The 57,671-nt window shown below is 59.3% G+C and carries 52 protein-coding genes and 1 pseudogene (1 of these 53 cut by a window edge); 25 read left to right on the top strand and 28 right to left on the bottom strand.

The genetic code is table 11. The annotated features are described in order from the left end of the window. Positions 1–93, bottom strand: partial view of a hypothetical protein gene (locus tag VM99_02635; protein AKJ96996.1) — the 5' end (the start) only. It extends 558 nt beyond the left edge of the window; only the first 93 of its 651 coding nucleotides appear in the window; the start codon lies at positions 91–93; its stop codon lies off the left edge, out of view. 356 nt (positions 94–449) lie between these two features. Between VM99_02635 and VM99_02630 the strand changes: the two genes are divergently transcribed. Next, positions 450–1,952 carry an exopolyphosphatase gene (locus tag VM99_02630; GenBank protein ID AKJ96995.1) on the top strand — a complete coding sequence of 501 codons (1,503 nt, stop codon included), beginning with the start codon at positions 450–452 and terminating at the stop codon, positions 1,950–1,952. Between the two features lie 144 nt (positions 1,953–2,096). Here the strand turns inward: VM99_02630 and VM99_02625 are convergent, their stop codons facing one another. Both VM99_02625 and VM99_02620 read right to left on the bottom strand, forming a co-directional pair. After that, positions 2,097–4,313 carry a polyphosphate kinase gene (locus VM99_02625; GenBank protein AKJ96994.1) on the bottom strand — a complete coding sequence of 739 codons (2,217 nt, stop codon included), beginning with the start codon at positions 4,311–4,313 and terminating at the stop codon, positions 2,097–2,099. A 17-nt stretch (positions 4,314–4,330) separates the two neighbouring features. Further along, the gene (locus VM99_02620) at positions 4,331–5,344 is read right to left on the bottom strand and encodes a delta-aminolevulinic acid dehydratase (GenBank protein ID AKJ96993.1); all 1,014 of its coding nucleotides are present in this window, start codon (positions 5,342–5,344) and stop codon (positions 4,331–4,333) included. 203 nt (positions 5,345–5,547) lie between these two features. On the opposite strand from VM99_02620, the gene VM99_02615 reads away from it, so the two are divergent. Then, entirely contained in the window at positions 5,548–6,171 is a 624-nt protein-coding gene (locus tag VM99_02615; protein ID AKJ96992.1) for a membrane protein, read from the top strand. Here the strand turns inward: VM99_02615 and VM99_02610 are convergent. Continuing rightward, positions 6,152–7,387 carry a membrane protein gene (locus VM99_02610; GenBank protein AKJ96991.1) on the bottom strand — a complete coding sequence of 412 codons (1,236 nt, stop codon included), beginning with the start codon at positions 7,385–7,387 and terminating at the stop codon, positions 6,152–6,154. The two genes, VM99_02615 and VM99_02610, sit on opposite strands and share 20 nt — an antisense overlap. A gap of 123 nt (positions 7,388–7,510) precedes the next feature. Here VM99_02610 and VM99_02605 point away from each other — a divergent pair, with 123 nt between their 5' ends. Then, positions 7,511–8,179 (top strand): isoprenoid biosynthesis protein, encoded by a 669-nt coding sequence (locus VM99_02605; protein AKJ96990.1) that lies wholly within the window; start codon positions 7,511–7,513, stop codon positions 8,177–8,179. Positions 8,180–8,322: 143 nt separating this feature from the next. Here VM99_02605 and VM99_02600 read toward each other — a convergent pair whose 3' ends face one another. Then, the gene (locus VM99_02600) at positions 8,323–8,778 is read right to left on the bottom strand and encodes a hypothetical protein (GenBank protein ID AKJ96989.1); all 456 of its coding nucleotides are present in this window, start codon (positions 8,776–8,778) and stop codon (positions 8,323–8,325) included. Continuing rightward, the gene (locus tag VM99_02595) at positions 8,778–10,676 is read right to left on the bottom strand and encodes a cystathionine gamma-synthase (GenBank protein AKJ96988.1); all 1,899 of its coding nucleotides are present in this window, start codon (positions 10,674–10,676) and stop codon (positions 8,778–8,780) included. Before VM99_02595 ends, VM99_02600 begins: the two co-directional genes overlap by 1 nt. A 316-nt stretch (positions 10,677–10,992) precedes the next feature. Between VM99_02595 and VM99_02590 the strand changes: the two genes are divergently transcribed. From VM99_02590 to VM99_02575, 4 genes are all read left to right on the top strand, one after another. Further along, positions 10,993–12,390 (top strand): lipoprotein, encoded by a 1,398-nt coding sequence (locus tag VM99_02590; GenBank protein AKK01676.1) that lies wholly within the window; start codon positions 10,993–10,995, stop codon positions 12,388–12,390. A 19-nt stretch (positions 12,391–12,409) separates the two neighbouring features. After that, a complete protein-coding gene (locus VM99_02585; GenBank protein ID AKJ96987.1) occupies positions 12,410–12,781 on the top strand; it encodes a hypothetical protein in 372 nt (123 codons plus the stop codon). A 201-nt stretch (positions 12,782–12,982) separates the two neighbouring features. Further along, the gene (locus tag VM99_02580) at positions 12,983–13,570 is read left to right on the top strand and encodes a lipoprotein (protein ID AKJ96986.1); all 588 of its coding nucleotides are present in this window, start codon (positions 12,983–12,985) and stop codon (positions 13,568–13,570) included. 3 nt (positions 13,571–13,573) lie between these two features. Beyond that, positions 13,574–14,317, top strand: coding sequence for a hypothetical protein (locus VM99_02575; protein ID AKJ96985.1), 744 nt, complete (start codon positions 13,574–13,576; stop codon positions 14,315–14,317). Positions 14,318–14,490: 173 nt separating this feature from the next. Here the strand turns inward: VM99_02575 and VM99_02570 are convergent, their stop codons facing one another. The 3 genes from VM99_02570 to VM99_02560 form a co-directional block, all read right to left on the bottom strand. Beyond that, positions 14,491–15,123, bottom strand: a complete 633-nt coding sequence (locus VM99_02570; GenBank protein AKJ96984.1) for a threonine transporter RhtB — start codon at positions 15,121–15,123, stop codon at positions 14,491–14,493. A gap of 106 nt (positions 15,124–15,229) precedes the next feature. Beyond that, positions 15,230–15,811, bottom strand: coding sequence for a membrane protein (locus VM99_02565; protein AKJ96983.1), 582 nt, complete (start codon positions 15,809–15,811; stop codon positions 15,230–15,232). Then, entirely contained in the window at positions 15,811–17,721 is a 1,911-nt protein-coding gene (locus tag VM99_02560) for an ABC transporter ATP-binding protein (GenBank protein AKJ96982.1), read from the bottom strand. The genes VM99_02565 and VM99_02560 overlap by 1 nt, the downstream gene beginning before the upstream one ends. 50 nt (positions 17,722–17,771) lie before the next feature. Between VM99_02560 and VM99_02555 the strand changes: the two genes are divergently transcribed. After that, positions 17,772–18,236, top strand: a complete 465-nt coding sequence (locus tag VM99_02555; protein ID AKJ96981.1) for a hypothetical protein — start codon at positions 17,772–17,774, stop codon at positions 18,234–18,236. On the opposite strand, the gene VM99_02550 is transcribed toward VM99_02555, so the two are convergent. After that, a complete protein-coding gene (locus VM99_02550; GenBank protein ID AKJ96980.1) occupies positions 18,233–19,291 on the bottom strand; it encodes a transcriptional regulator in 1,059 nt (352 codons plus the stop codon). The genes VM99_02555 and VM99_02550 overlap by 4 nt on opposite strands. Before the next feature lie 191 nt (positions 19,292–19,482). Here VM99_02550 and VM99_02545 point away from each other — a divergent pair, with 191 nt between their 5' ends. Next, complete coding sequence (locus tag VM99_02545; GenBank protein AKJ96979.1) at positions 19,483–20,148, top strand: peptidylprolyl isomerase; 666 nt, start codon at positions 19,483–19,485, stop codon at positions 20,146–20,148. A 58-nt stretch (positions 20,149–20,206) separates the two neighbouring features. On the opposite strand, the gene VM99_02540 is transcribed toward VM99_02545, so the two are convergent. The 6 genes from VM99_02540 to VM99_02515 form a co-directional block, all read right to left on the bottom strand. Further along, positions 20,207–20,665 (bottom strand): transcriptional regulator, encoded by a 459-nt coding sequence (locus VM99_02540; GenBank protein AKJ96978.1) that lies wholly within the window; start codon positions 20,663–20,665, stop codon positions 20,207–20,209. A gap of 175 nt (positions 20,666–20,840) precedes the next feature. Further along, the gene (locus VM99_02535; GenBank protein AKJ96977.1) at positions 20,841–21,383 is read right to left on the bottom strand and encodes a disulfide bond formation protein B; all 543 of its coding nucleotides are present in this window, start codon (positions 21,381–21,383) and stop codon (positions 20,841–20,843) included. 254 nt (positions 21,384–21,637) lie between these two features. Continuing rightward, the gene (locus VM99_02530; protein AKJ96976.1) at positions 21,638–22,885 is read right to left on the bottom strand and encodes a heme biosynthesis protein HemY; all 1,248 of its coding nucleotides are present in this window, start codon (positions 22,883–22,885) and stop codon (positions 21,638–21,640) included. Beyond that, a complete protein-coding gene (locus tag VM99_02525) occupies positions 22,882–24,015 on the bottom strand; it encodes a uroporphyrin-III methyltransferase (protein AKK01675.1) in 1,134 nt (377 codons plus the stop codon). Before VM99_02525 ends, VM99_02530 begins: the two co-directional genes overlap by 4 nt. A gap of 779 nt (positions 24,016–24,794) precedes the next feature. Further along, positions 24,795–25,736 carry a porphobilinogen deaminase gene (locus VM99_02520; protein AKJ96975.1) on the bottom strand — a complete coding sequence of 314 codons (942 nt, stop codon included), beginning with the start codon at positions 25,734–25,736 and terminating at the stop codon, positions 24,795–24,797. A gap of 138 nt (positions 25,737–25,874) precedes the next feature. Then, on the bottom strand, positions 25,875–26,621 hold the full coding sequence (locus tag VM99_02515; GenBank protein AKJ96974.1) for a chemotaxis protein CheY: 747 nt from the start codon (positions 26,619–26,621) through the stop codon (positions 25,875–25,877). 464 nt (positions 26,622–27,085) lie between these two features. On the opposite strand from VM99_02515, the gene VM99_02510 reads away from it, so the two are divergent. Then, positions 27,086–28,480, top strand: coding sequence for an argininosuccinate lyase (locus tag VM99_02510; protein ID AKJ96973.1), 1,395 nt, complete (start codon positions 27,086–27,088; stop codon positions 28,478–28,480). Positions 28,481–28,610: 130 nt separating this feature from the next. Here the strand turns inward: VM99_02510 and VM99_02505 are convergent, their stop codons facing one another. Continuing rightward, positions 28,611–29,270, bottom strand: a complete 660-nt coding sequence (locus VM99_02505) for a glutathione S-transferase (GenBank protein AKJ96972.1) — start codon at positions 29,268–29,270, stop codon at positions 28,611–28,613. A gap of 125 nt (positions 29,271–29,395) precedes the next feature. Here VM99_02505 and VM99_02500 point away from each other — a divergent pair, with 125 nt between their 5' ends. From VM99_02500 to VM99_02490, 3 genes are all read left to right on the top strand, one after another. Then, the gene (locus VM99_02500) at positions 29,396–29,680 is read left to right on the top strand and encodes a hypothetical protein (GenBank protein ID AKJ96971.1); all 285 of its coding nucleotides are present in this window, start codon (positions 29,396–29,398) and stop codon (positions 29,678–29,680) included. Between the two features lie 163 nt (positions 29,681–29,843). Beyond that, a complete protein-coding gene (locus VM99_02495) occupies positions 29,844–30,089 on the top strand; it encodes a DNA-binding protein (protein ID AKJ96970.1) in 246 nt (81 codons plus the stop codon). Positions 30,090–30,266: 177 nt separating this feature from the next. After that, positions 30,267–33,110 (top strand): adenylate cyclase, encoded by a 2,844-nt coding sequence (locus VM99_02490; GenBank protein AKJ96969.1) that lies wholly within the window; start codon positions 30,267–30,269, stop codon positions 33,108–33,110. A 9-nt stretch (positions 33,111–33,119) separates the two neighbouring features. On the opposite strand, the gene VM99_02485 is transcribed toward VM99_02490, so the two are convergent. The 3 genes from VM99_02485 to VM99_02475 all read right to left on the bottom strand — a co-directional run bounded on the left by VM99_02485 (position 33,120) and on the right by VM99_02475 (position 34,379). Beyond that, complete coding sequence (locus VM99_02485) at positions 33,120–33,530, bottom strand: nucleoside diphosphate kinase regulator (protein ID AKJ96968.1); 411 nt, start codon at positions 33,528–33,530, stop codon at positions 33,120–33,122. Positions 33,531–33,823: 293 nt separating this feature from the next. Beyond that, positions 33,824–34,042 (bottom strand): DNA mismatch repair protein MutT, encoded by a 219-nt coding sequence (locus VM99_02480; protein ID AKJ96967.1) that lies wholly within the window; start codon positions 34,040–34,042, stop codon positions 33,824–33,826. 4 nt (positions 34,043–34,046) lie between these two features. Beyond that, on the bottom strand, positions 34,047–34,379 hold the full coding sequence (locus VM99_02475; protein ID AKJ96966.1) for a frataxin: 333 nt from the start codon (positions 34,377–34,379) through the stop codon (positions 34,047–34,049). Positions 34,380–34,563: 184 nt separating this feature from the next. On the opposite strand from VM99_02475, the gene VM99_02470 reads away from it, so the two are divergent. The 6 genes from VM99_02470 to VM99_02445 are packed head-to-tail and all read left to right on the top strand — an operon-like array spanning position 34,564 to position 39,171. Further along, the gene (locus VM99_02470; protein AKJ96965.1) at positions 34,564–34,737 is read left to right on the top strand and encodes a lipoprotein LppL; all 174 of its coding nucleotides are present in this window, start codon (positions 34,564–34,566) and stop codon (positions 34,735–34,737) included. Between the two features lie 9 nt (positions 34,738–34,746). Continuing rightward, positions 34,747–35,994: a diaminopimelate decarboxylase gene (locus VM99_02465; GenBank protein AKJ96964.1), complete on the top strand. Its 1,248-nt coding sequence runs from the start codon at positions 34,747–34,749 to the stop codon at positions 35,992–35,994. Between the two features lie 4 nt (positions 35,995–35,998). Then, complete coding sequence (locus VM99_02460; protein ID AKJ96963.1) at positions 35,999–36,829, top strand: diaminopimelate epimerase; 831 nt, start codon at positions 35,999–36,001, stop codon at positions 36,827–36,829. 13 nt (positions 36,830–36,842) lie between these two features. Continuing rightward, positions 36,843–37,568 (top strand): hypothetical protein, encoded by a 726-nt coding sequence (locus tag VM99_02455; protein ID AKJ96962.1) that lies wholly within the window; start codon positions 36,843–36,845, stop codon positions 37,566–37,568. Between the two features lie 2 nt (positions 37,569–37,570). Beyond that, complete coding sequence (locus VM99_02450) at positions 37,571–38,470, top strand: recombinase XerC (protein AKJ96961.1); 900 nt, start codon at positions 37,571–37,573, stop codon at positions 38,468–38,470. After that, a complete protein-coding gene (locus VM99_02445; GenBank protein ID AKJ96960.1) occupies positions 38,467–39,171 on the top strand; it encodes an HAD family hydrolase in 705 nt (234 codons plus the stop codon). Before VM99_02450 ends, VM99_02445 begins: the two co-directional genes overlap by 4 nt. 249 nt (positions 39,172–39,420) lie before the next feature. Here the strand turns inward: VM99_02445 and VM99_02440 are convergent, their stop codons facing one another. The 4 genes from VM99_02440 to VM99_02425 all read right to left on the bottom strand — a co-directional run bounded on the left by VM99_02440 (position 39,421) and on the right by VM99_02425 (position 42,191). Further along, entirely contained in the window at positions 39,421–39,744 is a 324-nt protein-coding gene (locus VM99_02440) for a hypothetical protein (GenBank protein ID AKJ96959.1), read from the bottom strand. 102 nt (positions 39,745–39,846) lie between these two features. After that, entirely contained in the window at positions 39,847–40,272 is a 426-nt protein-coding gene (locus VM99_02435; protein AKJ96958.1) for a hypothetical protein, read from the bottom strand. 212 nt (positions 40,273–40,484) lie between these two features. Then, the gene (locus VM99_02430) at positions 40,485–41,819 is read right to left on the bottom strand and encodes an ammonia channel protein (protein AKJ96957.1); all 1,335 of its coding nucleotides are present in this window, start codon (positions 41,817–41,819) and stop codon (positions 40,485–40,487) included. Positions 41,820–41,852: 33 nt separating this feature from the next. After that, complete coding sequence (locus VM99_02425; protein AKJ96956.1) at positions 41,853–42,191, bottom strand: nitrogen regulatory protein P-II 1; 339 nt, start codon at positions 42,189–42,191, stop codon at positions 41,853–41,855. Between the two features lie 415 nt (positions 42,192–42,606). On the opposite strand from VM99_02425, the gene VM99_02420 reads away from it, so the two are divergent. Beyond that, positions 42,607–42,867 carry a hypothetical protein gene (locus VM99_02420; GenBank protein ID AKJ96955.1) on the top strand — a complete coding sequence of 87 codons (261 nt, stop codon included), beginning with the start codon at positions 42,607–42,609 and terminating at the stop codon, positions 42,865–42,867. Positions 42,868–42,906: 39 nt separating this feature from the next. On the opposite strand, the gene VM99_02415 is transcribed toward VM99_02420, so the two are convergent. After that, positions 42,907–44,547, bottom strand: a complete 1,641-nt coding sequence (locus tag VM99_02415) for a chemotaxis protein (GenBank protein ID AKJ96954.1) — start codon at positions 44,545–44,547, stop codon at positions 42,907–42,909. Positions 44,548–44,649: 102 nt separating this feature from the next. Here VM99_02415 and VM99_02410 point away from each other — a divergent pair, with 102 nt between their 5' ends. From VM99_02410 to VM99_02390, 5 genes and pseudogenes are all read left to right on the top strand, one after another. Then, positions 44,650–44,832 (top strand): hypothetical protein, encoded by a 183-nt coding sequence (locus VM99_02410; GenBank protein AKJ96953.1) that lies wholly within the window; start codon positions 44,650–44,652, stop codon positions 44,830–44,832. A 68-nt stretch (positions 44,833–44,900) separates the two neighbouring features. After that, a pseudogene (locus tag VM99_02405) lies at positions 44,901–45,806 on the top strand (magnesium chelatase). A gap of 2,113 nt (positions 45,807–47,919) precedes the next feature. After that, entirely contained in the window at positions 47,920–48,417 is a 498-nt protein-coding gene (locus tag VM99_02400; protein ID AKJ96952.1) for a hypothetical protein, read from the top strand. A gap of 1,986 nt (positions 48,418–50,403) precedes the next feature. After that, positions 50,404–50,889, top strand: coding sequence for a hypothetical protein (locus VM99_02395; protein AKJ96951.1), 486 nt, complete (start codon positions 50,404–50,406; stop codon positions 50,887–50,889). Positions 50,890–50,891: 2 nt separating this feature from the next. Then, positions 50,892–52,268, top strand: coding sequence for a hypothetical protein (locus tag VM99_02390; GenBank protein AKJ96950.1), 1,377 nt, complete (start codon positions 50,892–50,894; stop codon positions 52,266–52,268). A 74-nt stretch (positions 52,269–52,342) separates the two neighbouring features. Here the strand turns inward: VM99_02390 and VM99_02385 are convergent, their stop codons facing one another. From VM99_02385 to VM99_02375, 3 genes are all read right to left on the bottom strand, one after another. Next, the gene (locus tag VM99_02385; protein AKJ96949.1) at positions 52,343–52,681 is read right to left on the bottom strand and encodes a hypothetical protein; all 339 of its coding nucleotides are present in this window, start codon (positions 52,679–52,681) and stop codon (positions 52,343–52,345) included. Positions 52,682–55,161: 2,480 nt separating this feature from the next. Beyond that, positions 55,162–56,805, bottom strand: coding sequence for a hypothetical protein (locus tag VM99_02380; protein AKJ96948.1), 1,644 nt, complete (start codon positions 56,803–56,805; stop codon positions 55,162–55,164). A 276-nt stretch (positions 56,806–57,081) separates the two neighbouring features. Continuing rightward, positions 57,082–57,666 (bottom strand): hypothetical protein, encoded by a 585-nt coding sequence (locus tag VM99_02375; protein AKJ96947.1) that lies wholly within the window; start codon positions 57,664–57,666, stop codon positions 57,082–57,084. Positions 57,667–57,671: the final 5 nt, after the last annotated feature.

Here is a 57,671-nt window from a genome sequence, read left to right as displayed (position 1 = left end):
AATATTGCCCGTCACCTGCAAATCAGCCGCTTGCACGGAAGTGCAGGCCAAAGCGATTACAGCGACTGCCGCCAACGCAAAACTATTTTTCATTTCCGCTTCCTTCAAACATCATCAACTTGATGTCAATCCTGCAACGCCCGGAACTTCCTTATTCCAGCCACATGTAAACATTTTGTGGAGTTTCATCCTGAATTTGAGAAGAGGCCACAACTGCATCACGGCGAAATTGCCGGGCGAAAGTATCGAAAAAAAACCCTTAAAGATAAGCAGGAAACATCATCGCCAATCGTAGGAAAGCTCTACCCCATATGAAACAGATGAGACTTTCCTACGTAAATTTCTTGCGAACGGCGAAAACTGTCACCCACCGAAACCCGGCAGCATCCGTTGGCGGCGACGGTCGATCGTGGCAGGATGGCAAGGTTATCGACCGAGACTTTTTGCCCATGCCGCCATCCCAAGCCAAGAATCTGTCCCTGATCGCTGCCATAGACCTGGGCTCCAACAGCTTCCACATGGTCGTCGCCAAAGCCCAGAACGGGGAAATCCGCATTCTTGAGCGGCTCGGCGAGAAGGTCCAGTTGGCCGCCGGCATCGACGAAGAGCGCAAGCTGAGCGAAGAATCCATCCAGCGCGGGCTCGATTGCCTCAAGCGCTTTGCCCAACTGATCAACGGCATGCCCCTGGGCGCCGTGCGGATCGTCGGCACCAACGCCCTGCGCGAAGCGCGCAACCGGGGCGAGTTCATCCGCCGCGCCGAAGAGATCCTCGGCCATCCGGTGGAAGTCATTTCCGGCCGAGAGGAAGCCCGCCTGATCTACCTGGGCGTCTCCCATACCCTCGCCGACACCCCGGGCAAGCGCCTGGTGGCGGACATCGGCGGTGGCAGTACCGAATTCATCATCGGCCAACGCTTCGAGCCGCTGCTGCGCGAGAGCCTGCAGATGGGCTGCGTCAGCTACACCCAGCGGTATTTCCGCGACGGCAAGATCACCCCGGCCCGCTATGCTCAGGCCTACACGGCGGCGCGCCTGGAAATCATGAGCATCGAACACGCCTTGCACCGCCTGACCTGGGACGAGGCCATTGGCTCCTCCGGAACCATCCGCGCCATTGGCCTGGCCCTCAAGGCCGGCGGCCATGGCGCAGGCGAGGTCAATGCCGAGGGCCTGGCCTGGCTCAAGCGCCGGGTGTTCAAGCTCGGCGAGTCGGACAAGATCGATTTCGAAGGCATCAAGCCCGACCGTCGGGCGATTTTCCCGGCGGGCCTGGCGATTCTCGAAGCGATTTTCGATGCCCTGGAGCTGCAACGCATGGACCACTGCGAGGGCGCCCTGCGCGAGGGCGTACTCTACGACCTGCTGGGACGACATCACCATGAGGATGTCCGCGAGCGCACCCTGGGCTCGCTGATGGAGCGCTACCACGTGGACCAGGAACAGGCCGTGCGAGTCGAACGCAAGGCGCTGCACGCCTTTGACCAGGTGGCTGACGACTGGGACCTGAACGACGGCGTCTGGCGCGAATTGCTGGGCTGGGCCGCCAAGGTCCATGAAGTGGGCCTGGACATCGCCCACTATCACTACCACAAGCACGGCGCCTACCTGATCGAACACTCGGACCTGGCGGGTTTCTCCCGGGAAGACCAACAGATGCTCGCGCTGCTGGTGCGTGGGCACCGGCGCAACATTCCCAAGGATAAGTTTGCCGAGTTCGGCGATGACGGCATCAAGCTGATTCGCCTGTGCGTGCTGCTGCGCTTCGCGATCCTGTTCCACCACATCCGCGGCACCCAGGCCATGCCCCAGGTGGCCCTGCGCGCCGACGGCGATCAGCTGGACGTGATGTTCCCCGACGGTTGGCTGGAAGAAAACCAGCTGACCCAAGCCGACTTCGCCCAGGAAGCCGAGTGGCTGACCCGGGTGGGGATTGTGCTGAACATCCACTGATCCAGCAGCGCAAGCCAACTGTGGCGAGGGAGCTTGCTCCCGCTGGAGGGCGAAGCCCTCCCAAGGATCTGGGGCTGCTGCGCAGCCCAGCGGGAGCAAGCTCCCTCGCCACGAAAAGCTGAGCCTGCCCCTTCCAGAAAACCTCTAGCTAACCGTCAACACCGGGCTGCTCAAGCGCTCCAGCAACGTCGCCTGGGCGCTGCGCGGGTTCTGGTTGCCGGTTGGCGTGTTGCGGATGTAGCGACCGTCCGACTGCAGGCTCCAGCTGTGGGTGTTGTCGGTGAGGTAGCTTTCCAGCTCCTTCTTGACCCGCAGGATGAGCTTCTTGCCCTCCACCGGGAAGCAGGTCTCGACCCGCTTGTCGAGGTTGCGCTCCATCCAGTCGGCGCTGGACAGGAACATCTGCTCCTCGCCTCCGTTGAGGAAGTAGAACACCCGCGTGTGCTCCAGGAAGCGCCCGATGATCGAGCGCACATGGATGTTATGGGACACCCCCGGGATGCCCGGCCGCAGGCAGCACATGCCCCGCACCACCAGGTCGATGCGCACGCCGGACTGGCTGGCCTTGTACAACGCACGGATGATCTTCGGATCGGTCAGCGAGTTGAACTTGGCAATGATGTGGGCCGGCTTGCCATCCAGGGCGAACTGCGTCTCCCGGGTGATCATGTCGAGCATGCCCTTCTTCAGGGTGAACGGCGCATGCAGCAACTTCTTCATGCGCAGCGTCTTGCCCATGCCGATCAACTGGCTGAACAACTTGCCGACGTCCTCACACAAGGCATCGTCCGAGGTCAGCAGGCTGTAGTCGGTGTACAAGCGGGCGTTGGCGGCGTGGTAGTTGCCGGTGCCCAAGTGAGCGTAACGCACGATCTCCCCGGCTTCGCGGCGCAGGATGAGCATCATCTTGGCGTGGGTCTTGAAACCGACCACGCCGTAGATCACCACCGCACCGGCCGCTTGCAGGCGGCTGGCCAGTTGCAGGTTGGACTCTTCGTCGAAGCGCGCGCGCAATTCGATCACCGCGGTGACTTCCTTACCGTTGCGCGCCGCGTCCACCAGGGCGTCGACGATTTCCGAGTTGGCGCCGCTGCGGTACAGGGTCTGGCGCACCGCCAGGACGTGCGGGTCCTTGGCGGCCTGGCGCAGCAGGTCGACCACCGGCGTGAACGACTCGAACGGGTGCAGCAACAGGATGTCCTGCTTGCTGATCACGCTGAAGATGTTCTCGCTGTTTTGCAGCAGTTTCGGGATCTGCGGCGTGAACGGCAGGTATTGCAGTTCCGGGTGGCTGTCCAGACCGGTGATGCTGAACAACCGGGTCAGGTTGACCGGGCCGTTGACCTGATACAGCTCGGTTTCGTGCAGGTTGAACTGCTTGAGCAGGTAATCGGACAGGTGTTTCGGGCAGGTGTCGGCCACCTCCAGGCGTACCGCATCACCGTAGCGACGGGAGAACAGCTCGCCGCGCAAGGCGCGGGCCAGGTCTTCGACGTCTTCGGTGTCCACCGACAGGTCGGCGTTGCGGGTCAGGCGGAACTGGTAGCAACCCTTCACCTTCATGCCCTGGAACAGGTCATCGGCGTGGGCGTGGATCATCGACGACAGGAACACATAGTTGTCGCCCGTGCCGCCCACGTCTTCCGGTACACGGATGATACGTGGCAGCAGGCGCGGCGCCGGAATGATCGCCAGGCCGGAATCGCGACCGAAGGCGTCGATGCCTTCCAGTTCGACGATGAAGTTCAGGCTCTTGTTGACCAGCAACGGGAATGGGTGCGTCGGGTCGAGGCCGATCGGGGTGATGATCGGCGCGATCTCGTCGCGGAAATAGCGGCGCACCCAGGTCTTGATCTTGGTGTTCCAGTTGCGCCGGCGAATGAAGCGGACCTGATGTTTCTCCAGCTCCGGCAACAGGATGTCGTTGAGAATCGCGTACTGGCGGTCCACCTGGCCGTGGACCAGCTCGCTGATACGCGCCAGGGCCTGGTGCGGCTGCAGGCCATCGGCACCGGCCTGTTCACGGGCGAACGTGATCTGCTTCTTCAGGCCGGCGACACGGATTTCGAAGAACTCATCCAGGTTGCTGGAAAAGATCAGCAGGAACTTCAAGCGCTCCAGCAATGGATAGGACTCGTCCAGCGCCTGCTCCAGCACGCGGATGTTGAACTGCAGTTGCGACAGCTCGCGGTGGATGTACAGGCTGCTGTCATCCAGGTTGGGGATCGCAATCGCCGGGGCCGGGGCGGGCTCGGTGGCCGCAGGCGGAGCAGGCTCCATCTGCGGTGGTGTCTCGGCGATTTGCTCGACCACCGGTTGAGCGTCTTTTACGGCAACTTCAGAGAGTCCTTCGGTATTCATCGCAAGTTCCTGGGAGGCTATTTCTGCTCTCGTAGCAATTGGGCGGCGCGCACGGCGAAATAAGTCAGGATGCCATCGGCGCCTGCGCGCTTGAAAGCGGTCAGCGATTCGAGGATCACCCCTTCGCTCAACCAGCCGTTCTGGATCGCGGCCATGTGCATGGCGTACTCGCCGCTGACCTGATAAACAAAGGTCGGCACTTTGAATTCGTCTTTGACCCGGCAAAGAATGTCGAGGTAGGGCATGCCGGGCTTGACCATGACCATGTCTGCCCCTTCTGACAAGTCGGCCGCGACTTCGTGCAGGGCTTCATGGCTGTTGGCCGGGTCCATCTGATAGGAGGCCTTGTTGGCCTTGCCCAGGTTCAGGGCCGAACCGACCGCGTCGCGGAACGGGCCGTAATAGGCGCTGGCGTACTTGGCCGAATAGGCCATGATCCGCACGTTGACGTGGCCGGCCACCTCGAGGGCTTCGCGAATCGCCTGGATCCGTCCGTCCATCATGTCCGACGGCGCGACCACCTGGGCACCGGCCTCGGCGTGGGACAACGCCTGCCTGACCAGTGCATCGACGGTGATGTCGTTCTGCACATAACCGTCTTCGTCGAGGATGCCATCCTGGCCGTGGGTGGTGAACGGGTCCAGCGCCACGTCGGTGATCACCCCAAGCTCCGGGAAGCGGGCCCGCAGGGCACGGGTCGCGCGCTGGGCGATACCGTCCGGGTTCCACGCCTCGGCGGCGTCCAGGGACTTGAGGCCAGAGGGCGTGACCGGGAACAGCGCCAGCGCCGGAATGCCCAGTTCGACCCACGTCGCAGCCGCTTCGAGCAGCAGGTCGATGGTCAGCCGCTCCACGCCGGGCATCGACGCCACCGCTTCGCGACGGTTCTCACCGTCCAGCACGAACACCGGCAGGATCAGGTCGTCGGTGGTCAGCACGTTTTCACGCACCAGCCGACGAGAGAACTCATCACGGCGATTGCGACGCAGGCGGGTGGCAGGGAACAGACGATTGGCGGGGGTAAAGCTCACGGCAGACTCCTGAGCCCGCTGACGGGCGAGCGTGACAGTTATAAGCGGCCATTATGACGAACGTATGACAGTTGTGTGCACCTGTGACCTGTCGTCGCAGTTATTGTCGTTGTAGGAAATGTTCACGTCGAGACACATTTCGATACTTTCCTGAATGTGTCTGAAGGGTTAGGCTGCGCGTTCATTTCGCCAGCACCCAGACAATGCTCCAGCAATTTCTACATGACTTCGGCTACCTGGCCCTGTTCATCGGCACGTTCTTCGAAGGTGAAACCATCCTCGTGCTCGCAGGTTTCCTGGCGTTCCGCGGCTACATGGACATCAATCTCGTGGTGGTCGTGGCGTTCTGCGGCAGCTACGCCGGTGACCAGCTGTGGTATTTCCTGGGCCGCAAGCACGGGCGCAAGCTGTTGGCGCGCAAGCCGCGCTGGCAATTGATGGGTGATCGCGCCCTGGAGCACATCCGCCGGCACCCGGACATCTGGGTCCTGAGCTTCCGCTTCGTCTATGGCTTGCGCACGGTGATGCCGGTGGCGATCGGCCTGTCGGGCTACCCGCCGGGCCGTTACCTGTTGCTCAACGGCATCGGCGCGGCGATCTGGGCCACGGCGCTGGCCGCCGCCGCGTATCACTTCGGCGCGGTGCTCGAAGGCATGCTGGGTAGTATCAAGAAATACGAGTTGTGGGTACTCGGCGCCTTGTTGGTCCTCGGTCTCTGCCTGTGGCTGCGTCGCCGCATCAAGAATGCGCGGCTGGCGAAGAAGACCCTTGAAGCCGAACGCCTGGCGCAGAGCCGGCCCGCTGAACCTACGACGCCAACCGAGTGAATCGGCTCCGGCAGCCATACAGGCCGATGCCGCTGAGCAGACCGTAACTGAACACACCGACCCAGGCCAGTGGGCTGGCCGGCCATAACCCAGCCATCGGCGCCAGCCACACCAGCAGCAGGCTCGACACCAGCCGCAGGCACTCCAGCCGTAGCGCCCACGGGCGATTCTCCAGGGTCGCGCCCAGCACGAACAAACCCAGCGCCACCGTGCCCCAGCCCAACACCAGTGCGGCCACCGGCAAACGCGTCTCCAGGTTCATCAAATAACTGCCCAAGGCAATGTAGACGCAGAATTGCAGCACCACGTACCACTGCTGGCGCCCATCCAGCGGCACCTCGAATTTCTCGAAACGGCTCAGGTCCGGCTTGGCCAGCGGGTACTTCGCCGCCACGTCCGCCGGCCGCCAACCGGTGGGCATGAACCAGATCCGCACCTTGTCCCACCAGCGTCCGGCTCGTCGAGCGTCCGACCACAGCTGGGCGTAAAACTGCAGGTTGGCCCACAGCGGATTCCAGCTGGCCAGTGGCGTGGTGACGCCGAAGATCACCGGCTCGTTGTCGTCTTCTTCCTGGAAGGTGCCGAACAGACGGTCCCAAATAATGAACACCCCGCCGTAGTTGCGATCCATGTAGAGAGGGTTCTGTGCATGGTGGGCGCGATGATTGGACGGCGTGACGAAACACCACTCCAGCCAGCCGAGCTTGGGAATGTGTTGGGTGTGGACCCAGAACTGGTACAGCAAATTCAATGCCGCGACGCTGACGAACACCCCCAGCGGCACCCCGGCGACCGCCAGCGGCAGGTAGAAGACCCAGCTCAGCAGGAAGCCGGTGCTGGTCTGGCGCAACGCCGTGGACAAGTTGTAGTCCTCGCTCTGGTGATGCACCGAGTGGGCGGCCCAGAGGATGTTGCGCTCATGGCCCATGCGGTGCAGCCAGTAGTAGCACAGGTCGTAGAGCACGAAGGCGAACACCCAGGTCAAGGCGTGGTCGCCCGGCAACGAGAAGATCGCCAGGTGCTTCAAGGCAAAGGCGTAGGTCACCAGGCCCACGCCCTTGGTCAGGAGGCCGGTGGTGGTCGACAGCACGCCGGTGCTCAGGCTGTTGATCGCGTCCGCGACCCGGTAGTGGCTGACCCCGCGCCAGCGATCGGCCAGCAATTCGACGGCAATCAGGACGAAGAAGAACGGCACGGCATACAGAATGAAATTCATGATGCGACCCGGGCAAGCGAAGCAGGGAGATAGTCGGCAGATTAGGTGTAGCTGCCGGATAACCCTATGGCAACGAATGACAAATTAGTGGACATTTAACGCCATGAATCTGGAGAAAAACCCATGAGCAAAAAAATTGCAGTGATCCTTTCCGGCTGTGGCGTGTACGACGGCGCCGAAATCCACGAGAGCGTGATCACCTTGCTGCGCCTCGACCAGCGCGGCGCCCAGGTCCAATGTTTCGCCCCCGACATTGCTCAACGGCATGTGATCAACCACCTGACGGGCGAAGAGATGCCCGAGAGTCGCAACGTGCTGGTGGAGTCGGCGCGGATCGCCCGGGGCGAGGTCAAGGACCTGCGCGAGGCCAACGTCGAGGATTTCGACGCGTTGATCGTGCCCGGCGGCTTTGGCGCGGCGAAGAACCTCTCCAGCTTTGCCGTCGAGGGCGCCGGGTGCACGGTCCAACCGCAAGTGCTGGCCCTGGCCGAAGCCTTTGCCGAAGCCGGTAAACCGGTCGGTTTGATGTGCATCTCGCCGGCCCTGGCGGCAAAAATCTACGGCCCTGGTGTGCTCTGCACCATCGGCACCGACGCCGACACGGCCGCCGCCGTGACCAAGATGGGCGGCACCCACGAAGACTGCGCCGTCACCGACATCGTCGAGGACACCGCCCGCAGACTGGTTACCACTCCGGCCTACATGTTGGCCAAGAACATCAGCGAAGCGGCCTCGGGCATCAACAAGCTGGTGGACCGGGTGCTGGAACTGACCCACGAAAACGACGCCTGACCTCCCCGCCCAGTCCCACAGAGATAGCCTGGACCCTGTGGGAGCGGGCTTGCTCGCGAAGGCGTCGGTTCAGCCGGCCTATTCGTTGGCTGACACACCGCTTTGGCGAGCAGGCCAGCTCCCACAGGGGCGCTGAGCAGGATTCAAGATTGACGCGCCAATTGCGTCAATAGCCGATCCAGCGCATTGGCGAATACCTGCTTGTCCCGCTCGCTGTACGCCGCCGGGCCGCCGCCGACATGGCCCTGTTCACGCAGGTCAGTGAACAGGTTGCGTACCGCCAGCCGCTCCCCCATGTTCTGGGCATCGAATGCCTTGCCGCGGGGATCAAGGGCCGCGACGCCCTTCTTCACCAATCGGTCGGCCAGGGGCACGTCGCTGCAGATCACCAGTTCGCCCGGCGCGGCGTGCTCCACCAAATAGTCGTCCGCAGCGTCGGGGCCACTGGGCACCACGATCAGCTTCACACAGGCCAGGCCTGGCTTGATCTGCGGCTGACCCGCCACCAACACCACCTCGAACCGACGCTTCAGGGCGAACTTGACCACCAGGTCCTTCGCCGCCCTGGGACAAGCGTCGGCGTCGATCCAGACGCGCATCAGGACACCTGCACCTTGCGCTTCTCCGCCACCCAGCTACGGCCATACAGCACGACGATCGCCAGGATCGCCACCACTTGTGCGGCCAGCGAATAGGCATCGGCATGAATACCCAGCCAGTCGAAGTCGAAGAAGGCCACCGGACGGGTACCGAAGATCCCAGCCTCCTGCAACGCCTTCACGCCATGGCCGGCGAACACCACCGACAGCGCGCACAGCAACGCGGCGTTGATGCTGAAGAACAGCGCCAGCGGCAACTTCGCCGAGCCGCGCAGGATCACCCAGGCCAACCCGACCAGCAGGACCAGCGCTGTCGCGCCACCCGCTAACACCGCGTTGTGCCCGGCGGGACCTGCCTGCAACCACAGGGTTTCGTAGAACAGGATCACTTCGAACAGTTCGCGATAGACCGAGAAGAACGCCAGGATCGCGAAACCGAACCGGCCGCCGCCCCCCACCAGACTGCTTTTGATGTAGTCCTGCCAGGCCGCCGCGTGGCGCCGGTCGTGCATCCACACCCCCAGCCACAACACCATCACACTGGCGAACAACGCCGTGGCGCCTTCGAGCAACTCACGCTGGGCGCCGCTGACGTCGATCACATAGGCGGCCAGCCCCCAGGTTGCCAGGCCGGCCAGCAACGCCAGGCCCCAGCCGATGTTGACGCTGCGCACCGCCGATTGCTGGCCGGTGTTACGCAGGAACGCGAGGATCGCCGCCAGTACCAGAATCGCTTCCAGGCCTTCACGCAGCAGGATCAACAGCCCGGAGATATAGCTCAGCGACCAACTCAAGCCATCGCCGCCCAACAGGTCGGCGGACGCCTTGAGTTTCGCCTTGGCCGCATCCAGGCGCTGGGCAGCCTGCTCCACCGGCAAACCGTCCTGCAGCGACTGACGGTAGGCCATCAGGGCTTTCTCGGTGTCTTTGCGTACATTGGCGTCGACGTTATCCAGCGAGCTCTCCACCAGCTCGAAACCTTCCAGGTAGGCCGCTACCGACAGGTCATAGGCCTGGTCATGGTCACCGGCACGATAAGCCGCGATGCTTTTGTCCAGGGTCGCCGCGGTGTAGTCGAGCAACTGCGCCGGGCCGCGTTGCACCTGCGGGGGCTGCGCACGCTGGGCTCGGAAGGTGGCCGCCGCTGCTGGGCCCTGGGCGGCGAGGACTTCGGCCGGGGTCTGGCGGGCGAGGTCGGCCAGGTTGTAGGTCTGCTCGCCCTTGGCAGCGGCCGGGTCGGCGCTGAAGCTGGCGATGTAGGTGGCCAGGTCCCAGCGTTGACGGTCGTCGAGCTGATCGGCGAAGGCCGGCATGTCGGTGCCTTCGATGCCCATGCCGAGGGTGTTGTAGATCGCATAGAGGCTCAGGCGATCCAGGCGCTGGCCATCGCGCAGATTGGCCGGCGGTGGCTCGAGGCCGACGCCGGCCGGGCCATCGCCGGCGCCGTTGGCACCGTGGCACACCGAGCAGTTCTGGGCGTACAGCGGCGCGCCACGGCTCGGGTCCGGGGTGATCACCGGCGCCTGGCTGACCTCATACGCCACCGCCAGCCGCGCGCCCAACTGCCGCGCCTGGCGGGCGACTTCGGCGCCCTCCTGGCGCTGGGTGATTGCACTGCGCAGGGCGCCGATGCCCTGGGTCAGCTCAGCCTTCTGCGGCTTGGCCGGCAGCCCGGCGATCAGCCCTTCCAGCGCCTGGGTGAATTCCAGCTGTTCACGGTACTCGGCCTCGTCGATGACCTTGCCTGCCTCGACCGTCGCCGGATAATCCGCCCCGATGTAATCCAGCAGATGCAGCGCCTGGGGGGCGCCTTCGACGGTGTCGGCCAACAGATAGGGGCTGCACAGGGCAAGCAACGGCAGTGCGAGCCAGGCCAGGAAACGAAGCGGGGCAGTCATGAATGACTCTCGATTGGTAATAAGAAGTAACACATTGTTCACTTCCAATGCCTTCGGCTCAAGGGCCGATGTGATTTAGGGGCATATTTTCATCGGATATTCACCCTTTGGAGGTGATGTCACAAAAACGGCATTTCGAAATTGAAAAGCCATTACATAGCCAAGCGCCACGTTTATAATCCCGCCGCCTTCTTATCGTTGGATGGCATAAGAGCTCCTCGCTTGATGAGGAACCGACAGCGCAGCGACGCCTGTCCGTGGGATCGTTCCAGCCCGACCCGCACACCCCCGGCTGCTATTCAGGGAAGAAATGTTCATGGCATCCCGTGCCGTTTTTTCGATCGCCCTCGGGGCGGTGACCTTGTTGTCCGGCTGCTCGGCCTTTCGCAACTACGATGGCGAACTGGCCCAGACCAACCAGCAGTTGGCTTCCGGCAATGTCGACGCAGCGCTGACCCTGCTGGAAAAGAACAACAGCAGCCAAGACAAAGACCTGCTGTATTACTTCGAGAAAGGTGAGCTGCTGCGGGCCAAGGGCGACCTGTCCGGCAGCCAGACCGCCTGGAACAGTGCCGACCAGCAGGTTGGCCAGTGGGAAGACGCGGTCAAACTCGACACGGCCAAGTACGTGGCGCAGTTCGGCAGTTTCCTGGTCAACGACAAAGTCCGCCGCTATGAAGGCTACGACTACGAAAAAGTCATGCTCACCACGCAGATGGCCCTGAACCTGCTGGCCGTGAACGACTTCGACGGCGCACGGACCCAGATCAAGAAAACCCACGAGCGCGAAGCGGTGATCGCCGACCTGCGGGACAAGGAGTATCTCAAGCGCGAGGAAGAAGCCGAGCAGCAAGGGGTCAAGACCGAGTACAAGGATCTCAAGGGCTACCCGGTGGCCAGCCTCGACGCCCCGGAAGTGGTCAGCTTGAAAAACAGCTACCAGAGCGCCTTCAGCCATTACCTGGCCGGTTTCGTCTACGAAGCCCTGGGGGAAAAGGACCTGGCTGCGCCGGGCTATCGCAAGGCCGCCGAACTGCGCCCGAACACGCCGCTGCTGGAGCAGGCCCTGCTCAATCTTGACAAGCCCGCCGCCAAGACCGACGACAGCGACGTCCTGATCGTGGTGCAGAGCGGCCTGGCGCCGTCCCGGGACTCGGTGCGTATTCCCCTGCCCCTGCCCATCAGCGGCAACCTGGTGATCACGCCGTTGTCGTTCCCGGTGATCAAGCCCGATACCTCCACGGCGACGTTCGCCCAGATCGGCGTCGACGGCCGCCAGATGGACCTGACTCAACTCAACAGCACCACCGCCATGTCCCGCCGCGCCCTGCGCGACGATATGCCCGGCATCATCCTGCGCACCACCGTGCGTGCGATCACCAAAGGCGTGGCGCAAAAGCAGATCAACGACACCAACCCCCTGGCCGGCCTGGCCGTGGGCCTCACCTCGGCGATCCTCGAGGGCGCCGACACCCGTACCTGGCGCACCCTGCCGGACTACACCCAGGTGGTACGCCTGCGCCTGAAGAAGGGCGAGCACCAGGTCACCCTGCCAAGTGCGGTGGGCGGCTCGGTGGTCAAGGTCAACGTGGATCAGCGCTACCAGGTCATCAGCCTGCGGGCGGTGGGCAACCAGGTTTTCGCCGGCGGCCTGGCGGCCCAGGTGATCCCGACTGCCACCCCGAGCGCGGTCGCCAGCCTCAAACAACCTTAAGAACGGAGTCTTTGTTCACATGCGTCTAAAACTGATCGCCGTCGGCGCCCTGGCCTTGCTGGCCGGTTGCGCCACCCCGCCGCCACCGGAGCCGGGCACCGCTGCCAGCAAGGTCGTGGCCATGGGCAAGACCAAGAACATCGTGGTCGGCGCCATGCGCGTGGCCCGGGAAAACGGCTACATGACCGTCAATGTGCAGCTGAGCAACACCAGCTACAACAACAAGACGATGTACTACCGCTTTGCCTGGCTGGGGCCGGAAGGCTTTCCGATTGCCGAGGAAGAAACCTGGAAGACCCTGACGCTGTATGGCGAGCAGACCAAGTTCCTCCCGGCCATCGCGCCAACGCCCAAGGCGGTGGACTTCCGGTTGGAAATCAATACGCCTTGAGGCCGGTTTCTGTCAGTCGAGCCAATGCCGATTCTGTGGCGAGGGGATTTATCCCCGTCGGGCTGCGAAGCAGCCCCCACCGCTCGCATCGGTAAGCCTGTCAGAGGGTGTCCAGCTGTTTATTTCGGGCTGCTGCGCAGCCAGCGGGGATAAATCCCCTCGCCACAAAAACCATTACGCCGACATTTGAGAGCACACCACATGTTCCTACGCATTTCCTCCCTCGCCCTCGCCGTCCTGCTGGTCAGCGGCTGCGCCAACAACTCGCCGGTACTGGGCAACAAGAACATCAGCTATGGCGACACCAAGGCCGTGGAAACCGTCACCAACGAGTTCGGCTCCACCGACCTGCAGATGATCGCCGAGTCCATGACCCGCTCCCTGGCCCAATCCGGCGTCCTGCAGGGCCGTCCGGTGGTTCAGGTCTACGACGTGAAGAACAAGACCAGCGAATACATCGACACGCGGGAAATCACCACCAGCATCAAGACCCAGCTGATGAAGACCGGGGCCGCGCGTTTCGCCAGCGACAACAACGCCATGGACAGCCAGGTCGACCAGCTCAAGCTGCAGAACCAGAGCGGTCTCTACAAGAAGAGCACCGTGGCCAAGACCGGCAACATGATCGCCGCCAAGTACCGCATCGAAGGCTCCATCAGCTCGATCGTCAAGCGCAGCAGCGACTACAAGGACGTCTTCTACAAGTTCAGCCTGCAATTGATCGACGTCGAGAGCGGTCTGGCCGAGTGGATGGACGAGAAAGAAATCCGCAAGACCACGGAGCGTTAAGCCATGCGCACATGGATTGGCATCATGGCCCTGGCCTGCGCGTTCACCGCACAGGCGGCCCCGAAAGTCGCCGTCACCGACCTGGCGTACCAGGAGCGGGTGGAGGAATACATCCACACCGTTTCGGCCCAGAGCAACTTCCAGGCGAACGCCTACAGCGCCAGCGCTTCGTCGAGCTACGACGAAATGGAAGCCACCAGCAGCTACATCGAGCAGGGTGAATTGCGCAAGTTCACCGGCGACATCAAGGGCGAGATCCTGCGCAGCGGGATGTTCCAGCTGGTGCAGGGCACGCCGTACACCGCCTCGTCCAAGGGCGACGTCTATGACGTCATCAAGCGAATCAAGGCCGGGAACTTCAAGGGGGCCGACTACGTATTGTTCGGCACGGTGTCGGACATCGACTTCACCCGCGACATCAACGAGCTGGCGAACACCAACAGTTACTCGGCGGTGCTGGCGTTGACCCTGGTGGCGGACTTCAGCCTGATCAACACCAAGACGTTCGAAATCACCTCGGCGTTCACCGCCATGGGCGAAGGCCAGGACACCAAGCTGCTGAACCACCGGGACGTGCACATCAGCCTCAACCGCCCGCGGGTCGTGCGTGAAGTGTCCAAGGCCCTGGGGGAAGACGTGGCGCGGCAAATGAGCGAACAGCTCGGCGGCCCGAGCTACGAACAACCCCGCGAGCCCGCGCAGCGTAACAACCTGCCACGGGATACGGCGCCGGTGATCCTGCGCTAAGTCTTAGCGCCAATGGATGATATTTCTGTGGCGAGGGAGCTTGTTCCCGCTCGGTCGTCCGACGCCTCGGGCGTAGCGACCGCAGGCTTTTGGGGCTGCTGCGCAGCCCAGCGGGAGCAAGCTCCCTCGCCACAGGTCCACCGTGTCTCCAGTGCCTTTTCCGATAGAACGGATTACACCGCCGCCTTGCGAATCGTCGCCAGCAACCCTGCCGCGCCAATGAACAGCCCGGCAAACGTACGGTTCATCCGCCGTTGCTGTTTCGGGGTGCGCAACAGACGCAAGACCTTCGACGCCAACCCGGTGTAGCCGGCCATGACGATCAGGTCGACGCAGATCATGGTCGTGCCCAGGATCAGGTATTGCTGGATCAGGGGTGCGTGGGGGTCGATGAACTGCGGCAGTACCGCCAGCATGAACACCAGCGCCTTGGGGTTGCTGATGTTGACCAGGAAACCGCGAAACACCAGCGCCATGGGTTTGCCGATCGGCCGCACGGCCGCGTCATCGCTGATGTCGCTGGGAATGGCGCGCCACTGCTTGATGCCCAGGTAGACCAGGTACGCCACGCCAAACCATTTGATCGCATAGAACGCCGTGGCCGAGGCGGTGAGGATCGCCCCCACGCCGGCGGCAACGATGGCGATCTGCAGTGCCAGGCCCAGTTGCAGGCCCAGGGCATTCCAGTAGCCACGCCAGAAACCGTATTGCAGGCCGCTGGACATCGATGCAATGGCACCGGCACCCGGCGAAAGACTGATCACCCAGCAGGCGGCGAAAAACGCCAACCATGTTTCCAGCACCATTGCACACCTCGGCTCGAATTCGTCGAAACGAATACGCTAATGCGCCGCTGCACGGTTGACCACTGTTTTTTTCTGCTCGGGCGGAAGGGGGATTGCGAAGACCGCCCTACTCGACGAAACCGCCGACCGGGAATGCCTCGCTGCCACGCCAGCGCCGGACCGAACGCTGGAAGAACAGACTGTTGGGCACTTGCACCATGGAGCTGCCGGTGCCGAGCTCCTCAGGCTCGATCAGCGTGGTGTAGAGCAGGTTGATCGCCACCACCCGCCCCTTGATGCCGGGCTTGTCGGTGGCCTCCACCAACTCCACCACGTCCCCCAGGCGAAACGGGCCGACGGTGTAGATCAGCACGGCGCAGAGCAGGTTCGACAGCACACTCCAGATGGCGAAGAACGCCACCGCCGCCACCGCGACGAAGCCCGACAGGGCGGTCCACAGCACCGTGGCCGAAACACCCAGGCGCTCCAGCACGATCAACACCGCACTGCCCATGATCAGCCAGCGCAGCACACCCCGCAGGATGATCAGCAACTGCGGCGGGAAGGGATAGCGCTCGCCCAGGCGCGTGAGGGCGCGCGCCACGAAGCGCTGGGCAAAGTAACCGACCAGCAGGATCAGCAGGACTTGCACACCGAGCCAGATCGGCTCGATCCACATCACGGGAACAGGCAACGCCAGGGCTTCCATCAGGACAACGCCTCCAGCTCCGCTTGCAGGTTTTCCAGCACTTCCAGGGCTTGCATCCAGGCTTCCTCCAGCTCCGCTTCTCGAACTTTCAGCTTGGCCTGTTCGGCCAGCAGGTCACGCAACTCATCTTTGCGCGCCGCCTCGTAGAGACCGCTGTCACCCAGGCTGGTTTCGATTTTCTGCAGCTTTTCATGCAGCTTGCCCAGTTCGGCCTCGAGCTTGTCGGCCTCGCGCTTGTGGGGCGCCAATTGCTGGCGCAAGGCGGCTGCGGCCTGGCGCTGGGCTTTCTTGTCGGTCTTGTCCGGGTTGACCGGCGTGGTGCTGACCGGTGCGTTGCGCTGGCGATAGTCCACCAGCCAACGTGCGTAATCCTCCAGATCGCCGTCGAATTCCTCGACCTTGCCGTCGGCCACCAGGAAGAAATTGTCTGTGGTGCTCTTGAGCAGATGTCGGTCGTGGGACACCACCAGCACGGCGCCACTGAATTCCTGCAAGGCCATGGTCAGGGCCAGGCGCATTTCCAGGTCCAGGTGGTTGGTCGGTTCGTCGAGCAGCAACAGGTTGGGCCGGCCCCAGGCGATCAGCGCCAACGCCAGGCGAGCCTTTTCGCCACCGGAGAAATTCAGCACCGGCTCATCGATGCGCGCGCCACGGAAATCGAAGCCACCGAGGAAATCGCGCAGGGTCTGCTCGCGCTCGGTCGGCGCCAGGCGTTGCAGGTGCAGCAGCGGGCTGGCCTTGGCATCGAGGGAGTCGAGCTGATGCTGGGCGAAGTAGCCGACCACGGTGTTCTCGCCACGGGTCAGGCGACCGCCCAACGGCTGGAGTTCACCGGAGAGGTTCTTGATCAGGGTCGACTTGCCGGCGCCGTTAGGCCCCAGCAGGCCAATCCGCGCACCGGGGGTCAGTTGCAGCTTGACCTTCTCCAGCACGGTCTTGTCGCCGTAGCCCAGGCGTGCGTCGGACAGGTCGATCAGCGGGCTGGAGATTTTTGTCGACTCGCGGAAGACAAAGTCGAACGGCGAATCCACGTGGGCCGCCGACAGCTCCTCCATCCGTTCCAGCGCCTTGATCCGGCTCTGGGCCTGGCGGGCCTTGGTGGCCTGGGCCTTGAAGCGGGCGATGTAGCTTTCCATGTGCGCACGCTGCGCCTGCTGCTTCTCATAGGCCTGCTGTTGCTGGGCCAGGCGCTCGGCGCGGGCGCGCTCGAAGGCGCTGTAGCCGCCACGGTACAAGGTCAGCTTGCGCTGATCGACATGGGCGACGTGATCGACCACGGCATCCAGGAAATCGCGGTCGTGGGAAATCAGCAGCAGCGTGCCCGGATAACCCTTGAGCCAGTCTTCGAGCCAGATGATGGCGTCGAGGTCCAAGTGGTTGGTCGGTTCATCGAGCAACAAAAGATCCGAGGGGCACATCAGGGCCTGGGCCAGGTTGAGGCGCATCCGCCAACCGCCGGAGAAATCGCCGACCTGGCGGTCCATCTGCTCATTGGTGAACCCCAGCCCGGCGAGCAATTTGCGCGCGCGAGCGTCGGCGGTGTAGCCGTCGGCGCTGTCGAGTTCCGAGTGCAGGCGGGCCTGGGCGGCGCCGTCGTGGGCCGCCTCCGCCGCCGCCAGGTCGCGTTGAACCTGACGCAGGCGCAGGTCGCCATCGAGCACGTAGTCCACCGCCAGCCGCTCGAGGGTATCGACCTCCTGGCGCATGTGGGCGATACGCCAATCGGCCGGCAGCATGCAATCGCCCGAGTCCGGGTGCAGCTCGCCGCGCAGCAAGGCGAACAGGCTCGATTTGCCGGCGCCGTTGGCACCGATGAGGCCGGCTTTGTGGCCGGCGTGCAGGGTCAGCTCGGCGTCTTCTAGCAGACGTTGCGGGCCACGCTGTAAAGTCAGGTTCTGAAGTCGGATCATAATGGCGGCGGAGTCTACCAGCTTCGCTCGCAACTGGCGCGAGTAGCACGATGTCCCCTGATCTTTGGCGTTTCTCCCTGGACCTCTATGCCAAGCCCGGCGTGGAAGCCGCCTGCCTGGCATCGCAAGAGGCCGGCATCAACGTGTGCCTGCTGCTGTGCAGCCTGTGGCTGGACCAGCGCGGCGTGCCCTGCAGCGAACCCCGACTGCACACGCTTCGACCGTTGGCCGAGGCCTGGGACGCCGAGGTGGTCAGGCCCCTTCGCAGCCTTCGCCGGCAATGGAAAACCATGGCCCAGCAAGACCCGGCGCTCGACAACCTGCGCGAACAGGTCAAGCGGCTGGAGCTGGAGGCCGAGCGGCGGTTATTGGAACGATTGGAAGCGGCGGCCAAGGATTGGCCACCGGCACAGCACGAGGGTTCAGCCCAATGGCTGCAAGCGCTGACGGCGAGTGTCGAACCTGCACACCACGACGCGCTGCATCAGCTGCGCGTCGTGGTGTCCGGCACTTAGGAAGCGCTGGTTGGGGTGCTGGTGCTCGGCGCCACGGAAGCGGACGGGCTGACTGCCGGCGCTGGAGTGCTGGCGGTTGGCGCAGGGGACGCTGCCGGAGCAGGCGCGGCGGTGGCCGGTTTGGCGGCAGGCGCAGCCGACGGTTTCGCGGCCGCTGGTTTTTTCACGGCGGGTTTGGCTGCTGGCTTGGCGGCCGCTGGCTTGGCAGCAGGTTTGGCCGCCGCCTTGGCAGGTGCCTTGGTCGCGGCAGGCTTGGCGGCGGTTTTTACGGCAGGCTTGGCTGCAGCGGGTTTTGCCGCCGGCTTGGCGACAGGTTTAGCGGCCGGTTTTGCAGCGGTGGTTTTCGTCGCAGCGGGTTTGGCAGCTGCGGTTTTTGCGGCAGGCTTGGCAGCCGGTTTAGCCGCCGGTTTTACCGCAGGCTTGGCCGCGACAGGCTTGGCGGCCGCGGTTTTTGCAGCCGGTTTGGCGGCCGCTTTAACGACTGGCTTTTTGGCCGCAGGTTTTGCAGCGCTGGCAGCGACGGGTTTGGCCGCTGGCTTGCTCGCGGTCTTGGCGGGTGCTTTCACAGCAGGCTTGGCCGCTACCTTGGCGGGCGTTTTTGCCGCGGCAGGTTTAGCCGCCGGCTTCTTGGCCGATACAGCAGCAGGCTTGGCGGCACGCAGTGTCAGCGCCTTGCCCGCAGCCTCTTGCACGCGACCTACGCCCTGGGCCAGTTTCAGGCTTTCCTGGGCATCGCGTTTGAGTTGGAGAATGTAGGCGCGGGTCTCGGACTGACGATCCTTCAAGGCGTCGAGCAGGTCTTCGAGTTCTTTCACGCCGTCCTTGGCCTTGGCTTGTGCCTTGGCCTTGCCGGCGGTGGCGGCGTCTTGCAGTTTGGTGCGCGACTTGTGCAGTTTTTCCTGCGCCTTGCCGCGTTGTTTTTCCAATTTGGCGAGCAGTTTTTCAGCATCAGCCATCGCTTGGGAGCAGGCATTTTCCAGATGCTCGAGCAAGCTGCCCGAGAGTTGTTGGAGCAAGTGCAACGGAGTGTTTACAGGCTTCTTGGTGGCCGACATGGTTTACCTCCTGACTGACGTGAGTGCGGCTCATACTAGACCTCTGCTGCAACCGCCGCTAGGGCATGTTGACAGTACACAAGACGTTGCGTTGCAAGGTACGAAAAATCTTCTTCATCCGCGCCAGGGCAATCCACCTCTGCACCTGTCGGCACTGGCATAATCCCTCGATTCGAGGCCGGAGATCCCCCATGTTGCGTCACCTGTTCCTGTCCCTGTGTATGCTTGGCTCCATGGCCCAGGCCGCTGACAAAACCAACGCAAACGATGCCCACGACCTGGCCTACAGCCTGGGCGCGAGCCTGGGTGAACGCCTTCGCCAGGACGTGCCCGACCTGCAGATCCAGGCCTTGGTCGAAGGCCTGCAACAGGCTTACCTGGGCAAGCCGCTGGCCCTCAGGGATGAACGCATCGAACAGATCCTGGCCGCGCATCAAGCGCAACTGACAGCGCAGTCGCTGCCACCTCAGGACGCGAAGGCGTTGAAGACGGAGCAGACATTTCTCAACGAAGAAAAGAACCGACCCGGCGTCCAGCAACTCGCGGACGGCATCCTGCTGACGGAGCTCAAGCCAGGCAAAGGTGCGAAGGCAGGCCCCCATGGCAAGGTCCAGGTGTTGTACATCGGGCGGTTGCCGGACGGCACCGTATTCGACGCCAATCACCAGGCCCAGTGGTTCAATCTCGACAGTGTGATTGACGGCTGGCGCAGTGCATTGCCGCAGATGCCGGTCGGCGCGAAGTGGCGCCTGGTGATTCCTTCGACCCTGGCCTATGGCGCCGAAGGTGCCGGGGATGTGATCCCGCCGTTCACGCCGCTGGTGTTTGAAATCGAGCTGCTCGGCGCGACGGGCTAAGGTCGCCCAAACGAAAAACGGTGCGCCATGCGCACCGTTTTTTCATGCCTGCAAACCTTCAGGCCTGGACTGCGGCTTCTTCCTTGTGTGCGTTGTGCAGCACTTCGATCAGGCAGTCTTCCAGCTCGAAACGCTCGTGCAGCAAGCCGCCCAACTCCTTGAATTTCTCAGCCACGCACTTGCCTTCATCGCACAGGTCGTTGAACGCCAGCAGCTTCTCGGTGATGACGTCGATGCGCGGGTAGATCTGCTCGGCGAGCTCCAGGCCACGCTTGTCGTTGAAGGCCTTGGCCTCGCCCGTCAGTTGTTCGTAGATCTCGAAATGACCGGCCGATACATAGTCGACCAGCACACCGCAGAACTCCTGCAAGGGCTTGCGGCTTTCGCTCAGCGCTTCAGGCTTGTCGCCGAGGACGTCATAGGCCCGCACCAGTTCGTGACGCTCCTGCAACCAGCGATCGATCAGCAGATGCACCCCACCCCAGCGTTCCTGAGCATTCTGACAACTTTCGAGCATGGTGATTTCTTCCCTTGTGAGTCATGCCCCTCGCAGCCTGCGCACACCTGGATAACCAGGGACAAGCCAGACACAACATGTTCGAGTGACACGATTCCGATGACACGTGCGGGCCAGATTATGCCCGCACGACTACCGCTTCAAGGTACGCAGGCGATAAAGTTCATACAAGTGTTTAATCCAGCACCCGGGCCCACTGCGACGTATCGCCGCCGAGTGGTCGTGCCAGAGCACTCCAGGCAAGGCGCAGCAGCAGATAGGTCATTGCGACGGACACGGCGAGAAAGAACAGCAAGCTCCATTCGGGGATGCTCAGGTCGAACAGCGTCCAGGTGATGTTCGCGCAATCGACCACCCCATCGAGCACCCGACGCAACGCACACCACCAGGATTGCACCCCGGTCATGGGGGTGACGCAATCAGCCACCGCCTGGACCGAACGACTCTGCATCAGGACCTGATGCCAGGCCAGCGTCATCCCCCCCGACGCGAACACCCACCCCAACGCCCCATAGACGATGCTGCCCGAACGCCCCGGGCCGTGCACGCAGGCCACGAGGCTGTTCACCAGCAACAACAGCAGGCACACCCGCTGCAAGACACACAGGCTGCACGGCGTCAGGCCGACCGAATATTCCAGGTAACTGGCGATGCCCAGTGCCAGGGCCGCGGCGATGGAAGCCATGAGAAACAAGAAGCGCGAGCAAGCCAAAAACATGGCGGTTCCGTAGCAGAAGAGACAAGTCGTTACGGTAGAGGAAAGCCCTCGGGCCTTTCAAGGCAGGCTCGCGCAGACACTTCACCAGGGATGTAGGGAATTCCCGACAGAGACAAAGGGACTTGTTACAGCTCGCTGTAGGACTTTGCTAAGGGCACTGACAAAAGCCCTCCAAGCGATGGCTGATCATCGCTTGTAACGCAATAAAAGCCGTGGCGAGGGAGCGGCGCCCTCGCCACGATGACTCAGGCCGCTCACGTCGACAGCACCTGCGCCGACACCGGCAGCGGCGCCGCCAGCAGGCGCTCGTCGAGCAAGCCCAGTCCTTCCTGGAACAACTGATTGCTGCGCTCGGCGTCGCCCAACTGCGCCAACAGGCGCGCCAACTCTGCGCAGGCTTCGGGATTGCGCTGGATCCGCAGGCTGCTTTCCAGGTAATCCCGGGCCTTGCCCCACAAGCTGTTCTGCAGGCAGAGACGCCCCAGGGTCAGCAGCAGGCTCGGATCGGCCGGATGGTCCTTGAGCCAGCCTTCGGCCGTTTGCAGTTGCCGGACCGGATCACTGCCGCGGACCAGCCCGTACAAGCGCGCGAGATGGCTGTCGTAGTGGCGCTTGAGCGCGATGCGCAGCGCCTCTTCGGCTTCGATCTGCGCTCCGAGTTGCCGCAACTGCTCGGCATACGCCAGCACCAGCGCCGGCTCCTGGCGCTGGGCGGAGGTCAATTGTTGCCAGGCCCGGTTCAACGATTGCAAGCCGACGCTGCCATCCTCTTCGCGGTGGGCCGCCAGGGTGAGGTTCTCGCCCCACGCCCGACGCTCCAGCTCCGCCAGCTCGGCGGCAGGCAAGACCTTGTCCTTGCGCAGCTCGGGCAGCAGCCGGATCACCGCCGACCAGTCGCCGCGCTGCTGATGCAGCCGTTGCAACTGGCGCAGCACCTGGACGTTATGTGGATGGCGTTCGTGCATGGCTTGCAGCGTCTCCAGCGCCCCCTCGGTGTCGCCCCGGTCGGTCTGCAGCTGCGCGTGAGTCAGGGCAATGGCCAGTTCCGCCTGGGGCTGGCGCTCCAGGGCGCGCTCCAGCAGGCTGTCGCTCTGCTCGTAAAGCCCTTGTTCATTGGCCGCGCGGGCCGCGCCGAGGTAATACAACAGGGGTTGGCGCTCGGCTTCGGCGGCGCGGTGCAAGTGCCGTTGGGCACTGGCCCAGCGACCTTCGGCCAGGTCCAACTGGCCGTGCTCGATCGCCACTTGCACACGTCGGCTGCGGTTGCGGCGCGACCACGGGTTGACCACGCCGCTGGAGGTGGTCACCAGCCCGATCAACGCAACCACCGCGCGCCACAGCAGCCAGAACACCGCCACCAGCGCCAGGGTGACCCACAGGCCGGCTTCGTAACGGAAGTTTTTGTACGCCACCAGTACGTAACCCGAATGCTCCGCGATGGCCACGCCCAGCAAAGCGGCGACGGCGATGACCACGAACACAATCACGTAGAGGCGCTTCATGGCGTGGCCTCCTGGGCGCCCGCCTTGGGCAGCGGCTTGACCGACTCTTCGGCATTGAGGTTGCGCCGCTCAAGATAGGCCTGGACGCTGCTCAGGGTGCCCGTCAGGTCCGGCGTGACCACGGTCACCGGCTGGTTGGTCAGCTCGGCCACGCGTTCGAGCATGATCTTGATCTGGGGGTTGTCCTGGTTGAAGTTGTTTTTCAGCACGTCCCGCGCCTCGGTCAGCGCCTGGGTGTACACCGGCGCCTGCCCATTGAGGGCCGCCCATTGGGCCTGCTCCAGCGCCAGGCTCAAGGCCAGGCGCACTTGCATCAGGCTTTGCCCGGCCAGGAGCGGACGGACGTTCTCATCGGCGTTGAAGTCGATGCGGATGTAACGCGAGATCTGGTCCCACCACTGTGCCCAGCGGCTGGCACCATCACCATCGGCCGTCAGGCCCAGCAGGGACTCGCCGCGATCCTTGTATTCCGGCGCCAGCTCGCTGAGTTGCAGCACCTGGTCTCGCAGGGCGCCCAGTTGCAGGAACAGTCCGGTGCGATCCGGCTGCTCGGTGCTGCGCAACGCGGCCAAGGTCTTGGCCAGTTGTTCGCGGGCGGCGAACGAACCGGGGTCATCCTGTTCGCGCAGGATTTCGTCGGCGCCCTGGACCAGCGCCTGGGCGCTGCTGATGTCCTGCAAGGCGGAAAGACGCAGGCTGGCCAGGCGCAGCAAATGCTCGGCCTCGGCCAGGCGCCAGTCCTTGCGGCTGGCACCGAGCACGGTTTCCAGGCGCTGGCTCAGGTGCTGCTGGTCACCTTGCAGCTGGGCCACCAGGCGACGACGTTCCTCCAGCTCTTCGGCGCCAGGCAACTGGGCCAGGCGCTCGGTCAGGCGCTGCTCATTGAGCTTGAGGGTCTGGGCCTGGTCGTTCAGCGCCTGGACCTGGGCGGACTGTTGCTGGTTGTTGGTTTGCAGGTGACGCACCTGCCACACACCCCAGCCGCCAACCGCTACGCCGGCGGCCCCGAGCAACAAGGCAAAAATAGCCAGCCCGTTGCCGCGACGCGGCGCCACCGGGGCCGGGGTTTCAACCGGCGCGTCGAGCACCGGCTGGTCTTGATCTGCTTTTGGCAAGGCTGTTTCGCTCACGTATCCATCCTTCGCATTAGAAAACGGCACGGAGTGTTCCCGTAACGCCGCCAGCAAAGCCGCGGCGCTAGCGCCACGGCAATCCACAACTGTTCGGGCCCCGGCGGCACGCGCCATCTCGGCAACCCTTGGGCTTGGCACAAACAACGGTAGCCGTGCCAGCGTCGGCCAGGCATCGCCGGCCAACCGCTGCAGATGCTCCAGGCCCTGCCCACTGCTGACCACCAGTGCGTTCAAGCGTTCCGCTTCAACCCGCGCCGACAGCTCACCTTCGGCGTAATGAGGAATGTCGCGTCGGTACAACTCCAGGTAATCGACACTAGCACCTTGCTCGCGCAAACGCTCTGCCAGCAAGCCGCGCCCGCCTTCGCCACGCACGATCAAGACCCGCGGATCGGGCCGGCTGACAGCCTGGCGCAACGCGGGAAGTTCGAGCAAGGCTTCGCTGTCGTCACCGTTGTCGGGATAAAACACCGTGAGGCCGGCGTCGGCGAGAATCTGCCCGGTGGCCGCCCCCACGCTGAACCACGGCTGATCGGGCGGCTCGGGCCAGAGCAGGCGCAGTTGTTCGATGCACAGACGGGCGGCGGGCTTGCTGACCACGATCACGGCACAGTATTGGTCCAGGGATTGGAGCATCGCCCGCCCGGCATCCGACAGCGGGATCGGCTCGATCGCCAGCAACGGCAGGCTGCTGCTGAAGATACCCGCATCAGCCAAGACAGCCGCCAAGGCCGACGACTCATCCTGCGGCCGTGTGAGCAGCAGCCGCCACCCCGTCACGCGTGGCCCGCCTCGCCGTAGACCGCCTTGAGAATGTCGGCGGCGCCCTGGCTCAGCAGGTCTTCGGCCACGCGCACGCCCAGCGCCTCGGCATCGCGATGCGGCGCCCGGGCCTCGGCACTGAGCAACCGGCCGCCATTGGGATCGCCCACCAGGCCACGCAACCAGACCTGCTCGCCTTCCAACACGGCGTAACAAGCGATCGGCACCTGGCAACCGCCGTTCAGATGCTTGTTGAGGGCGCGCTCGGCGAATACCCGGGTGGCGGTGTCTTCATGGTGCAACGGCGCCAGCAAGGCATGGATGTCGCTGTCGGCGCTGCGGCACTCGATGCCCACGGCGCCCTGCCCACCTGCTGGCAGGCTGTCGTCGACGCTGATGGCCGAGGTGATACGGTCTTCGAAACCCAGGCGGATCAGGCCGGCGGCGGCGAGGATGATCGCGTCGTACTCGCCGGCGTCGAGCTTGGCCAGACGCGTGTTCACGTTGCCACGCAGGAAACGGATCTGCAGGTCCGGGCGGCGCGTCAGCAATTGTGCCTGGCGACGCAGGCTGGAGGTGCCCACCACACTGCCGGCTGGCAATGCCTCGAGGCTGGCAAACGTGTTGGAAACGAATGCATCGCGCGGGTCTTCCCGCTCGCAGATGCAAAACAGGCCCAGGCCTTCGGGGAAGTCCATGGGCACGTCTTTCATCGAGTGCACGGCGATGTCGGCTTCGTTGTCCAGCAACGCGGTTTCCAGTTCCTTGACGAACAGGCCCTTGCCGCCAATCTTCGACAGGGGGGAGTCGAGCAGCTTGTCGCCGCGACTGACCATGGGCACCAGGGTCACGACCAGCCCGGGATGGGCGGCTTCCAGGCGGGCTTTGACGTATTCGGCCTGCCAGAGGGCCAGGGCACTTTTACGGGTGGCGATGCGGATCTCGCGAGGGGACATGGATCAATCCGTACTTAAAAGATACGGCAGATAATAACAGTTCAGCCAGAACCGCTTTGATTTGAATCACGACCCCAAGGCCTCCCTGGCCGTCATTGTCCTGGGAAAGGAATGTCTGGAACGCCCCCGCGAACCGGGCTAAAGCTGCTGCATCATCTTGCGCACGCCGGCCACGTGTCGTCGGCTGACGATCAGCGCATCACCGTTGAGGCCTTTGAGGAAAAGCTGGAAATGCCCCAGGGGCGTGCGTTGCAAACGCTCGATCCGCTCGCGGGCCACCAGGGCATTGCGGTGGATACGAACAAAGCGTTCGCCGAACTCGTCCTCAAGGGCCTTGAGTGGCTCGTCCAGCAACACCTCGCCACTCTCGTGGCGCAAGGTCACGTACTTGTGATCGGCAATGAAGTAGACCACCTGGTTCAACGGGATCAACTCAATGCCTTTGCGGGTGCGCGCGCTGATATGGCTGCGCGGGCCGCTGCCACTTTCCGCTGCCGGGCGGGTCAGCGCCGCCAGTTGCACCCGGTTGGGTCGCTCGGCCTTGCGCAAGGCATCGGGCAAGGCCTCGGACGCCACCGGCTTGACCAGATGGCCGACGGCGCTGGCCTGCAGGACCTCGGGCGGAAAATCGTCCCGGGTGCTGCAGAACACCACCGCAGGCGGCGACTCTCGTTCGCACAACTTCGCCGCGACCTGCAGGCCATCCAGGCCAGGCATGCGAATGTCGAGCAGCACGATATCCGGCTTGTGGCTGTCGATAAGGGCCAATGCCTCTTCGCCATTGGTGGCGCTCGGCTCCAGGACACTGTAACCCTCGAGCTCGCCAACCATTCGGCTCAGGCGCTCGCGGGCCAGTGGTTCGTCATCAACGATCAGGACATTCATATTGCGCTGGATTCCTGCGTGAGTCTCGCACAAGGATAGCGTAGACAGGGGAAGTGACATCCGTCACCGCGATCCACGCTAAGACTCGCCCGAGGGCCAAAAAGTGCCGCGAGGCGGTCGCCTATCTTTACCAGCGCTTGCCTACCGATGCTCGAGGCCTGTTGTCGCACGGCGTCGCCGTAGGGATTGTTCGTTTTCGATTTGACCAATATTGAGCACCCCCTGGTTGATTCGGCCGATTCGCCATGAATGAAAAAAAGCAAACACCTATCGTCCACTGTAGACGGTTGCCACGACGATATTGCTCAATCGGAAAATATCGTTGCGCGCAAAACCGGGTCCGAACGCCCGGCCCACGGGTAAAAAACCTGCCGACCAGTGTCAGCGCCAGCCCTGGCAACCCTGTTATCATCCGCCGCAGCCTTCAACCGCTACTTTTTCCACAGCCGATCACGAGCGAATTCATGAGCACTGACAAGACCAATCAGTCCTGGGGCGGCCGCTTCAGTGAACCCGTCGACGCCTTCGTCGCCCGCTTCACCGCCTCCGTCAACTTCGACCAGCGCCTGTATCGCCACGACATCATGGGCTCGATCGCCCACGCCACCATGCTGGCCAAGGTCGGCGTGCTGACCGATGCCGAGCGCGACAGCATCATCGACGGCCTCAAGACCATCCAGGCTGAAATCGAGGCCGGCCAGTTCGACTGGCGCGTCGACCTCGAAGACGTGCACATGAACATCGAAGCGCGCCTGACCGATCGCATCGGCGTGACCGGCAAGAAGCTGCACACCGGCCGCAGCCGCAACGACCAGGTCGCCACCGACATCCGCCTGTGGCTGCGCGACGAGATCGACCTGATCCTGGCCGAAATCACCCGCCTGCAAAAAGGCTTGCTGGAGCAGGCCGAACGCGAGGCCGAAAGCATCATGCCGGGCTTCACGCACCTGCAGACCGCGCAACCGGTGACCTTCGGGCACCACATGCTGGCCTGGTTCGAAATGCTCAGCCGCGATTACGAACGCCTGGTCGACTGCCGCAAGCGCACCAACCGCATGCCCCTGGGCAGCGCCGCGCTGGCCGGTACCACCTACCCGATCGACCGCGCCTACACCGCCCAACTGCTGGGCTTCGACGCCGTGGGCGGCAACTCGCTGGATAACGTCTCGGACCGCGATTTCGCCATCGAATTCTGCGCCGCCGCGAGCATCGCGATGATGCACCTGTCGCGTTTCTCCGAAGAGCTGGTGCTGTGGACCAGCGCGCAGTTCCAGTTCATCGACCTGCCCGACCGCTTCTGCACCGGCAGCTCGATCATGCCGCAAAAGAAAAACCCCGACGTCCCGGAGCTGGTGCGGGGCAAGAGCGGTCGGGTGTTCGGCGCGCTGATGGGCCTGTTGACCCTGATGAAAGGCCAACCGCTGGCTTACAACAAGGACAATCAGGAAGACAAGGAACCGCTGTTCGACGCCGCCGATACCCTGCGCGACTCGTTGCGGGCCTTCGCCGACATGATCCCGGCCATCAAGCCCAAGCATGCGGTGATGCGCGAAGCGGCCCTGCGTGGTTTCTCCACCGCCACCGACTTGGCCGACTACCTGGTGCGCCGTGGCCTGCCCTTCCGCGACTGCCATGAAATCGTCGGTCACGCCGTCAAGTACGGGGTGGACAGCGGCAAGGACCTGGCGGAGATGAGCCTGGACGAACTGCGCCGCTTCAGCGACCAGATCGAACAGGACGTGTTCGCGGTGCTGACCCTCGAAGGCTCGGTCAATGCCCGGGACCACATCGGCGGCACCGCGCCGGCGCAGGTCAAGGCAGCGGTCGTGCGCGGCCAGGCGTTGCTCGCCAGCCGCTAAAAGGCGAAAAGCTTCGCGAGCAAGCCCGCTCCCACAGTCGATCTCCAGTGAACGCAGGCTCTATGAGCTGATGGAGATCCAATGTGGGAGCGGGCTTGCTCGCGAAGGCATCCGCTCAGACGCTACACATTCACTTCTTGGCGGCGACCTTCGCCAAAAACTCCGGCATCCCCGCGTCCCTGTCCGCGGCGATGCGCTGCACGTGCGGATTTTGCCCCAAGCGCTCCATCAACGCCTGGGCCGCGGGCAGTTCGGCCAGCAGGTCAATATCGAACAACTTCTTGCCCACCTGTAAGGCGGGCGAAACACTGTAGAGAAAATACAGATCGGCAATGCTCAGGCTGTCGCCCGCGACATAGGGCGAGAATTTGCCGTGCCTGCCCAGCGAAGCGAACCCCAGCAGCAGTTCGGCCTTGGCCTTTTCCTTGACCGCATCGGCCACCGACATGCCGAAGAAGGCCTCGGCATAGCAGGCCCGGGCGGGCAGTTCGATGTACAGCTCGATCTCCCTGCACAGGGCCAATATCTGGGCGCGCTCGTACGGATCGCTGGGCAGCAGGGCCTTGCCCTGCTGGGTTTGCTCGATGTATTCGAGGATCACGCTGGTCTCGCTGATGAAACCTCGCTCGGTCTTGAGCACCGGCACCTTGCCGCGCGGGCTGATGGCAACCACTTCGGGGGCCTGACTGCCGTAGAACGACACTTCCTGGAAGGGCACGCCCTTCTCCAGCAGTGCCAGCTTGACCATGTTGTAGTAATTGCTGACGCAGAAACCATAAAGCTCGAGCATTACAGATGCCTCCAGGCCGGTGGGGGTTGGCAGCCTAGCGTTATAGACTGCGCGGACGTTTCTCGCCAGGCGCATCACGGCGCTGAATGCAGGTAAACTGGCGACCTTTCTGACAGGAGCCGGCCATGAGCGAGCCAACCGATATCGATAACGACGAAGAAGAATTCGTTGAAAACACGCTGATCCAGGCCATCGAAAACCAGATCGAAAGTGACAATCCGCCTGCGGCCAAAGCCACCTTCAACAAGTTGACCCTGGTCGGTTATGAGCGCGAAGACATCCTCAACCTGATGGCCCATGTGCTGGCAGTCGAGATCGACGCGATCCTGGAAGAAGACCGCCCGTTCGATACCCAATGGTACGAAGCCGCACTGCGCGCCCTGCCTGAGCTGCCGCCGGAAAAGAACTGAACGACAGGTGCAGATGCTCCTGTGGCGAGGGGATTTAGCCTGACAGAACACTGGCCCCCCTCCCCAAAACAAAAAAAGCATGACCCTGGCACTGGACAGCTCGGCCGAGTGCGCTCACCTTAGTGACGCTGTCGACCCAATTCCTAGAAAGTCTGGAGTCCTTATGTCGCTTACCCCTGAGTTGGTTGCCGAACTGGAAATCCTTGCACTCTTCAACCTGGACAGTTCCCAGGAAGGCCTGAAAATTCATCAGACCGCTGCCCCCAAGGCCATTGCCGCCGCCCAACGCCTGTATGAAAAAGAACTGATCACCCAACCCGACGGTGGTTACCTGACCAGCCTGGGTCGGGACGCCGCGCAGAATGTCCAAACCGTCCTGACGATTCTCAGCGTCCAAGAAGCCGCCTGATTCGCCCCTGTCGCCCACGGAAATCTGCCTGGCCGGATTTCCGCAGGCGCAGGCGTCTTGCGTGAAAAATCTGACATCCCAATCGACTTTCAGCTTAAGAATTCCCGAGCCCGGACGCTAAACTGCCATCACCCCCTGATTTCCCACGTTCGACGCCGCGAGCCGGTTTGAGCCGACATGACCCGCAACCATGAAATACGCCCTGATCTGGACGAGGGAATCGACCGCAAGGTCCTGAGCCAGTTGCGCGCACGTTTTCTCAAGCTCAACAGCGTCCGGATGGAGCGCGCCCTGGAAGGCCTGTCCCCGCGCCAGCAAGGCGTGCTGACGCTGTTGCCACTGTTCTTCCACGTCAACCATCCGCTGCTGCCTGGCTACGTCTCCGGCAGCACGCCCGCGGGGCTGTCGAATTACGAACCCGATGCCAACGTGCTCGCAGAGGCCCAGCGCCTGACCCGTTCGTTTTCCTACAAGCCGCGCCACGGCAGCAATCCGCCGCGACCGATCCATGGATTGTTCCTGATGGGCAGCCTGGGCACCCTGGCCCAGGCCGACCAGAGCGACATGGACGTGTGGGTCTGCCACGGCCCGGACTTGAGCGACGACGAACTGGCCGAGCTGCGCAAGAAATGCCAGTTGCTGGAAGCCTGGGCCGCGACCCAGGGCGCCGAGGCGCACTTTTTCCTGATCGACCCGGTGCGCTTCGTGCGCGGCGAGCGCGACAACCAGCTCAGCTCCGACGACTGCGGCACGACCCAGCATTACCTGCTGCTGGACGAGTTCTACCGCACCGCGATCTGGCTGGCCGGGCGCACGCCCATCTGGTGGCTGGTGCCGGTCTACGAGGAAGACAACTATGAGCAATACACCCATACGTTGCTTTCCAAGCGTTTCATTCGCGCCGACGAGACCCTGGACCTGGGCCATATGGCCTACATCCCACCGGGAGAGTTCATCGGGGCCGGGCTCTGGCAGTTGTTCAAGGGCATCGAATCACCCTACAAGTCTGTGCTCAAGCTGCTGCTGACCGAGGTGTACGCCAGCGAACACCCGGATGTGCGCTGCCTGAGCCTGCGCTTCAAGCAGGCGGTGTTTGCCAACCGCCTGGACCTGGAAGAGCTGGACCCCTACATGGTGGTCTACCGCCGCCTCGAGGAATACCTCAATGCCCGTGGCGAACCCGAACGCCTGGAGCTGATCCGCCGGGCGTTGTATCTGAAGGTCAATCGCAAACTCACCGGCCAGGTACGCAGCGGCGGCTGGCAACGGGTGCTGCTCGAGCGCCTGGCTCGGGAATGGGGCTGGGACCAGCGGCAACTGGCGCTGCTGGACAGCCGCAGCCAATGGAAAGTGCGCCAGGTCAGCCATGAGCGGCGGGCCCTGGTCAACGAGCTGACCCACAGCTACCGCTTCCTGTCCCAGTTCGCCCGCACCGAAAAGACCGTCAGCCTGATCAACAAGCGCGATCTCAATGTCCTTGGGCGACGGCTGTACGCGGCGTTCGAGCGCAAGGCCGACAAGGTCGAGTTCATCAACCCCGGCATCGCCCCGGACCTGGCCGAAGACACCCTGACGCTGGTCCAGTCGCCGAACAAGAAAGAGCCTGGGCAAAACCAGTGGGGCTTGTACAACGGCAGCCTCAACGCCCTGGAGTGGGAGAACTTCGCGCCGATCAAGCGCAGCCGCGAGCTGCTGGAGCTGTTGACCTGGTGCCATCGCAACGGCGTGATCGACAGCAGCACGCGCCTGGCCTTGCACCCCGGTAGCAGCGACCTGAGCGAGTTCGAGCTGTTCAACTTGCTGGGCAGCCTGCAACAGTCCATCGCCCTGCCTCTGGCCACGGTCGACGAAGAGCGACTGCTGCGCGCCAGCGTACCCAGCGAAGTGCTGATCCTGGTAAACGTCGGCGTCGATCCGCTCAAGCACCACCGCGACCTGAATATCCTGATGACCACCGAGCGCACCGACTCCCTGAGTTACGCCGGGGTCCGGGAAAACCTGGTGCTGACCCTCGACCAGGTCACGCTCAACAGCTGGAATGAAGTGCTGGTCAACCGTTTCGACGGCGAGCATGCGTTGCTCGATTGCTTGCGCGACTACCTCAACGACCTGCCCGCCACGCAAAACCAGCCGCGCTTGCAGGTGCGCTGCTTCTGCCACAACCGTGCCCAGTTCATTGCCCGCCGGGTCGAAGAGGTCTTCGAAACCGCGCAGACCCTGCTGCTGAGCCGGCTCAACTACCGCTACCTGCTTCAGGTCCAGCAGCACTATCACGTGCTGGAATTGCTGCCCGGCCAGGTCAATCACGTGGCGCTGGGCAGCCAGTCGGCGCTGATGGATTACCTGGGCGAGGAACTGAGCGCCTACAGTCCGCTGCACCTGGACTCGATGGCCCTGGAAGACCACGACCTGGCGCTGGTCCTGCCCATGGGGCAGCCCGAGTGCATCCAGGTGTTCTACCGGGTCAACGACGACGATGCCGATCTGTACGTGCTCGATGAGCTCAATGCCCTGTGGCAGCAACGCTTGCCGTATCACGATGAGCACAGCCTGCTGGTGCCTTTGCAGCGCTTCCTGCAATCGGTGCTGTACCGCCGCGACGCGCTGCTGCCGATCGAGGCCGCCCAACCGCTGCCCCTGGAAACCCTGTACTACCAGCTCCTGCCGTCAGGCCCAGGCCGGGCGCGGCGGATCGAATCGCGGCAAGCGCCGCAGACACCGCAGAACAAACCGTTCTATGACGTGCAGGCAATCATCGGCAAGGCGACCCACGGGCAGGTGCACGTGACGCTGTATTGCGACCAGCAGGAATTTTCCGAATTGGAGCATGGCGACCAGCTGTTTCGCGTGGTCGCCCGGGAAATCGTCGAGCAGCGCCGCGAGGCCCAGCGCTATCGCTGCTACATCACCGACCTGGACCTCTCGGGGCTGGTGGGTGACGGCGCCTGTTCAAGCAACCTGTACCTGCGCTACAAGGCCGACCTCGAACGCGCGCTGAACGAGGCGCTGGCCCTGGTCTGAGGGCTCGCCTCAGAGGTGGAAGTCACCGCCGGCCTCGGGCTGGTATTCGACGTCCAGCAAGGTCAACTTCAGCGTCTTGCCACCCGGCGCCGGCCAGTCGATGTGCTGGCCGACCTTCAGGCCCAGCAAGGCGCTGCCCACGGGCGCCAGGATCGAGATCTTGCCTTCGTCGGCATTGGCGTCCTGTGGGTAGACCAGCGTCAGGTGATAGTCCTTGCCACTGCTCTCTTCACGGCAGTGCACCCGCGAATTCATGGTCACGACATCGGCCGGCACTTCATCGTGGCCCACCAGGGCCTCGGCGCGATCCAGTTCGGTCTGCAACGCGATGACGCCGGGCAAGGTGTCATCAAGGCTGTCGATCAGGCGCTCCAGACGCTGTACGTCCAGGCGGGTAAGGGTGATGGCAGGTGCGGTCATGATTCAGGCAGACTCCTTTCTTCTGCACGAAAAAAGCAAAACCCCGCCACAAGAAGACGGGGTTTTCACGGGCCTCGATGAGTTGAGGCGTTGCCGGACACTACCACAGCTCAATAAATAAACAACCCACAGGCGGCTGCACTGTTTGCGTCAGAAGTAAACTATTGTGGCGAGGGGATTTATCCCCGTTGGGCTGCGAAGCAGCCCCAAAGTGCTCTATCTGGCACACCGAGGCGTCAGGTTTCAGGGCTGCTTCGCACCCCAGCGGGGATAAATCCCCTCGCCACAAATGATTACACTTGGGATTTGCGTCTGGCCGCCTCGGCACAGATCACCCGCCGGCGCGCGTCGTCGGCCGAGCGCCATTCACGGATATCCTCCACATGGCGGAAACAGCCGAGACAGACTTTCTGCTCGTCCAGCTTGCACACGCTGGTGCACGGCGATGGCACGGCAGGGCTGACGTTGCTGTAGAGCGGCTTGGGCGGGCGCGCCGCAGCGGTCTGGCTCACGCTGTCAGAGGCCTTCGAAATCGAGCTTCACCCCAGCCTGCGCCTCGACAATGCGTTCGAGCATCTCACCCAGCTGCTCCTCGCTCTTGTCGCACATCCAGCGCTCGCTTTCCTCGTCGTAGTCGAAGTGGAAGCCGCCGGACACCGCCGCCAGCCACAACTGGCGCAACGGCTCCTGGCGACTGAAGATCAACTGGCTGCCGTTCTCGAACTTCACGGTGAGCACACCGGCGGAGCTTTCCAGGTCGATGTCCAACTCGCTGTCGTCGAACACATCTTCCAGCGTTTGCTGGGTCGCATCGACCAGATCGTGGAAACGGGCTTCAGTCAAACTCATTGCGGCAACCTCGAAAATGTCAGCTCATGCTCAAGCGCCGCAAGATACGGGCGCTGCCTGATGATTGCAAAGGATAACCCATCGACGACCCCCAGCGCCGCCGGACGGGCGCCCCGTTGCATAGGCAAGGCGCCGGGTGGCCGGTATACTCCGGCGCAATTAACGCATTTTCAAGGATTTCGCCATGAAGCGCCTGATCTCTTCCCTTGCTGCGCTCGTCGCGGTTGCCTGCCTTGTAACAGCTTGTGGTCAAAAAGGTCCGCTGTACCTGCCTGACGAGAGCAAGTCCCCTGAAGAGCAGGCCAAGTCGTCGCAGTCCAAGTCCCACGCGCACGACACCCACACCACCACTTACTAAGGGAACGCCATGGACGTTTTTAACTACCGTGGCGGGGAGCTGTTCGCGGAAGGGGTTGCCCTGTCCGCGATCGCCGAGCGCTTTGGCACGCCGACCTACGTTTATTCCCGCGCCCATATCGAAGCCCAGTACCTGGCCTTCGCCGATGCCCTCGCTGGCATGCCGCACCTGGTCTGTTTCGCCGTCAAGGCCAACTCGAACCTGGGCGTGCTCAACGTCCTGGCGCGCCTGGGCGCCGGCTTCGACATCGTTTCCGGTGGCGAACTCGAACGCGTGCTGGCCGCGGGCGGCAGCGCCGACAAGATCGTCTTCTCCGGCGTCGGCAAGACCCGTGAAGACATGCGCCGCGCCCTGGAAGTGGGCGTGCACTGCTTCAACATCGAGTCCACCGACGAGCTGGAGCGCCTGCAAATCGTCGCCGCCGAGCTGGGCGTGCGCGCGCCGATCTCCCTGCGCGTGAACCCGGACGTCGACGCCGGCACCCACCCGTACATTTCCACCGGTCTCAAGGAAAACAAGTTCGGCATCGCCATTGCCGACGCCGAAGACGTCTACGTGCGCGCTGCCCAACTGCCGAACCTGGAAGTGCTGGGCGTCGATTGCCACATCGGCTCGCAGCTGACCACCCTGGAACCCTTCATCGATGCCCTCGACCGCCTGCTGGCGCTGGTCGACCGCCTCGGCGACTGCGGCATCTACCTGCGTCACATCGACCTCGGTGGCGGTGTCGGCGTGCGCTATCGCGACGAACAACCGCCGCAGGTGGCCGAGTACATCAAAACCGTGCGTGAACGCCTCGAAGGGCGTGACCTGGCGCTGATGTTCGAGCCAGGCCGCTACATCGTCGCCAACGCCGGCGTGCTGCTGACCGAGGTCGAATACCTCAAGCACACCGAGCACAAGGATTTCGCCATCGTCGACGCGGCCATGAACGACCTGATCCGTCCGGCGCTGTACCAGGCCTGGATGGACGTGACCGCCGTGCGCCCGCGCGATGGCGCGACCCGCAACTACGATATCGTCGGGCCGATCTGCGAGACCGGTGATTTCCTGGCCAAGGGTCGGGAACTGGCGCTGGAAGAAGGCGACCTGCTGGCCGTGCATTCGGCCGGTGCCTACGGTTTTGTCATGAGCTCCAACTACAACACCCGCGGCCGCTGCGCCGAGGTGCTGGTGGACGGTGACCAGGCTTTCGAAGTGCGTCGCCGCGAGACGGTAGCCGAGTTGTTTGCCGGCGAAAGCCTGCTGCCGGAGTAAAACCATGCTGCTGCGTTTTACCAAGATGCACGGCCTGGGCAATGACTTCATGGTCCTCGACCTGGTCAGCCAGCACGCGCACATTCTGCCCAAGCACGCCAAGCTCTGGGGTGACCGGCACACCGGCATCGGCTTCGACCAGTTGCTGATCGTCGAGGCGCCGAACAACCCGGACGTGGACTTCCGCTATCGGATCTTCAACGCCGACGGTTCGGAAGTGGAGCAATGCGGCAATGGCGCGCGCTGCTTCGCCCGCTTCGTGCTGGACAAGCGCCTGACCGCCAAGCGACAGATCCGCGTCGAGACCAAGAGCGGCATCATCGAGCTGGATGTGCGCAACGACGGCCAGATCAGCGTCAACATGGGCGCCCCGCGCCTGGTGCCGGCGGACATTCCGTTCAAGGCACCCGCCCAGGCGCTGAGTTACCAGGTCGATGTCGAAGGCACCCCGGTGGAACTGGCCGCGGTGTCCATGGGCAACCCCCATGCCGTGTTGCGCGTGAGCGATATCAACAGCGCGCCGGTGCATGAGCTGGGACCGAAAATCGAACACCACCCACGCTTTCCAGCACGGGTGAACGTCGGTTTCCTGCAAGTCATCGACCGTCACCGCGCGCAGTTGCGCGTGTGGGAGCGCGGCGTCGGGGAAACCCAGGCTTGCGGCACCGGAGCCTGTGCGGCCGCAGTTGCGGCGATCAGCCAGGGGTGGATGGATTCGCCTTTGCTGATCGACCTGCCTGGCGGGCGCCTGTCCATCGAATGGGCAGGCCCTGGCCAACCGGTGATCATGACCGGCCCGGCAGTGCGCGTATACGAAGGACAAGTTCGTCTTTGAGTGAGCCAACCCCATGACCGACAAGCCACAGGTTCCAGCGACGCCGCCCGACGACACTCCGAGCCCGCTTCCAGAAGCCGCGGCCGTGGCCGCCTACCTGGAGGCCCACCCGGACTTCTTCGTCGGGCACGAAGAATTGCTGGCAACGATGCGCATCCCTCACCGGCGCGGCGACACCGTGTCGCTGGTGGAGCACCAGATGAAGATCCTGCGTGAGCGCAACATTGAAATGCGCCACCGCCTGTCCCACCTGATGGACGTGGCACGGGACAACGACCGGCTCTTCGACAAGACCCGTCGGCTGATCCTGGCGCTGATGGACGCCAGCACCCTCGAAGACCTGGTCATGAGCGTCGAAGACAGCCTGCGCCAGGATTTCCAGGTGCCCTTCGTCAGCCTGATCCTGTTCGGCGACAACGCCATGCCGGTGGGCCGCTGGGTGACCCACGCCGAAGCGCAGACCGCCATTGGCGGCCTGCTCACGGAGAACAAGAGCGTCAGTGGCAGCCTGCGCGAACATGAACTGGACTTCCTGTTCGGCGAAGAACAACGCAAACAGATCGGCTCCACCGCCGTCGTCGCCATCGCCCACCAGGGCGTGCACGGCGTGCTGGCCATCGCCAGCCGTGACCCGCAGCACTACAAGAGCTCGGTAGGCACGCTGTTTCTGAGCTACATCGCCGAAGTCACCGGCCGCGTGCTGCCTCGGGTCGCCGGTTCGCTGCGCTCGGTACGCTGACCATGGAACGGCAACTGGACGCCTACTGCGAACACCTGCGCAGTGAGCGCCAGGTGTCGCCCCACACGCTGGCAGCCTATCGCCGCGACCTGGAAAAAGTGCTGGGCTGGTGCCAGAAGCAGAACATCGGCAGCTGGTCGGCGCTGGACATCCAACGCCTGCGCAGCCTGGTCGCTCGCCTGCATCAACAGGGGCAATCGTCCCGCAGCCTGGCGCGCCTGCTCTCGGCGGTGCGTGGCCTGTACCAGTACCTCAACCGCGAAGGCCTGTGCGATCACGACCCGGCCACCGGTCTGGCGCCGCCCAAGGGCGAACGCCGACTGCCCAAGACCCTCGACACCGACCGCACCCTGCAATTGCTCGAAGGCGCCGTCGAGGATGACTTCCTGGCGCGGCGGGACCAGGCGATTCTCGAGCTGTTCTATTCTTCCGGCCTCCGGCTCTCGGAGCTGACCGGGCTGAACCTGGACCAACTGGACCTCGCCGACGGCATGGTCCAGGTGCTCGGCAAAGGCAGCAAGACCCGCCTGCTGCCCATCGGCCGCAAGGCCCGCGAGGCGCTGGAACAATGGCTGGCGCTTCGGGCGCTGGCCAATCCCGCCGACGATGCGGTCTTCATCAGCCAGCAGGGGCGGCGCCTCGGCCCGAGGGCGATTCAGCTACGGGTCAAGGCCGCCGGCGAGCGCGAACTGGGCCAGAACCTGCATCCGCACATGCTTCGGCATTCCTTTGCCAGCCATCTGCTGGAGTCCTCCCAGGACTTGCGCGCCGTCCAGGAACTGCTCGGCCACTCGGACATCAAGACCACACAGATCTATACCCACCTGGACTTCCAGCACCTGGCGACGGTCTATGACAGTGCCCACCCCAGGGCCAAACGCATCAAGGGCGACGAATCATGACCATCAAGCTCATCACTTTCGACCTGGACGACACCCTGTGGGACACCGCCCCGGTGATCGCCAGCGCCGAGGCCGTCCTGCGCCAATGGCTGACCGATAACGCACCGAACCTGGGCGGCTTGCCAGTGGAGCATCTGTTCTCGATTCGCGAGCAGGTGTTGCGCGAAGAACCCGGCCTGAAGCATCGCATCAGTGCGTTGCGCCGGCGCGTGCTGTTCCGTGCGTTGCAGGAAGCCGGCTATGACCAGTGGCAAGCGTCGGAGCTGGCGGACCAGGGGTTCGAGGCGTTCCTGCATGCCCGCCATCAGTTGGAGATCTTTCCCGAGGTACAGCCCACCCTGGAAATCCTCGCCAATCAGTTCAGCCTGGGCGTGGTCACCAACGGCAACGCCGACGTGCGCCGCCTGGGGCTGGCCGATTATTTCAAGTTTGCCTTGTGCGCCGAGGACATCGGCATCGCCAAACCCGACGCCCGATTGTTCCACGAAGCCCTGCACCGCGGCGGTGCCACGCCCCAGACCGCCGTGCACATCGGTGACCACCCCGGCGACGACATCGCCGGTGCCCAGCAAGCCGGCCTGCGGGCGGTGTGGTTCAACCCGACGGGCAAGGCCTGGGATGCCGAACATGCGCCAGATGCGGAGATTCGCAGCCTGACCGAACTGCCGAGGTTACTGGCCGGGTGGCATAGCCAACCCTGAACCCTGCCTCACAGCCGCCAAACCCTCTGTGGGAGCGGCTGTGTCCCGCAGCTCCCCGCCTGGCAAAGAAATCTGTGGGAGCGAGCTTGCTCGCGATGACGGCGGCACGTCCAACATCAATCCCAACAGACCCATCGCTATCGCGAGCAAGCTCGCTCCCACAGGGACTGCGTCTGGCCCGGAATAGAATCGCCCCCATGAAAAAGCCCGCAGCGACGGCGGGCTTTTTCAGCAAGCAAGAAGCAGAACTCAAATAGGGCGGCTGCCGTATTTGTTGTCGGGTTTCTTGGGCGGGTCGGCGACCACGTTGGCTTCCACTTCCTGCACCTTTCCACCCCGGGCCAGGAACTCTTCCATGGCCTTGGCGAGTGCGTCACGCTCCTTGTTCTTGGCCTCTACGCTCGGCAACTCGTCGACCGACACCGCTGCCTTGGCCTTGCCTTTGGCGGTGGGAGCCGGGACATCGGCACCATCGTCATCGGCAACGTCTTCAGCTGCCGCCTCCAGGCCTTCTTCGGTCTCGTCTTCGTCGCCTACTTCGAGGTCGTCGTTTTCCAGATCATCGTCGCTCATGTTCTACCTCATGACTTGCGAAAAGCAGATTAGTTATAGCCCAGCTTCGCCATCTGTTCGAAGGCTGCCAGAAAAAATTCAACATCCGCCGTCAACCAGCGGTCATGCCCCTTCACCGTATAGCGTGGCGAGGACTTTACGAGCACCGCCATGATCACGGTGCTCGCCCAGATAAACACCTTGCCAGGTCCCCAACGCCAGCCGTCCAGCCGTCACCGGCAGGGTCAGCTGACAACCGAGCACGCTCGCCTTGAAGTGCGCCGGGAGGTCGTCCAGGCCTTCGTCGTTGTGCTCGTAATCGGCGGTTCCTTGTGGGATCAGCCGATTGAAAAATCGTTCGAAGTCTCGACGTACCGCCGGATCGGCGTTCTCGTTGATCGTCAACGAAGCCGAGGTGTGCTGCAGCCACAGATGCAACAGACCGACACGGCACGCCCGGAGTTCAGGCAGGCCGGCGAGCAACTCGTCCGTCACCAGATGAAAGCCCCGGGGCCGTGCCCGCAGGGTAATCAGCGTCTGTTGCCACATACACTTCTCCGCACGCTCGGCGCGCATTCTAGCGCGCTCTGAAAAAAAACAAAGGGCCTAATATTCTTGCCTCCATGTAAGCCTTTGGCGGCAGAAAAGCCCATGTCGCCTATACAACAAAAGGCGTCGGAAAAACCGGCCTGCCTTATGGGCAGTGACAAATTCCAGGCAAAAAAATGCCCGGCGAACCGGGCAATTTTTAACGCGTGCACTTACAGGTTGTAGCCACGCTCGTTGTGTTGCGCCAGGTCCAGGCCCACCGCCTCTTCTTCCTCGGAGACACGCAGACCCATGACAGCGTCCAGCACCTTGAGGATGATGAAAGTGACGATCGCGGTGTAGATCACCGTGAAGCCCACGCCTTTGACTTGAATCCATACTTGTGCGGCGATGTCGGTCACGGTGCCGAAGCCACCCAGGGCCGGGGCCGCGAACACGCCGGTGAGGATCGCGCCGAGGATACCGCCGATGCCGTGCACGCCGAAGGCGTCCAGGGAGTCGTCGTAGCCAAGCTTGCGCTTGAGGGTGGTGGCGCAGAAGAAGCACACCACGCCCGCCGCCAGGCCGATGACCAGGGCGCCCATCGGGCCCACGGTGCCGGCCGCCGGCGTGATGGCCACCAGGCCCGCGACCACGCCCGAGGCGATGCCCAGCGCGCTTGGCTTGCCGTGGGTGATCCACTCGGCAAACATCCAGCCCAGTGCTGCCGCAGCGGTGGCGATCTGAGTCACCAGCATCGCCATGCCGGCGGTGCCATTGGCGGCGACGGCGGAACCGGCGTTAAAGCCGAACCAACCGACCCACAGCATGGCCGCGCCCATCAGGGTGTAGCCCAGGTTATGCGGTGCCATCGGCGTGGTCGGGAAGCCCTTGCGCTTGCCCAGTACCAGGCACGCCACCAGGCCCGCGATACCGGCGTTGATGTGCACCACGGTGCCGCCGGCGAAGTCCAGCACGCCCCAGTCCCACAACAGGCCGCCGTTACCGGACCAGACCATGTGCGCGATCGGCGCGTAGACCAGGGTGAACCAGATGCCCATGAAGACCAGCATGGCGGAGAACTTCATGCGCTCGGCAAAGGCACCGACGATCAGGGCTGGGGTGATGATGGCGAACGTCATCTGGAAGGTGATGAACACCGCTTCCGGGAACAGTGCCGTTGGACCGGTGATGCTCGCCGGGGTCACGCCCGCCAGGAACGCCTTGCCCAGGCCGCCGATGAAGGAATTGAAATTGACGACGCCCTGCTCCATGCCGGTGGTGTCGAACGCGATGCTGTAGCCATAGATGACCCACAACACACTGATCAGACCGGTAATGGCAAAGCACTGCATCATCACGGAAAGAAGGTTTTTCGACCGGACCATGCCGCCATAGAACAGCGCCAGGCCGGGAATGGTCATGAACAGAACAAGAATGGTGGCCGTCAGCATCCAGGCGGTGTCGCCGGAGTTGAGGACGGGGGCTGCCGCTTCTTCCGCCATGGCCAGGCCAGGCATTACGAAGGACAACAGGGCTCCTAGCCCTGCGAATTTACGCAGAGTCATATTGTTTTCTCCTGGGGCGTTGGGTTTGGCGGCTTAGATGGCGTCGGTATCGGTTTCGCCGGTACGGATGCGAATAGCCTGTTCCAGATTGACCACGAAGATCTTTCCGTCACCGATCTTGCCGGTGTTGGCGGCCTTGGTGATCGCTTCGATCACACGGTCCAGATCCTTGTCGTCAATGGCGACATCGATCTTCACCTTGGGCAGGAAATCGACCACGTATTCCGCGCCGCGATACAGCTCGGTGTGACCTTTCTGCCGCCCGAAGCCTTTGACCTCAGTAACGGTAATGCCCTGCACGCCGATCTCGGACAACGACTCGCGCACGTCGTCCAACTTGAACGGCTTGATGATGGCAGTGACTAGCTTCATGAAACTCTCTCCCGAATTGGTGGACTTGCCCCAGGAAAACAAACCCGACTCAAGTCTAAGCGCAGTGCCTGGCTTTGTAACGCGTCGTCGGCCCAAGTTGCCCGACAGGTGCCAGCTAACCGATCCTGGCGAAGCTCCCCGCTTCGCCTGCTGCACTGCATTCGTCACAGCGACTGCATCAGTGCATGGGTCATCAGCCTCTAAGCAGAAACCTTGCCATCTGTGCCCAAACCCTCTGATTTCAATCCCTTACCCCTCGCCTGCGCTTGCATCACGTGACGAACCGCGGCGATACGCACAACAACAGTGCGAAGGCGCCCGCCCGCGTGCGCGAAAAGCGTGCATCCCAGGCTACGGGAATTGACTATAGACACTGCGTGGTACACTGCCCGCCATCGTTTTCAGGACACTTGCCATGCTTGCGCCAAAAGACCTCCTCGACGCCCTGAGCGGCCATGCCGCCCGCCTCATGAGCGGTGACACGCCGTTGCCCAAGAGCGAAATCGAAAGCCAGCTCAAGGCCTTGCTGCAAAACGGGTTCAGCAAGCTGGACCTGGTGAGCCGGGAGGAATTCGACAGTCAGATGGTGGTGCTGGCCCGCACCCGGGCGCGCCTGGAAAGCCTGGAGGCGAAGGTCGCGGAGCTGGAAGCGCGACTGACGCCGACCGCGGAGTAAACCGCCAGGAGCCACGCCCCGGCGCGCATGCATCGGGGATTAGAGACGAAAGCGGCTGACCAGCGTATTGAATGACAGCGCCAGGCCGGACAGCGCCTGGCTCGACGCATTGGTCTGGTTCGCCCCCGCCGCGGTCTGGGTCGAGAGATCCTGGATGTTCACCAGGTTGCGGTCCACCTCACGGGCCACATGGGCCTGCTCCTCGGACGCCGTGGCGATGACCAGGTTACGGTCGTTGATCTGCGCGATCCCATCGGCGATCTGCTCCAACGCCTGGCCAGTGGCCCGGGCCAGGCCCTGGGTCTGGGTGACCAGCGCCTGGCTCTTGCCCATGGCATCGACCGCGCCGTCGGCTCGGTCCTGCACCGCGAGGATCATGCCCTCGATCTCACCGGTAGACGCCTGGGTGCGCGCCGCCAGGGCGCGAACCTCGTCGGCAACCACAGCAAAGCCACGCCCCTGTTCCCCGGCCCGGGCCGCCTCGATGGCCGCGTTGAGGGCCAACAAATTGGTCTGCTCGGCGATCCCCCGGATCACGTCCAATACCTTGCCGATATCACGCACTTGTACCGCCAGGTCTCGGACCAGCCCGGTGGACGAGGTGATTTCCTGGGTCGCATGATCGATCGCCTGCACCGCGCTGCGCGCCTGGTCACGTCCGCTGCTGGCCTGGGCACTGGTCGCTTGGGACGCCTGGGAAGTGGACACGGCATTGCGGGCGACTTCCTCCACCGCTGACGTCATCTCGGTCACGGCGGTGGCCGCCTGTTGGATTTCATCGTTCTGCCGGATCAAGGCGCGACTGCCGTCGTCAGTGACCGCCGTCAATTCCTCGGCCGCGGAGGCCAACTGGTCCGAAGCACTGGCGATCTGCTGGAGCGTGGTCTTCAGGCTGGCCTGCATGTCGCCCAGGGCCGCAAGCAACTGGCCGGCCTCGTCACGGCGACGACGGGTGATGTGCTGGGTCAGGTCGCCTTGGGCGATGCGCTCGGCACAGTCGAGTGCGACGGCAATCGGCTGGCTGATCACGCGGCTGATGAACATCCCCAGCAACAGCGCAGCGACAAACGCGATGGCGATGCCGCTGTACAGGATCGTCCGGGCCGACACCTCCTGGCGGGCGGCGTCCTGGGCGCTTTCGCTGATCTGGCGATCATTGGAGTCGATCATGATGGTCAACTGGTCCATTACCTTGCGGTAGGTTTTCTGCAAGTCGCCCAGCAGCAGGGCACGCCCGTTCTCCAGGTCGCCGGCCGCCATCATCGCCACGTATCGTTGCACCATGGCCTGGTAGACCGGCCAATCGCGGGCCACCTGGTCGCCGGCCAGGCGCTCGTCCTCGGCCAGGCGACCTTTGCGGTACTCGGCGAATGCCTGTTCGCTGGCCAACTGATTGGCTTTCATCGAGGCCAGGAATTCATCCTTCATGCTTTGCGGGGCATTGCCGGCGGTGGCGACATACAGGCGGTACATGTCACGCGTCTGGCCAACGGCCTTGGTCTTGGTCTGCGCCGTATTGGCGACCGACACCAGGTTGGTGTTGAACACGGTCTGCAAGCGCGCGGACAACGTGGCGACGCCGCTGACGCCCAGCATGCCCACGGCCAGAGTGATGAACGCACACAGGACGAACGAGGTGATCAGCTTGGTCGAGAATTTCGCGTCATTGATCCAGTTCATCGGGGTCTCATGGAGCGCCCTTGAGCGCCCCGTCAGGTGGGTAATCCCCTGCCCCGGGTCACGCCAGGCAAGGAGCTAATGGCTCTTTGCCATTTTCGAAAAATGTTACAGCCCGTAAAAGATTGCCAACAATGGACGGCGGCGCATGAGCGTATGGATTTTTCAACGATCACGCGGCCACCCCGCATCGATGCCCGGGCACTCCAAGGGCGCGTCGCGATGCCTGGCGCAGTCATCGTCCTGCAACATCCCGCCAAGATTTGCGCCTTCAACGGTCGCGCTTGAACGCCATTGCGCGACTAACCTTCAGGGGCCGCAGGATGCGGCTTCCCTATTCACTCAAGGAACGATTCATGTCGCTTGCCATCGTCCACAGCCGCGCCCAGGTGGGGGTGGAGGCTCCCGCCGTTACCGTTGAAGTTCACTTGGCCAATGGCCTGCCGTCGCTGACGATGGTCGGCCTGCCCGAAGCGGCGGTGAAGGAAAGCAAGGACCGGGTCCGTAGCGCGATCATCAATTCGGGGCTCAATTTCCCGGCGCGGCGCATCACCCTCAACCTGGCCCCGGCAGACCTGCCCAAGGACGGCGGGCGCTTCGATCTGGCCATTGCCCTGGGCATCCTGGCGGCCAGCGTGCAAGTGCCGACGCTGACCCTGGACGACGTGGAATGCCTTGGCGAACTGGCGCTGTCCGGCGCGGTGCGTCCGGTGCGCGGGGTGCTGCCCGCGGCGCTGGCGGCGCGCACGGCCGGGCGCACGCTGATGGTGCCCCGGGCGAACGCCGAGGAAGCCTGCCTCGCCTCAGGATTGAAGGTGATCGCGGTGGATCATCTGCTCGAAGCCGTGGCCCACTTCAACGGCCACACCCCGGTGCCGCCCTATGTGTCCAACGGCCTGCTTTGCGCCAGCAAGCCTTACCCCGACCTGAATGAAGTACAAGGCCAGGTCGGGGCCAAGCGGGCCCTGCTGATTGCCGCCGCCGGGGCGCACAACCTGCTGTTCAGCGGGCCACCGGGCACCGGCAAGACCCTGCTCGCCAGTCGGCTGCCAGGCTTGCTGCCGCCCCTGGCCGAGAGCGAGGCCCTGGAAGTCGCGGCCATCCAGTCGGTGGCCAGTTGCGTGCCGCTGAGCCACTGGCCGCAGCGCCCGTTTCGCCAGCCCCATCACTCCGCCTCCGGCCCGGCGCTGGTGGGTGGCGGATCCAAGCCACAACCCGGGGAAATCACCCTCGCCCACCACGGCGTGCTGTTTCTCGATGAATGATTCGTTTCGCTTTTTTGCATTTGTTGTCAGCCATCGGAGCCCTTGAGTTGAGAGGCTCTCCGGTGGAGTGCGCTGAAAAATTATCAAAATCCATAGTTGTCAGTTTGGACAATGTAAGTGATGACAAAAAAACTAGCAGTCATGAAATATGCCACTACAAAACCGAGAAAATAACGGCAGCTAAAACATCAAACCAAACAAAAAAACACGAACAGAAATACAGTCACAAAATCATAATTACAAAAATAACTAGATGTATATATTTTAACCTTTATAAAGAAAGGTCAATGGTATTTTAATATTCACTAGGGGGTTGAAAAAAAAGCTTTCTATGGATAGCCTCTGCTGCATCTAAGACAGCGAAACGTATATGCCCGCCCTTATACAACGAATTGATTGCTACCAAGAATTTCCTTTTGAAAGTATTCCAATTTCAATCGTAGAGACTGTCCTAAGAAAAATCGAAGGGTGTGGCGACGAGAGGTTTTATGGCGAAGCGCAGAGGACCTTGAAGTTATTTGAATGCTTCCTTCAAATAACTATGAATAAACTTGATTCGCAAAATCTCAAAACGTCCGAACTATTAAGTTTGAGCAGACAATTTCAAGGCGCTCTTTGGTCAGAGCAGTTTGTTCTTTATCATTCATCCCGCCGTTCTCGATACAGCAGGATATGGCGATATATCTGCTTGCTAATCACGTCGCCCAATTCGCAGCTAACATTCGGGCAACACCGAGACGATAAGCTCTCATACAAGAATAAAATCAAAGCCATTCAAGAGTTTGAAAGCTTGGATTTAGATGCCAGAGCTTTATGGTACTGGTCTGGATGGAAGGCTTATAACCTAAATGGACAAGAGCGATACGTTCCACTACGCGGTCTCTACAAAAGCTATGGATATGAGTTCAGCGCAGCTTTTTACCAAACCTACGCATCGGTACTTCAAAATATTCGCTCAGTACGAATAAACGGAGTTAAAGAGCTAATAGACTTTATGGCTGATAATGTTCATAAGTTTGATGCCGAAAATTTGAAAATCGCTAAAAAATCTAAAGAGTTTTGGACGGAGTTTCGTAGCCACTACTTTACAAGTAGATTTGCAAATGGGCAAGGAGCGAAGTTATTTACTATTAGTAATGGATGGTTGTACTCAATTGTCCCGTTTAGCGAAAAATTGGCACAGTCCAATCTTATCGCCCGCCCTACTGGTGGCATGCCCGACGGCACCCCTACATTCAGGGGAGCACACACCCCTAACCAACGGCAGGGCAAAAATGGCGACCAAGAAAATATAAAGCTGACATTCCCAGTTCCTCTAAGTGTAACGGACGACGAGGCTATGGAAATAATTTTTGGGCGAGTTCAACATGACTTAGATCTCGTAAAGAAATGGGCCCGCTCAAAGATTGAATGCGTAAAAAAACGTCTTGCAGATCTCAATTCATCCCATGCTGATCAACTCCATTTAACAGCAGGTTTCGATAACGCGTTATTCTTAAAGAACTGTTATTCAATCTACGAAAAAATCGGATTCAAGACGGGTAATGACTGTAGATTGCTATTTCTATATGGCGCCCCATTATCGGAGGTAGCCCAAGCACTAGCTTTACCAACTACGAATACCGTGGTGCCTTTCGCTTACGCTTTGGTAGCTCACCATAGTGAAATTACCTCTGAATTCCTAAATGGCTGCGATCTATATGATAAGCATGGGATATTCTGTGGCGTTATCGAAACTGATGCAGGCCATTATCTAGTAAGCAACAAGTACCGAAAAGGTTCAGAGTTAGCAGAGCAAAAAATCTTGTTAACGGACGAGACGCACAGCATCGTTCAGACATTGATAGCGATAACTGAACCCGCCCGTCAGTACTTAAGGAATATTGGGGACCCAAATTGGCGCAGACTGTTTCTTAGCACAGGCAAAGGATTTGGGTACCCTAAAAAGCTAAAGAGCTTAACAATTGCAAAACCTCACAGAATCGAATTCGCCCAAGAGCTGGTAGATTTAGGAGCAATACCCGAAGCAGCTGAGACCCTAAGCCAGCACTGTACACTTACAGCTGTTAGAGCCTTAGGTGGTGTTGCAAAATACATTGAAACAGAAAGCTTGGTTGCCGCTAGTAAGGCGCTAGGCCATACCCGCTTTGACTACGTTCTTCTCAAAAGATACATTCCTAAACCATTACTGGACTTCTTCAGTAACAGATGGATAAGAATTTTCCACCAAGGGTTCATCTTGGAAGCAATGAACGATAGCCCTTATGCGTTGGCTGCAACCGATTTCAACTCAATCGAAGAAATGCACATTTTTCTCAATAATCACGCACTTAAAATCAAGAAGACGGCTGTCGATGCACCAACGCAAGACACTACCTCTCAAAAGAAAGAAATTGTTTTCTGCATTGATGAGACCGTGTTGAGAGAAATGATAAAACTTGAAGAAAAATCGGACACCATCTTGACGAATGCAAAAGAGAATTACTGGTCGAAAATTTCTAGAAAGTTATTAAGTTACATAGAATCTGATGAATGCACACGTCCTGATTTCCAGGATATGCTCAAAGCGGTGAAGAACTCACATGCAAATCGTGAGTCGGTACAATGACTATACATTATCTCCCTGTCGAATTAAGTTTTTTGGAACCCCAAGTTGAAGAGTCGCTACTCGGGGGATTCGATCTATTGAAATCTAAATATGATGCAAAAGCTTGGGAAATAGAAGGCCTATGTGAGCCTGTTAACTTTGAAATTATTTTGGGTGACAACTCTAAGCTAAGTGACAATAAGAATTCTTTACTTAGAAACCAGATTAAAGGTTGGATAGCGATCCAAGCTTCAGGCTACATTAAACTCGGCGGAGCGACTAAGGCGCAAAAACTAAAAAGAATCCGAATCATTTTAGCGATTACGGATTTTCTGCTGGCCAGTCAATACGCTTCTAGAATAAGACAATATGGCCTTAGCACTATTAATGAGCAAATAATCAGGACACTATTGATTCAAATAACAGAAAACCGTGAGACCACGAGCCGTTTTTACGACTGGCCAAATAAGCTAGAGCAATACATTAAGCACGAACTATTAGAAAGCAAGCAATTTTCCTTGGCCGGAAATCACACTGCGCTAACCGATGCGCAGTGTGAGGCTGCAAAGGCCGCGATTCTCAAACAGTCAGGGCAAAGCTTAAAGACGGCCATCCGCGCCCCAGCAAAGGTATACAAGCATGTGGTACAAAAGATTTACTCTAATACTTTGCTTGGTAACCGCACATACATTATCCCTGAAAAGTTTTGCTTCAGTGGCGATTCAGATAACAACTGTAAACCACAGATGAAAATAGCGCCGGTGCGGAGCAGGCACGAGAAGACAATAAAGCAAATCTACTCGCTGCACACTTCGTGCATGGAGTCGCTGATTCATCTTGAAAAACTAAATTTTCAAGCACCAGACCCTTCGACATTTGATTGTTTAAAAGAATTCTCTGCAAAGTTTTTTAACCTTCCTGAACCTGACATCTACAGGTCAATACCTGTTCATGTAGGGTTTAAAGCATTCAGAAGCTCGGTTGAATACGTTTTAAGTTATGGAAGTGATTTGCTACTGGCATGTGCGAACGTCTATCAACAAGCCCGTCTTGAAAACTTAAGCTTAGTAAATTTTGTTAAAAAAAATGGTGTGAAGCACTTGCTACCAGCAACATTAAGTTCGCTGAGCTGTACTACTTGGTCAAAAACGATAAAGCAAGATGCACAGCCTGAGGACTTTGGCCGCTTAGGCCTACACGACTATTTACAAATCTTTTACGGGGCAGCCCAGATTATTTTTGGCGCTCTTTCAGCCCGACGCCAAGAGGAGCTTATGAAATGTACCCCAAGGGAAGTTGACTCGGACACCCAAATGTTGGGGTTTTATGTAGGAAAATCAGGCCTTGGTGATACTAGAGAATATACGGAGCGTCCTATTCCAAGTCTTTGTGTAGGTATCAGTAACCAAATATCCGAATTCCACAAAAGAATTTATCAAAACGATGAAGCTCGTCATGGGATTTTTGCTATCCCATCTCATCGTGAAGCATCCCTTGGATCAGTGAATCATACAAGCTACAACAAGGTTCTTAACATTGCATGCGATTACTTCCAAATATTTTGCGAAAAAACACACCAAAAATACAATCTTCGCCAGCACCAGCTTCGCCGTTTATTCGCGCAAGCTTTTTATTGGTCTGCGTTCGGTGACCTTGACGTTTTAAGATGGTTTTTAGCACATACAGACAAAGCTCATGTATATCGTTATATAACTGAGCATGTACCAGGTGCGGTTTTAACAACCATTAAGGCTGAATTTACAGCGGAGTTTTTATGTCGTGGAAACAAGACATTTTCTGATCTTGAGAAAACTGTAGTCGACCATTTTGGAACAGCATCTTTTAGCATTTTAGACCGAGAGGAATTTGAGTCCTATCTTGCGCATCTAATCAACACTTGCAAGGTTACTATTGAGCCTGATTTCTTTGAAGGGCGCAATGGAGAACCAGTTAAGTTTAAATTTGAGGTACTGTATGTCTAGCGAAACAAAAGCAAGGAAAAAGTCGATGCAGTTGTCTTCATTCCTTCAGTCGATCTTAGTTACTCAGCCTTCGCAGCATGAATGTTTACTCTTAATAAAACTCCTTAAATCACAAGGCGCAATGGCTGCTATGACATGGCCATCACAAGATATGCAACCTATATCCCTGAATGCTCTAAAATCAGCTTCGGGAGAGTGCTTTGTCGAGGGATTCCACAAACTTGATAAATTGAGAATACAAGCTCTGCGTCATTTAAAAGAAGTTTCTGCTCCCATTGGACGCAATGATAGTCGGAACAAAATTGGACTTCTCAATAAGATCGAGCAGCTAGAGTCAGAAAAGCAGCTGGTCGAGGGGAACCTTTTAGTGGTGACTCATGCGTTGCAATTAAGTCTGAATCTGTGCGAGAAATATGTGCGCCTCGTAAATCATCCTGAACGTGCAGAGACCTTCAAAGCTGAGCGTTTGGAGATTCTTCAAATGCTATCTTACTCTCAAAACAGGCAGTAAAGATGGGTAAGCTATATTGCCTTACTGAGGAAACCTTTAGGCTTCCTTTTGCTACCGCAAATAAAGGAAGCTTGGTTTTTGTCGATGCTGAAAACATTCCTAAAATGTTTTGGCCCGATGGAAGTTGGAACACACCAGCCAACCTATATATGCTCAAACTATTTCATGGCGGTTACTCTCGGCTAACTGACGGCGGAACTCTAACAACTTATGCAAACCAATTAGGACATATAATTCGTTATGTATATCTGAATGGAATAGAGCTTCACAAGCTTACGGATAACCGTTTCACTGCGTTTATTCGTTCGCTACGTGCAGAGAAAATGTTGAATGATAAGACTGTATCCAAGAGAAATGAAGACACAATAATTGCCATTGGCAGGCGTACGTTAGAATTTCTTTCATTTGTAGGTATGTTATACGACGGATCAAGTGGCGTTGGTCCTAATGAAAGAATTAAAGCAGAAAAGCGTGAAGTAAAAGTCAGTCAATCAACCAGTAGTTATGGAACTGTATCGACCTCAATACATCATTACTGGCACCATAATTCATTCCCGGAACCCAGCGGCCCAAAAAAGCGCAATGCCATTTCCACCGCAGACATCAAACGTCTTAAAGGTGTGGTTAGTCGAATTTCTCCGAACTCTCATATAAAAAAACGTAGATATGTGATGCTACTTCTCCTAGAGATAACAGGGGGGCGGCGGAGTGAAGTATGCGCTCTAACGGTACGCTCAGTCCTAGCAGCTCTGGAAATGGATGAACCGTTCTTGTTAATGGAGTCGATCAAGCAAGGTGGGAACAAAAAATCTGCACGTCTGATTCCAGTAACTCGCGTGGATCTTTTATTCATTGCCGAATACATAAATAGCAATCGTTCTATCGTGGTCCATAACACATGTGGAAAAATAAAAGACCATGGATATGTTCTGATTAATCACCGTTCAGGCCAACAATTAAAACCAAACACTCTGACACAAGAAGTCAGGGCGTTCCGGATCGCGGCAGGTATTCCTGGCCGAGCGCATCCACATATGTTTCGTCACCGCTTTATCACAAAGCTGTTCGTATCATTCATTACCAGCCAAGAAGTTCTTGATAAAGAGGACTTCAGGTCTAGAATTCTTAATGTCGAGTACTACAAAAGGAAAATCTTAGAATTCACGGGCCAGAAACATGTTAAAAGTCTCGACCACTACATCGACCTAGCTTTTGACGAGTACTTTGACGTAGAGCGTGTGAACAAAAAGATCAGGGAGACTCTTGATCTAGAAGCTATAAAAAGGGCCTTGGAGCTTTTGAAATTAGAAGTCGAAAGTGGGATCGAACCCCACGATATCCAATCAAGAATTGGCGAAATGCTTTCCCAAAATGACTAAATAAACTCTTTTTCCACGTCTCCATCGATCTGATTACAGTGCGATGGAGATGGTAAGACAAAGCATTTTAGCGTTTATGCGTCGGAGCTGGTATCCGCGCTACCGATGGTGCTCAACCAGAAATAAACCCCATTCAAGATAGCGGCCAACGCCCCCAAGAGGGCTGCTTTCGTATTCAGCATTGCTGCTGCGGTAGTGATTGCGGCAAATTGCTTCGGATCGTAGCCAATTGCCATGGTCAACTCCTCTTGCATAGATGCCGAAAGATGCCAAAGGACCGTAGAAAAAATTGCGATTAGGATACTGAATATTATCAGAGCGGTTTTTACAGTTGAACTCACCAGCGGGTTGTCTTTCCACACGTTCTGAATCAGATATGCTGCGGCAGATGGAACACGCAGCATAGCAGCCAAGATTTTTTACAGTCTTCGCATAAAGCACCAATCCTTTCAACGATTATATGACGAAAATAGCCACTCAAAGGTAGTCAACGGCTGGGAGGGGCCAATTCTTGAGCGTTCGAGATTATCTTTTTCTCCTTTCTCCTTTCTCCAATTCCTAGGCTCGCTAAGGCATCGCTTGGCACGACTGCCCCGTTTCGCTAACGCAAGATCGGAGACTATACCCAGGGTAGGACTATTCATAGTTTCTGCCGGAGCTGCGCTGGCAGGAATCGCCATACACATCGGATGCGAAATCGCACTCCACTTAACCACCTGGTTGCGTAGGTACTCACCACACGTTTGCATTACTTGACCAGACATTTGCATTCGGTTTGCCCCCCTATTTGCATCGGATCTGACCAGCATGCGTAGCAGCCTCTCTCGCTGAGAGTGCTGCATTACCGCCGACTGCGACCGGCAGAATTCGGCCAAGAGCCGCCCCTCAGAGCTGTCCGTTTTGGGGCGATAGGAACGCGACTGGCTTGCCCAATCTGAATCTAAGCCAAAACGGCCTTCAGCTTGTGGTCGTAGCGGGCGAGTTGAGCGTCGGCTCTTGGCCGTTCATTACTTCTCGAAAAAAAGCATAGGAACGACCGGTAACTGCCAGGCAACGGTAAATAATCTGTTTTTGTACTTTCGCGTCCTTGAGCCGCAACTGCACTCGGGGTTAAAACAGTTGCATCCGTATGACGGCATATTGGTTCCAGCAACCAAGTTTAATGGCCGTTTTATCTACTAGTAAATTAATTTTTGGTATATGGTATTTATGACGCTCTACGATTAGAGGAAAATGGCTCTAATAGTGGGAACTGGTGTTCACAGCAATATTCTAGCCTATTATAGATATTAATGTCTCCAGTTGTGTGCGTTGCCATACACAGATAGATATTCCCTGTTGTCTCCTTAGAAAACACTAACCATTCGCCCGTTATTCGTTTTTCATTACTACGTGTTTCGATTGTGCCCTCAACCAGGTTGTGCACAAGTTTGTCCAGATGTTTCTGTTCTATAACAGAATTTTTTTCTCCCATCGATTTATCCCATATAGTGTTGAAACTTTTCTTAATCTCATTTTGAATATTGTGTACTAAAAAGTGATCAGAAAAATAATGCTGATGCCACAGTGGGTGCAGTGGCGCATGTTTAAATTGAGTGGCTTCTTTTGTATAGCCATCATTACTTAACGTCTCAAGACGCTTGACTTCATCAATGATGTGCGTTGGATCGACTCCACTTAGCTCAAGATTCACGATTAAATCAACAACGAAAATTTCTGAGTAACGATTTGGGATGAGTTCGTCAAGTCCGTACAGCTGAACAAACTCAGTCCTTTGTTCGCCGTCAATATTTATAGTTTCGCCGTTAACAACAACGTCGATGTTTAAGTTGCGAAATTTACTCATTCACATATTCGCCTGAAGTTCGATTGATTTACAAGGTTTTTTGATTTATTCGCTCGGTGTAGTGAGCATTATCATGCTTTCGCTCACTACTTACGCCTGATAAAAACTTTGCTTCTTGAGATTTTTCCGGTGAAATTTGGTATTTTTTCGTCTAGAAATCTTTTAAGCTCTTGTGCGTCTTTTTCAAGTGTAGATGGGCCCAGCATTATTTCGGCAGTTAGCATTTTGGCAAAATCATATTCCATATCGATAAACTGTATATCTGTAGGGCGATCATTATCCATAACTTCTTGACAACAAGTATAGAGCAATGCATCACGTCGCTTTATGACTTGTGATTTAGGTACAGCTTGAACGATAAATCTTATTTCTTGCTGGAACGCCCAGTGCAGGCTTTTAGTTAAGCCGTAACTAGATATGTAGTCTGCATCAAATATTCCGCGGAGATTTTTAAGCATTCGAAGCCTAGGCTCATCTTTGTAGATGATGTCTGACAGAAATTCCATACCTCTTGAGCCGCCACGATGCATCAAAAAAACATAAGCATCTTGATTTTTTTGGTTGGATATAAAGTACTTATTGGAAAGCTTTGGAGTTAAAATATCTGTAGAAACTCCTATTCTTACGGCGAAAGGGGAGTCAACATACATTGTCCATAACGGTACGCTCTCTATAGCGTCTCTGGTCCAACAGCTCGCAAATGTATACGGTGCCTGCGAGGTGGTATCAAGCAAAAAGCCCTCTTCCGCATCGTCAACATTAGCTAGCGAATTTAATCTGATCGTCCCGAATTCAATTATTTTTTTAAAGGTTTCAAAGCTTGTATAATGATAGATTTTTTGCATATAAACTCGATTTGTTATTGAGTCTTAATGTAGGTAGATAAAATGTTGCATAATCATCCAAGCGGTTGTTACGTGTTATATTTTTTATTATACTGGCTACTCTTGTCCAGACGAGAGCTTTCAGCGTTCCGATTACTGTGCCCACCGAAGCCAATACCTAGGGGCCTAAACATGCGCTTTTCTCGCCTGAATCTGACCTACTCTATGACCTATGAAACTCGCTTACGATTCTAATTACGCCCTCAACGATCGTTTTCGCCATTCCTCTGGAAACTTCTAGCTCCTCCTTCGAATGGACAATGCCATTCCTAAGCTGAATCCAGTCTTGAAGGTTTGGTAGCGCTTGTCCACTGATCAGCCCGCGATTAACCGCAATTTTTATCATCCCAATCAGAGACAGGTGGGGCTTCAAAGCAGTTTCCTCATCTCCGATCCGCATAACTTTTCGCAGCTCGCCTTCAAGGTACGTGATGGCGGAAACTATAGCTGCGCGGTATGCCTTAACTCTAAAAAGCCGACGCGCCTCGTCTAACTGGGAATCACCGTCGGAGGGAAGCGCCCGTTCGAGAGCGATGACTAGGTTGCGAGCAAAATCCTCTGATTGAGAGGTTAAAAGATCGGGGCGGTAGATCGCTATCACCCCTTCTAATGCGGTGGGTAATTGCTGCCCTTCTCTCATGACCACTATCAGCGTGAGCGGCCTTCCCTCACGCCTCCTAGACGCAGCACGGTTAAGCGCCATTTTTAGCTCAACTATTGTCCAGTTAGACGATAGATCAATGACCATGGCAATTGATCTATCAATCAGCGCATCAAGCTTGGCGATGATCATATCACCAGGCGAAATCACGCCATCCGCCGTTATCGGGACGAGGTTAATATCCTCAAGAGCAGGGAAGACTTGATCTTTATAGAACGGTAAAACATCTAACGGTAACGAAAAGAAGCAAAGCCGTGAGGACGCTGACCTCGGCAGCGACAGCTCCTGCATTGCCCTCTCCTCGGTCGCTTTCATAACCGTAAAGGCTTTGTCTCTCAAAAGCTCCCGAAGCTCATCGAATGCGGCGGCAAGGATCTCCCCGTATTTGTCTCGGGTACCTGGCAGGTTTATCACCTTCACCCCACGACGCTCGAATCGGGAGACATCGGATTGATTCGCGCCAACAACGATGGTGTAGGCAAATCGCCTAGTACGCCCTAAACGCTGTGTTACCACGTGCCAGATTTGTCGAAAATCTGGATCGTCAAGGCTATATCCAACCAGTACCGCTGTCTTGGTGATCAAAAGGTTCGCAAGATAAGTTGCAAAGAGTGGGTAGTTCGCTAGGAAACCGTCGTAATCGGCCTCTGTAACCACCATCCTTCTGGGGTGGTGAAGATCGCCATGCAGTTTCAGCAAGTTCACCCCCGCCTTAGAGGAATTCAGCGACAGCTGTTCCTCCTCAAGGATGGGGTAGACGGTATTGGGCCCTAGGCGGTATTCCTGCTCCAGCAGAAAATCGAAGTTCGTTGTGCAAACGATATCGAATGGAATGGAGCAAAAGCTCTTGTGTGCTTTCCCTGGTTGCGCCTCATGGATTAGCAGCACTTGTGTGAGCTTGTCCATCAACCTCGCACGGCCGAGTTCATGCTCGTAAGCTGAGATTGCGTCCAGGGCTCCATTGGAGCTGAAATCAATCAAGTCATCCTCCAGAAGCTTGCCTAGCTCACCCCAAAGCGGCGGTCTTTGACCCGACGTCACATGTGCATTGAGGGACATTCCGGCGCCGATAATTGGCAGCCATCTGCCGTTCACCAGATCGTCTAGGACCGGCTTGGGGAAATACTTGAGGTAAGTTGTGGCCACTTCGAAATCCTCCTTGATCAGCGTCGGACGATATCAGTAATGGCATTTAGATGCCAATTTAGGGTCGTTGAAAGCTTCCAGCTGAGGATCGAAGCAGCACCGACATTCTTCAACGCTTGCTGCACTTGCTCCGTTGCCGCCCTTTATAGCAGGCAGCCATCGGCCAAAATCAGACGCTGATCGTACTGAAGAGAGCCCATCCCTCCAGCAGCTATGGACGACCTAATTGGGCGACGACTGGCAAGGTGAAATTAAACTGTCCGATGCAATTAAGCATCAGACCACAACTAGATAACTTGCATGATGCTTCGTAAGCATTTCGTTTAATTCTTCTTTTTTCAGTATTGAATGCTTCCTAACGTTTTCGATAAACAGTGCGTATGAGTGCGCGCTTATGAGATCGGCACCCGTCTCGCTTGGCATTCTGATAATTTGTTTAATATCTTCAACTGTCAAATAACCGAATAATGGCAGTATCAATTTATCAAAAATATCGTTAACAGCACTCCAGCTGCGGGCAAGCCCGAGCAAACTTATGGCGCGCGACTTTGCCGCATACCTGAGATTAGTTGTGACCCCGACGGCCAACTCATCAATAGACAAGCTATTTATGCGCTCAACAACCACGCTGGTTAGCGATGGCATAAAATAGAAAGCTTCAAGTTGACTTAACAACGCAATGGTTGGGCCAACCATAACATATCTCTTAATTTTGTCCTTAGCAGGCGCATCCAAAACCTCCAATGCGCCTTTGACCCATGCGATCAATGCAGCTGCGCTGGCAAAGTCTTTATCAGGAGCGCTAACTAAGACACTGTTGAGGTTCTTTTTCAGTCGTTCCGCAACTACAGCCGGTCTCATTTCGA

The sequence above is a fragment of the Pseudomonas chlororaphis genome (assembly GCA_001023535.1).
GTDB lineage: Bacteria > Pseudomonadota > Gammaproteobacteria > Pseudomonadales > Pseudomonadaceae > Aquipseudomonas > Aquipseudomonas chlororaphis_E.
This window is presented reverse-complemented; position numbering and strand designations above follow the sequence as displayed.

What these genes read in the sequence shown, in the direction of transcription:
- VM99_02630 (AKJ96995.1), top strand. Translation starts at nt 450, where the DNA reads ATGCCGCCATCCCAAGCCAAGAATCTGTCCCTGATCGCTGCCATAGAC.
- VM99_02625 (AKJ96994.1), bottom strand. Translation starts at nt 4,313, where the DNA reads ATGAATACCGAAGGACTCTCTGAAGTTGCCGTAAAAGACGCTCAACCG.
- VM99_02615 (AKJ96992.1), top strand. Translation starts at nt 5,548, where the DNA reads ATGCTCCAGCAATTTCTACATGACTTCGGCTACCTGGCCCTGTTCATC.
- VM99_02610 (AKJ96991.1), bottom strand. Translation starts at nt 7,387, where the DNA reads ATGAATTTCATTCTGTATGCCGTGCCGTTCTTCTTCGTCCTGATTGCC.
- VM99_02605 (AKJ96990.1), top strand. Translation starts at nt 7,511, where the DNA reads ATGAGCAAAAAAATTGCAGTGATCCTTTCCGGCTGTGGCGTGTACGAC.
- VM99_02600 (AKJ96989.1), bottom strand. Translation starts at nt 8,778, where the DNA reads ATGCGCGTCTGGATCGACGCCGACGCTTGTCCCAGGGCGGCGAAGGAC.
- VM99_02595 (AKJ96988.1), bottom strand. Translation starts at nt 10,676, where the DNA reads ATGACTGCCCCGCTTCGTTTCCTGGCCTGGCTCGCACTGCCGTTGCTT.
- VM99_02590 (AKK01676.1), top strand. Translation starts at nt 10,993, where the DNA reads ATGGCATCCCGTGCCGTTTTTTCGATCGCCCTCGGGGCGGTGACCTTG.
- VM99_02585 (AKJ96987.1), top strand. Translation starts at nt 12,410, where the DNA reads ATGCGTCTAAAACTGATCGCCGTCGGCGCCCTGGCCTTGCTGGCCGGT.
- VM99_02580 (AKJ96986.1), top strand. Translation starts at nt 12,983, where the DNA reads ATGTTCCTACGCATTTCCTCCCTCGCCCTCGCCGTCCTGCTGGTCAGC.
- VM99_02575 (AKJ96985.1), top strand. Translation starts at nt 13,574, where the DNA reads ATGCGCACATGGATTGGCATCATGGCCCTGGCCTGCGCGTTCACCGCA.
- VM99_02570 (AKJ96984.1), bottom strand. Translation starts at nt 15,123, where the DNA reads ATGGTGCTGGAAACATGGTTGGCGTTTTTCGCCGCCTGCTGGGTGATC.
- VM99_02565 (AKJ96983.1), bottom strand. Translation starts at nt 15,811, where the DNA reads ATGGAAGCCCTGGCGTTGCCTGTTCCCGTGATGTGGATCGAGCCGATC.
- VM99_02560 (AKJ96982.1), bottom strand. Translation starts at nt 17,721, where the DNA reads ATGATCCGACTTCAGAACCTGACTTTACAGCGTGGCCCGCAACGTCTG.
- VM99_02555 (AKJ96981.1), top strand. Translation starts at nt 17,772, where the DNA reads ATGTCCCCTGATCTTTGGCGTTTCTCCCTGGACCTCTATGCCAAGCCC.
- VM99_02550 (AKJ96980.1), bottom strand. Translation starts at nt 19,291, where the DNA reads ATGTCGGCCACCAAGAAGCCTGTAAACACTCCGTTGCACTTGCTCCAA.
- VM99_02545 (AKJ96979.1), top strand. Translation starts at nt 19,483, where the DNA reads ATGTTGCGTCACCTGTTCCTGTCCCTGTGTATGCTTGGCTCCATGGCC.
- VM99_02540 (AKJ96978.1), bottom strand. Translation starts at nt 20,665, where the DNA reads ATGCTCGAAAGTTGTCAGAATGCTCAGGAACGCTGGGGTGGGGTGCAT.
- VM99_02535 (AKJ96977.1), bottom strand. Translation starts at nt 21,383, where the DNA reads ATGTTTTTGGCTTGCTCGCGCTTCTTGTTTCTCATGGCTTCCATCGCC.
- VM99_02530 (AKJ96976.1), bottom strand. Translation starts at nt 22,885, where the DNA reads ATGAAGCGCCTCTACGTGATTGTGTTCGTGGTCATCGCCGTCGCCGCT.
- VM99_02520 (AKJ96975.1), bottom strand. Translation starts at nt 25,736, where the DNA reads ATGTCCCCTCGCGAGATCCGCATCGCCACCCGTAAAAGTGCCCTGGCC.
- VM99_02515 (AKJ96974.1), bottom strand. Translation starts at nt 26,621, where the DNA reads ATGAATGTCCTGATCGTTGATGACGAACCACTGGCCCGCGAGCGCCTG.
- VM99_02510 (AKJ96973.1), top strand. Translation starts at nt 27,086, where the DNA reads ATGAGCACTGACAAGACCAATCAGTCCTGGGGCGGCCGCTTCAGTGAA.
- VM99_02505 (AKJ96972.1), bottom strand. Translation starts at nt 29,270, where the DNA reads ATGCTCGAGCTTTATGGTTTCTGCGTCAGCAATTACTACAACATGGTC.
- VM99_02500 (AKJ96971.1), top strand. Translation starts at nt 29,396, where the DNA reads ATGAGCGAGCCAACCGATATCGATAACGACGAAGAAGAATTCGTTGAA.
- VM99_02495 (AKJ96970.1), top strand. Translation starts at nt 29,844, where the DNA reads ATGTCGCTTACCCCTGAGTTGGTTGCCGAACTGGAAATCCTTGCACTC.
- VM99_02490 (AKJ96969.1), top strand. Translation starts at nt 30,267, where the DNA reads ATGACCCGCAACCATGAAATACGCCCTGATCTGGACGAGGGAATCGAC.
- VM99_02485 (AKJ96968.1), bottom strand. Translation starts at nt 33,530, where the DNA reads ATGACCGCACCTGCCATCACCCTTACCCGCCTGGACGTACAGCGTCTG.
- VM99_02475 (AKJ96966.1), bottom strand. Translation starts at nt 34,379, where the DNA reads ATGAGTTTGACTGAAGCCCGTTTCCACGATCTGGTCGATGCGACCCAG.
- VM99_02470 (AKJ96965.1), top strand. Translation starts at nt 34,564, where the DNA reads ATGAAGCGCCTGATCTCTTCCCTTGCTGCGCTCGTCGCGGTTGCCTGC.
- VM99_02465 (AKJ96964.1), top strand. Translation starts at nt 34,747, where the DNA reads ATGGACGTTTTTAACTACCGTGGCGGGGAGCTGTTCGCGGAAGGGGTT.
- VM99_02460 (AKJ96963.1), top strand. Translation starts at nt 35,999, where the DNA reads ATGCTGCTGCGTTTTACCAAGATGCACGGCCTGGGCAATGACTTCATG.
- VM99_02455 (AKJ96962.1), top strand. Translation starts at nt 36,843, where the DNA reads ATGACCGACAAGCCACAGGTTCCAGCGACGCCGCCCGACGACACTCCG.
- VM99_02450 (AKJ96961.1), top strand. Translation starts at nt 37,571, where the DNA reads ATGGAACGGCAACTGGACGCCTACTGCGAACACCTGCGCAGTGAGCGC.
- VM99_02445 (AKJ96960.1), top strand. Translation starts at nt 38,467, where the DNA reads ATGACCATCAAGCTCATCACTTTCGACCTGGACGACACCCTGTGGGAC.
- VM99_02440 (AKJ96959.1), bottom strand. Translation starts at nt 39,744, where the DNA reads ATGAGCGACGATGATCTGGAAAACGACGACCTCGAAGTAGGCGACGAA.
- VM99_02435 (AKJ96958.1), bottom strand. Translation starts at nt 40,272, where the DNA reads ATGTGGCAACAGACGCTGATTACCCTGCGGGCACGGCCCCGGGGCTTT.
- VM99_02430 (AKJ96957.1), bottom strand. Translation starts at nt 41,819, where the DNA reads ATGACTCTGCGTAAATTCGCAGGGCTAGGAGCCCTGTTGTCCTTCGTA.
- VM99_02425 (AKJ96956.1), bottom strand. Translation starts at nt 42,191, where the DNA reads ATGAAGCTAGTCACTGCCATCATCAAGCCGTTCAAGTTGGACGACGTG.
- VM99_02420 (AKJ96955.1), top strand. Translation starts at nt 42,607, where the DNA reads ATGCTTGCGCCAAAAGACCTCCTCGACGCCCTGAGCGGCCATGCCGCC.
- VM99_02415 (AKJ96954.1), bottom strand. Translation starts at nt 44,547, where the DNA reads ATGAACTGGATCAATGACGCGAAATTCTCGACCAAGCTGATCACCTCG.
- VM99_02410 (AKJ96953.1), top strand. Translation starts at nt 44,650, where the DNA reads ATGTTACAGCCCGTAAAAGATTGCCAACAATGGACGGCGGCGCATGAG.
- VM99_02395 (AKJ96951.1), top strand. Translation starts at nt 50,404, where the DNA reads ATGCAGTTGTCTTCATTCCTTCAGTCGATCTTAGTTACTCAGCCTTCG.
- VM99_02390 (AKJ96950.1), top strand. Translation starts at nt 50,892, where the DNA reads ATGGGTAAGCTATATTGCCTTACTGAGGAAACCTTTAGGCTTCCTTTT.
- VM99_02375 (AKJ96947.1), bottom strand. Translation starts at nt 57,666, where the DNA reads ATGAGACCGGCTGTAGTTGCGGAACGACTGAAAAAGAACCTCAACAGT.